Origin of the sequence: Flintibacter porci (assembly GCF_041925195.1) — a bacterium.
Taxonomy (GTDB): Bacteria; Bacillota; Clostridia; order Oscillospirales; family Oscillospiraceae; genus Lawsonibacter; species Lawsonibacter porci.
The window spans coordinates 114726-171424 of the sequence record NZ_JBHEVB010000001.1 but is presented as its reverse complement, the minus strand read 5'-3'; the positions used below and the strand labels follow the sequence as shown (position 1 = coordinate 171424).

The following is a 56699-nucleotide window of genomic DNA, read 5'->3' as shown; positions in this document are numbered from 1 at the left end:
CAGCAGCCTGGAGCAGCGGGTGAATCTGGAGATCAGCGCAGTGCTCAGCCGGGAGGTGGTTGAGAGCAAGGAGCGGGCCCGGCAGTACTACCAGGCCTACCTGGACACAGGAGGAGACCCGGACACCTTCCAGCCCATCCAGATCCAGGTGGACTATCAGGTAAAGTCGGTCACGGATCAGTGGGCCTCCTTTGTGGTTACCAAGACAGAGAGTCTGGCCAGCGCCTACTTCCGGCAGTACTTCTACAATCTGGACCTGGAGACCGGCCAGAGTCTGACCCTGCGGGATGTTCTGGGCCCCAACTGGGCCGCCCAGGGTGCGGCAGCCGTGGAGGAGCAGCTGTCCCAGTGGGACCAGGAGCAGAAGGCCCTGCTCTTTGACGACGTAGACCTGGAGGCGCTGCTGGAGGAGAAGGAGGACTTCTATCTCCAGGAGGACGGCACCGTGGTAGTGGTCTTTGATAAGTATGAGATCGCCGCCGGGGCCGCCGGTGTGCTGGAATTTCCCATTGGGAAGCTGCCTCAGGCATGAAAAAATCGCCCGTCCAAAGACGGGCGATTTTTTTGTGGGGAAATCAGATGTGCTCCTGAACCTTGGCCATCTCCTGGGCAATGTTCAGAATGTGGTCGCCGATGCGCTCAAAGTCGGTGAGCAGCTCGGAGTAGAGGATACAGGCCTCGTCAGAGCACTCGCCGTCACGCATACGCTCTAGGTGGTTGCGGCGGTAGTCGCTGGTCATGTCGTCGATGCGCTGCTCCAGAGCGGACACATCGGCCAGCCACTCCACATTGCCGGCGTTGAGAGAGAGCAGGTCGTTGATGCCCTCCAGGCAGATATCCCGCATGGCAGAAATCTCATCGTGAGCCACGCCGGTGAAGGAGATGTTGCGCTTGTTGAGCATCCGGGTGTAACCGGCCAGGTTGTCGGCGTGGTCGCCGATGCGCTCAATGTTGCCGGAGATGGTAAAGAAGCTGCTGACCACGGCGGAGGCCTTCTCGTTGGTTTCGTAGGTGATCAGGCGGGAGACGTGCAGGGAGATCTCCTTGTTCAGGAAGTCCAGGTACTCCTCGGTCTTCTCTACCTGCTCCAACTCCTCCTCGTCACGGTTCAGGACGGAGCGGAAGCTGGCCTCCACGTTATCCTTGGCCATCTCCATCATGCGGCGCAGCTCATGCTGCATCTGGTCCACATAGATGGCGGACACACCCAGGCCGCCGTCCTTGCTGCTGATCTGGATGGGGGTGAGGTACTCCAGGTGGAGCTGGTCGGCCTTGTCCTCGGGACGCTCGGGCAGGATCTTCACCGCAGCCTTGGCCAGGTAGTTGCCCAGAGGCAGCAGGATGATGGTGGTGATGATGTTGAAGCTGGTGTGCACCAGAGCAATCTGTCCGGCGTGGGAGGCGGGCATAAGTCCGGCAATGGTCTGTCCCAGTGCGCCGGGCAGTGTCAGGGAGCCGTCAACGACATAGGCGATGGGGAAGATCAGGAAGAGCAGTGTGAAAATCACCGTACCAATGACGTTAAAGAGCAGATGAATGATGGTGGCACGCTTGGCGCTGCGGCTGGTGCCGATGGAGGCCAGCACGGCGGTGATACAGGTACCGATGTTCTGACCGAACAGCACGAACACCGCGCTGGGCAGGCCGATCACGCCGCTGTTGGCCAGGGCCTGAAGGATACCCACCGAGGCGGAGGAGGACTGGATGACGGCGGTGAAGCCGGCGCCGGCCAGGATGCCCAGCAGGGGGTTGGAGAAGGTGGACATGAGGTTGATGAAGGCCTCAGACTCCCGCAGGGGAGACATGGCGGAGCTCATCATGTCCATACCGATGAACAGCACGCCCAGACCGGCCAGAATCTGACCGATGTGCTGAAGCTGGGGCTTTTTCACAAAGACCACCAGGGCCACGCCTACAAAGGCGAACAGGGGAGCCAGCTCACCCACGTCCAGGGCGATGAGCAGGCCGGTGACGGTGGTACCGATGTTGGCGCCCATGATGATCCAGACCGCTTGATTGAGGGTCATCATGCCCGCGTTAACAAAGCCAACCACCATGACTGTGGTAGCGGAGGACGACTGAATAACGGCGGTGATGGCCGCGCCTACCAGCACGCCCAAAAAGCGGTTGGCAGTCAGTCGCTCCAAAATCATTTTCATACGGCTGCCGGCTGCGGCCTCTAGGCCGGAGCTCATCATCTGCATGCCGTACAGGAATAGCGCCAGGCCGCCCAGAAGTCCCAGAAAGTCTGACATTTGCATCTCAGGATTCCTCCTCTTTCTCTCTTACAAACATTTTTTGCGTTTTGGGGTAAATCATGCTGGGAAACGGCGGAGCAGAGGCGTGCCGTATTCCAACCGCGCAGGGATAAAAAAGAAAAAAGACATAGCCCACGTGCCGGCAGGGCGCGCAGGTCATGTCATTGTTTTTTCATATTCCATTGTCCGATCAGGCCGATCCCCGCCGACCTGGGCACAGATGCTCCCATGGCATTTCTACCTCTCTGTACTCTTTACTCGCAACTTCCTACATCTAGCATTATAGGAAAGAAACCGGTCCGCGTCAACCGATTTTACAAAAATCTCATCTGCCCTTAATATTTTCTCCAATCTGACAAAAAACCCCCTCCGGACCATGCCGGAGGGGGTTGGCTTCGCCGAAGAAATGGGCAATTTTTGGAGATTATTGGGGCTTTTGGCTCTCCAGATACTCATCATAGGTCATCATACGGTCGATGAGCTTGCCGTCGGAGGTGAAGTCAAAGATGCGGTTACACACGGTCTGGATGAGCTGATGGTCGTGGGAGGCCACCAGAACATTGCACTTGACCATCTCCAGGCCCTTGTTCAGGGCGGCGATGGACTCCAGGTCCAGGTGGTTGGTGGGCTGGTCCAGCATGAGAACGTTGGCGCCGGAGAGCATCATCCGGGAGAGCATGCAGCGCACCTTCTCACCGCCGGAGAGCACCTTCACGGCCTTGTAGACCTCATCGCCGGAGAAGAGCATCCGGCCCAGGAAGCCGCGCAGGTACTGCTCCTGGGGATCGGGGGAGAACTGGCGCAGCCACTGCACCAGATTGTCGTCGTTGTCCTGGAAGTAGGGAGTGTTGTCCTTGGGGAAGTAGGAGAAGGTGGCGGTCTGGCCCCACTTCACGGTGCCCTCGTCGGGTTCCATCTCGCCGGCCAGGATCTTGAAGAGAGCGGTGTGGGCATTCTCGTTGTCGCCCACAAAGGCGATCTTGTCCCCGTGGCCCACGATAAAGGACACCTTGTCCAGCACCTTCACGCCGTCGATGGTCTTGGACACGTCGGTGACAAAGAGGATGTCCTTGCCCACCTCACGGTCGGGAGAGAAGGCCACCCAGGGATAGCGGCGGGAGGAAGCGGGCATCTCCTCCACGGTGAGCTTATCCAGGAGCTTGCGGCGGGCGGTAGCCTGCTTGGACTTGGACTTGTTGGCGGAGAAGCGGGAGATAAAGTCCTGCAGTTCCTTGATCTTCTCCTCGTTGCGCTTGTTCTGGTTCTTGATGAGCTGCTGCACCAGCTGGGAGGACTCATACCAGAAGTCGTAGTTGCCCACGTACATCTTGATCTTGCCGTAGTCGATATCCACAATGTGGGTACACACGGTGTTCAGAAAGTGACGGTCGTGGCTGACCACGATGACGGTGCCGGGGAAGTCCAGCAGGAAGTCCTCCAGCCAGTTGACCGCGTCGATGTCCAGGTTGTTGGTGGGCTCGTCCATCATCAGCAGGTCGGGGTTGCCGAACAGAGCCTGGGCCAGCAGCACCTTCACCTTCAGACGGGCGTCCAGGGTGGCCATGTCGTTGTAGTGCAGGTCAGTGCCGATGCCAAGGCCCTGGAGGATGCGGGACGCGTCGCTCTCGGCCTCCCAGCCGCCCAGCTCGGCATACTCCTCCTCCAGTTGGCAGGCCAGCATGCCGTCCTCGTCGGTCATCTCCTCTTTGGCATACAGAGCTTCCTTCTGCTTGCCGATATCGTAGAGACGCTGGTTGCCCATGATGACGGTGTCCATCACGTTGTAGGCGTCATAGGCGTTCTGGTCCTGCTTCAGAACGGACATACGGATGTTGGGCAGGATGGAGACCTCGCCGGAGGTGGACTCCAGGTCTCCGGACAGGATCTTCAGAAAGGTGGACTTACCGGCGCCGTTTGCGCCGATGATGCCGTAGCAGTTGCCCCGGGTGAACTGGAGATCCACGTGGGAAAACAGGGGGGACCCGCCGTACTGCAGGCCCAGATCGGTAACAGTGATCATGGTACGCTCCTTCTCTTCTCTGCGCCGGCGCGGTCCGATCCCGCGCCCAAAGCGAAAAATACTCGGGTATCATATTATCATACTCCCTGACAAAAGAACAGAGATTTATTTGAGAAAAAACGGCCAAATTTCCGGCGTAAAACTGATTTTTCTGCCAATTTTAACCCAGCGACCCGGAGAAACCCGGAAGAGGGCGGGCTGCTCGGGGAAAGAGGGAAAGGTTTTGTTCCAAATATGAATAAATCTTGACATAAACCCAGCTTGCCTTTACAATATGTACAGGACAAAAATGAAAAACTTGGGGGACGTTTTTCAGTTGTCGCAAGGATGAAAGACGCGGTGAGCGGCTTTGCCTTGCGGCTCATTTTATGCTGTCAAGTCTTTTGCCGGGATGCCCGGCAAAAACACAGTGTGCGGCCGTCCGCCGCGAAGATATGATGCTGAATTTTTTGGAGGTGTAAGAGACCAATATGATATATTATGTAATCGAGGGTATTCTGGTGGCTGTGGTGATGTTTATCGTCGGCAGCCTGTTTGGATACCAGCGGAGAAAGGCCACGGCGGAGCGTGAGATCGGCTCCGCCGAGGAAGAGGCCACCCGCATTGTCAACGAGGCCTATAAGAGCGCCGAGAGCAAGAAGCGGGAAGCTCTGGTGGAGGCTAAGGAAGAGATCCTGAAGGCCCGCAACGAGTACGAACAGGAAGAGAAAGAGCGCCGCGCCGACCTGCAGAAGCAGGAGCGCCGCCTGCAGCAGAAGGAAGAGAACCTGGACCGCAAGACGGAGAACATGGAGAAAAAGGAAGAGCACCTTGCCAACCGTCTTGCCAAGCTGGAGGCCACCCAAGCCGAGGCCGAGCGCATCAAGCAGGAGCAGGTGGACACTCTGGAGCGCATCTCCGGCTTTACCGCCGAGGAGGCCAAGACCTACCTGCTGGATCAGCTGGAAGCTGACGTGACCCACGAGTCGGCCATGAAGATCAAGGAGATCGAGGCCCGCTTCAAGGACGAGGCCGACACCAAGGCTCGGGAGATCATCTCTCTGGCCATCCAGCGCTGTGCCGCCGACCACGTGGCGGAGGCTACCGTCAGCGTGGTGCCCCTGCCCAACGACGAGATGAAGGGCCGCATCATCGGCCGCGAAGGCCGCAACATCCGCACGCTGGAGACCCTGACCGGCGTGGACCTGATTATCGACGATACCCCCGAGGCCATTACGGTCTCCTGCTTTGATCCCGTGCGCCGAGAGATCGCCCGGCTGGCTCTGGAGAAGCTCATTCTGGACGGCCGCATCCATCCCGCCCGCATTGAGGAGATGGTGGAGAAGGCCAAGCGCGAGGTGGACGCCACCATCAAGGCGGAAGGCGAGCGGGCCATCTTTGAGACCAACGTCCACGGCCTGCACCCAGAGCTGGTCAAGCTGCTGGGCCGTATGCGCTACCGCACCAGCTACGGCCAGAACGTGCTGAACCACTCCATCGAGGTCTCCCACATTGCCGGCCTGCTGGCCGCCGAGATCGGCGCCAATGTGGCCGAGGCCAAGCGTGCCGGTCTGCTGCACGACCTGGGCAAGTCCATCGACCACGAGGTGGAGGGCTCCCACGTGTCCATCGGCGTGGAGCTGGCCCGGAAGTACCGGGAGAGCGAGAACGTCATTCACGCTATCCACGCCCACCACAACGATGTGGAGCCCCAGACGGTGGTGGCCTGCCTGGTCCAGGCGGCCGACGCCATCTCCGCCGCCCGCCCCGGCGCCCGGCGCGAGAACCTGGAGAACTATATCAAGCGTCTGGAGATGCTGGAGGAGATCACCTCTTCCTTCCCCGGCGTGGAGAAGTCCTTTGCCATCCAGGCCGGCCGCGAGGTCCGCATCATGGTCAAGCCCGACCAGGTCAGCGAGGACCAGATGGTGCTGCTGGCCCGGGACATCGCCAAGAAGATCGAGGACGAGCTGGAGTATCCCGGCCAGATCAAGGTCAACCTGCTGCGTGAGACCAAGGCAATTGAATACGCAAAGTAAATGTTCCCTATTTCATTACAAAAAGGAGACTGCTTCGGCAGTCTCCTTTTTTGTGGTCAACAAAGTGGCAAGCACTTTGTTGAGAAAGTTGCACCCAAGACAGGCCTCGATTTCTTGTGGAAAAGTCGGCCTGTCTTGGGTGATAAGTATCATTTCCGAGGTACACGCCCCCGGAAATGATGGGATTTTATTTTATTCCGCCGCTGCGGCGGCGGAACTCCTTGCAGGAGGGCTATATAAGTTTGCTCCTGCTCTATGGGGCGAAACGAAGTTTCGCATAAAATTCTTTTGATACTTTTCTTTTCAAGAAAAGTATCGGACGGCGGTGCCGTAGGCGATGACCTCGGCTGCGCCCTGCATGACGGAAGAAGAGCCGTAGCGGATGTTGATGATAGCGTCAGCGCCCAGAGCCTCGGCCTCATCCACCATGCGCTTGACCGCGATCTGACGGGCCTCGTTGAGCATCTCAGTGTAGCCGGTGATCTCGCCGCCCACCAAGGTTTTCATGCCAGCCATGAAGTCCTTGCCAAAATTCTTGGACTGGACCACGGTGCCCTTTACAATACCAAGCACCTCGAATTCCTTTCCGGGAATGTAATCAATATTTACCAGCAGCATCTAATTCTCCTCCTTCGATTTCTTTGAATCTGCTTTTTAACACAAACAGGGCGGGGATAATCAGGGCCAGACACAGGATAGCCAGGACCAGACACAATATAATGGCCCACCGGGGCATACCGGGAATAAAGCACAGAGAGGCGCAGGCTACCGAGGTAATGATCTGCAGCATGGCAAAAAACAAGATCCCCCGCACCGCGTCCCGCTTGCGCCGGGCCTGACGGGCCTCAGTACTTTCGTGCTTCATCTTCCTCGCCTCCTTGAATCTCCCGCAGACGCTGCACCATGGCGTACAGCACACCCACTACAATGGCCACGGCCAGCAGGCCGTACACGACCATGATCCCGATGACAGCGGGGATGGGTTCCTCCTCCAGCATGCACCAGAGAAGGGAGCCGAAAAACAGCAGCGCCACCACAACGGTTCCCAACGCCGCGACAATGACCGGGCCGCGGCCCTTAGTACTTTTTCGCATCGTCCACCTCTCCTTTCTCGATCTCCTGCACCCGCTGGATGAGAGCCAGCAGGACGCCCAGAATGATCACGCCGGGAATAGCCACCAGAACTACCACCAGGGGCAGGGGCGGAGCTTCCTCCGCGTCAATGGTAAAGCCCCAGATCATCAGAGCCATAAGCCCTGCCATCAGAGCCACCGTGAGTACCGTGACTACCGCCGGGGCGACATACCGCAGGCGCTTGGTGTCCTCCACCTGCTTGTTGAGGAAGGTGGTGCCCTCCCGCTCCAGACGGTCCATCTGTTCCAGCAGGGCAGCGGCATCCAGGTCGTCCAGCCGCTCATCCCGGTCGCTGAGGGTGCGGCAGAGCTGGATGGACTGCTCCAAATTTTTCTTATCCCGCTCCAAGGTGACCAGATGGCGGCGCATGCCATCGCCCACGGTGTGGGTACCCGACTGCATCTTGCGGATTTCCTCCAGAGGGACGCCCAGCTTGCGCAGCAGCTTTACCTGCCGCAGCTGGTCCACCTCCCGGGGACCGTACTCCCGGTAGCCATTCTCGCTGTTGCGCCGGGGGGCGATGAGTCCCTGCTCCTCGTAGAAGCGAATGTTCTTTTTGGTGATGCCCACCTGGGCCTCCACCTCATTGATTTTCACAGGTTGTTCCCCCTTTGCTCCTTCAGTGTATACCTTCCACAAGAGGGAAGGTCAAGATTTTTTTGCGTTTTTTCAGAAAAAGGAAGCCCTCCACCTGGTGGAGGGCTTCCTGCCTTTATTCTTCTTCATCCCCATTATCCATGAGATGGCTGACCAGGGCACACAGCACTCCGGCGATAGGGTAGACGATCCAGCCCCAGCGCCAGCCGAGGTAGTTTTTATAATCGTTGACCAGGGCCATCCAACCAAAACCGACGGCCAGAAAGAGAATGGTGGCTACCAGCATAATGGCCCCGCAGATCCGGTCAATTTTCTTACGCCGGGCCTTGGCCTGGGGCCTGGGGTCATGCTCCCGGTTCCAGTTTTCAATCTCATACTTCTCCATGCGCATGCCTGCCCATACCAGCACCGAGACAGACAGGGCAAGGTCCAGCAGGAAGACAGAGACCAAGGCGGCCTCCCGGCGGTCGCCGCCCGCCTCGGCCCAGGAGGAGAGAAGCATCAGCCACACCACGCCGATGATAATAGCAGCAATGGGCAGGGCTATGAGGTAGGGAAAGCGGCGGGCGTAGACCTCCCGCTGGGCGGGGGTATAGATCTGGGGCAGGGTGGGATGCTGCTGGGCAAAGTGGTCGTGATTTATAAAGGCCACCACCAGGATAGCCACTGACACGGCAATGGCGGACAGGATCACTGCCCCGCACCAGGTATCGGGTATGCCCGCCAAACCATATAGACTCAGAGCCGCGGCCACCCCCAGGAGAATCAACCCTACTCCTGCGGCCACTGCATTGGAAAAGGCATTCATATGTTGGTCGTAGCCGACGGCGTCCTCCTGGCATGCCGCCTGAGCGTCTCCCCGCACCAGGGTGTCCAGATCGGTCTGGAATAGGCTGCACAGGGTCATCAGCTTCTCCATTTCGGGAAAGCTGGTATTGGATTCCCACTTGCTCACCGACTGGCGGGATACCTCCAGCCGCTCGGCCAGCTCCTCCTGGGTCAGGCCCTCCCGGGCGCGGTAGAATTGCAGGTTTTCACCAAAGCTCATGGCGAGATCCTCCTTTCAAGGTGGCTCCAGCTTACCAGAACAGCGGCGCAACCGGAACCAAATTGAGGTTGCATTTGCCGATCTCGTCGTAAACTTTCGGTTGCATGGAGGTTTTGGGCCTTAAAACTGGTTTTTCTTCAGCAGACGGATGTCGTCGCCGAAGAAGTGGAGCACGTGGTACTCTCCCATGAGGCGGGATGCAATCTGGGGGGAGTAGCGACGGGCGGCCTCCTCCATGGTGAGGTTGGAGGAGATGACGGTGTGCTTCTCACCCACCAGGCGGGTGTTGAGCAGCTCGTAGAGAGCAGACTGGACAAACTGGGTGGTCAGCTCGCTGCCCAGGTCGTCCAAAATCAGCAGGTCGCAGGTGAGGTAGCGCCGGGTCTCGTCCCGGGCCTCCTGCACCCCCTGGGTGTCCCGCTGGAACTTGCGGGTCTCAAACTGGGAGAAGATGTTGCCGGCTGTGTCGTAGACCACCGAGAACCCCTGCTCCGAGACACTCCGGGCGATGCAGGCAGACAGGAAGGTCTTGCCCAGGCCGGGCGCTCCGGTGAGAAACAGATTTTTGATGGCAAAGCGGCCAAACTTCTGGGCGTAGTTGAGACAGACCTCATACACCAAGTCCATGTTGGAGCGGGGAGAGGTGCCCCGACCAGGCCAGGGAGTCTGGCTGTAATAGTCCAGACGGAAGGTGTCAAAGGACTGCTCCCCCAGGTCCAGCAGCTTGGACAGCTCCTGGATCTGCTCCTGGGTGCACAGCTCCTTTAAGCACTGGCACATCTGTGCTCCACGCCAGCCGGTGTCGTTACAGAGGGGACAGGCGGGCTTGGGATCCAGGGCGTCCTCGGGCAGGCCCATAGCGCCCAGCAGGACCGCCCGCTCCTGCTGGATGTCCAGGTTTTTATCCCGGATGGCCCGCACCGCGGCTCCCGCGTCCTCTCCCTTGCGCAAAGAGGCGGCCACCAGCTGGGCCATGGTGCCTTGGAGCTGGCGGTCCAGCTTGGCCAGACGGGGCTCCCGGGCGTAGAGCTGCTGGCGCAGCTGCTCCCGCTGGTCCTCCCGGCGGCGCTTGTTCTCCTCCAGCCGGGCGGTGGCCCGGCGCAGCACATTGGCGTCGTATGCCATTTACTAGCCCTCCTTTTTCATCTGCTCCATCAGGCGGCGCATGCGCTCCATATCCTCCCGGGCCTGCTGGGCCTCCCGATCGGCCTGAGCCGGGGAGGGAGCGGGAGCGGCCTGCACGGGCCGGGGATCCCGGTCCCCCGCCTGGATGGCGGCCAGGGTGTGCAGCCCCTTCTCGTGCCAGCGGCGAAGAATACCGTTCATGTAGCTCCAGTCCATGGACTGCTTTTTCATGATGGTGCGCTCGTAGGCTGCCCGCAGGGCGCCGTCGTCGAAGCCCATGGCGTCCCAGGCGGCGATGTAGTTCTTCTCCCGCTCCACCAGAGGCCGGGGCGGGATGTCCAGCAGCCGCAGCACCTCAGCGCCACGGCCGCGGAGCCGGGCCAGGGTCTGGAGGTGGCGCTCGGCGGCCTCCACCGTGTCGATGCCCTGCCGGGCCCAGGCAAACCCCTCCTTGCGAATCTGGGAGAGGAAGGGGCGGCGGCCGGGGCCGTACTTGCGCTCCATCTCCTCAATGCACCAGCCCACCAGCAGGAAGATGACCTCGGTGGGCAGGGCCAGATAGTCGTAGAGGGTGTAGAGGATCTTCAGGTCGTTGGCGGTGAGCTTCTTACCCAGCCGCCGCTCCACCTCGTCGCACAGGGCGGGGAAGGTGGAGGCCTTGTCGCTGAGAGCGGTGGTGATGTCCTCCAGGGCGTACTCCGGTGGCGCGGGCTCGGGGATGGGAGCGGCAGGGACGGAGGAGAGCTCACGGGGGGCCATGCCCTGGCTCTGGAGCGCCTCCAGGGCGGCCTGTTTGCGCTCCACCGGCCAGGGGAGCCCCTCCAGGCCGTTGCGGCGCAGCAGATGTAAGTACAGCAGGGCGGCGTCGCCGTTATCCAATTTGATCAGTCGCTGGACCGCCTGGTCGGGCAGGGCCAGCACGCTGCCGGGCAGCAGGCGCTGAGTCATGGGTGCTCCTCCTCTCCCGGCCCCGCAGGGCCGTTTTACGTAGCTTACATTGTACCGCAAAACGCCCCGGGAGTAAAGAAGACAGTTGTGGAACGAAAGGATTTCCTGTGGAAAGTAGGAAAATTGGGGATAAGCGGGTGTATTTGGGTAAAATATTGGTGGACAAGGGGGAAAAGGGCGACTATAATAAAATGTAATGCCGCTTCTTAAGGGAAGCGGTAAGAGTGAAAAAGGAAGAGGTGGGGAGCGTGCTCCCTGCCGGATTCGGGGCCGCGCCGGAACACGGGCGTTTCCGCACAGACTGTGTGGGTTGGGAGGGCCTTGGATCACCACACAGAAAGAAAGGAAACAGACCATGGAAATTAACGGCGAGATCGTAAACGACCAGGTTCGCTATGCCGACCTGGGGCTCAGCCCGGAGCTTATGCGGGCCATTGACAAGAAGGGCTATGTGCAGGCCACCCCGGTACAGGGTGGCTCCATTCCTTATTTTATGGAGTATAAGGATGTGATCGCCAAGGCGCCCACCGGAACCGGCAAGACCTTTGCCTTCGGCATCCCCATGGTGGAGCACATCGACCCGGAGAGCCGGGACGTGCAGGGCCTGGTGCTGGCCCCCACCCGGGAGCTGGCCATCCAGATCCGGGACGAGCTGCGGGACCTGTGCGCCTTCAAGGAGGGCGTGCGCACCGTGTGCCTGTACGGCGGCCAGCCCATCGACAAGCAGATCACCCAGCTGAAGAAGGACCCCCAGATCGTGGTGGCCACCCCGGGACGGCTGATGGACCACGTGAAGCGGCGCACCGTCCGCCTGGACAAGGTGCAGACCGTGGTGCTGGACGAGGCCGACCGGATGCTGGATATGGGCTTTATCAAGGACGTGACCCGAATCCTGGACCTGATGCCCAAGCGGCGCAACCTGGGCCTGTTTTCCGCCACCATCTCCCGGGAGGTCATGGATATCTCCTGGGTTTACCAGCGTGACCCGGTGGAGATCACCGTCCGGGCCGACGAGGAGAACAAGCCCGACATCACCCAGTACCGCCTGGATGTGGAGCGCAATGAGAAGGTGGACACCATGGTGCAGCTGATGGAGATGGGCGGCTATGACCGGGTCATCGCTTTCTGCAACACCAAAAATATGACCGACCGCCTGGCAGGTCTGCTGCGCATGCGCCACATCACCTGCGAGGCCATCCACGGCGACATCCAGCAGCGGGTGCGGGAGAAGACCCTCCAGAAATTCCGGGAGGGACAGCTGCGGGTGCTGGCGGCCACCGATGTGGCGGCTCGTGGTCTGGACATCGACGATGTGGATGCGGTGTTCAACTACGATGTGCCCGACGAGAATGAGTACTATATCCACCGCATCGGCCGTACCGGTCGTGCCAAGCGCCACGGCGTGGCCTTCTCCCTGGTGTCCAACATCACCGAGGGCATCCGCCTGGACGATATCCAGAAGAACACCGGAAACAACATCCAGTATGTCCACCTCAACGCCCAGGGGGAGCTGGAGCCGGGCAAGAAATAAAACTTAATGCTTTTTTCATCTTGTCCCCATCACTTTTTTATCCTTCCCGTCGTATGATATAGGAGAACAGAGTACAAATCGTACGGAAGGAGAATTGGTTATGGATAAACGGCTTTATAAGACCGAGAATGGTGATAAGATGATCTGCGGTGTATGCGGCGGAATGGCGGAGTATTTCGGCATCGACCCCACCCTGGTGCGGGTGGGCTGGGTGATCGCCGGGTGCATGGCCTCCTTTGGGCTGTGGGCGTATATCCTGTGCGCCATCGTGATGCCCAGAAAGAGCGACGTATACCCCCAGCTGTAACAACACATCCTGATTTGGGCGGCAGAGATCTGCCGCCCGTTTTTATACCATTATATAATAAGGAGGAAAAGGCGATGGAGAGACTGCGCTGTTCTGTGGTCCAGGATATCCCCCGGCTGCGTGAGCTGTGGTATTTGTCCTTTGGAGATGACGGGGCCTACGTGGACAACTTTTTTGATACCTATTATAAACCGGAGCGGATGCTGGTGCTGGAGGAGGACGGTGTGGTCCAGGCCATGACCGCCTGGTTTGATACCGCCTTTGTGGTGCCGGAGGAAGGCAGCTTCCGGGCGGCCTACCTCTACGCTGTGGCTACCCACCCCGACTGCCGGGGGAAGGGGATGGCCGGGCGGCTGCTTGCCTGGGCGGACGACCATTTCCGCGATTTGGGGATCCCGGCGGTGACCACGGTGCCTGCTGAGCCCTCCCTGCACAACTTTTTTGGTTCCAACGGCTTTCGGGAGTGCTTTACCCATACGGAGCACCGTACCCAGCCTGGTCCGGGACCGGGGGGAGAGCCGCCTTTTGCTCTGGACAAGCTGACACCTTTCCACTATCAGGGGCTGCGGGAGTCCATTCTGGCCGGAAAACCCCATATTGACCTGGGGGAGGAGGCGGTGGCCTATCAGGCCGGAGCCTGTGCCTTGACGCCGGGGGGCGGTCTGTACGCCGCGGATACGGGAGCGGGAGTGGCTCTGCTGTGCGCCGAGGGGATGGAGGACGGCTTGCTGCTGGCCAAGGAGGTGCTGGGCGAGGCGGAGGCAGTGGAGCGGCTGCTGGCCTGGCTGCCCCGTCTGCTGCCTGCCTGGTCCGGAATTTGGCGCTGCCCCGGGGACAACTTGCAGTTTGGTATGCTCAAATGGCTGGATCCGGCCCGGGCAGAACGCTGGGACTGGGAGCGCCGCGCCTACCTGGGACTGGCCTTTGATTGACAGAGAAACGTCATTCAAAACGGGACGAGTTCTATGACATTTACAAATGGTTGAATTTCACTTTTGGAATTCAACCATTTTTTGTTTAAAATTACGGTCAAATTGTTTGATTACCGTAAAATTGAGCGAAAATCAAAACTAGCCACAGCTATTTTGTTGTGGTAACATCCACAAAAAATTTGCTTTACTTCCCAGCGTTTTATGTTATGCTATACATAAGGATAAGTGATAGGTTTCCTTTTCCGGACGTTTGTTCCAAACGTGATCGAAGAAATGAAGGGAATCTGTCAGTTTTCAAGGTATAAGCCACAAATTTTTATCGTAGGAGGAATGTAGCGATGAACAAGTACATTGAGAGAGTTCTGGCCGACACCAAGGCGAAGAACGCCAACGAGCCTGAGTTCCTGCAGACTGTGGAAGAGGTCCTGAGCTCTCTGGAGCCCGTTATCAACGCTCACCCCGAGTATGAGAAGGTCGCTCTGCTGGAGCGCATGGTGGAGCCCGAGCGCGCCATCGAGTTCCGCGTGACCTGGGAGGATGACAACCACGAGTGGCATGTCAACCGCGGCTACCGCGTGCAGTACAACGCGGCTCTTGGCCCCTTCAAGGGCGGCATCCGCTTCGACCCCTCCGTTAACCTGTCCATCATCAAGTTCCTGGGCTTTGAGCAGGTCTTTAAGGATGCTATGACCGGTCTGCCCATCGGCGGCGCCAAGGGCGGCTCCGACTTCGATCCTCGCGGCAAGAGCGATGCCGAGGTCATGCGTTTCTGCCAGGCCTTCATCACCGAGCTGTATCGCCACATCGGCCAGGACATCGACTGCCCCGCCGGCGACCTGGGCTGCGGCGGCCGTGAGATCGGCTACATGTATGGCCAGTATCGCCGCATCGTGGGCGCTTCCGAGTTTGGCGCTCTGTCCGGCAAGGCTGTTTCCACCGGCGGTTCCATCCTGCGTCCCGAGGCTACCGGCTACGGCGCCGTGTACTATCTGGTCGAGGCTCTGGCTCACGACGGCGAGTCCATCGAGGGCAAGCGCATCGCCATGTCCGGCTACGGCAACGTGGGCTGGGGCATCATGAAGAAGGCCGCTGAGCTGGGCGCCAAGGTCACCTACTTCGCCGGCCCCGACGGCTACATCCACGATCCCGATGGCGTGTGCACCGAGGAGAAGCTGAACTACATCCTGGAGATGCGTGCTAAGGATCCCATGCACTGCAAGCCCTACGCTGAGAAGTTCGACTGCGAGTTCGTTCCCGGTGAGAAGTGCTGGGGCGTCAAGGACGTGGACATCTATATGCCCGCTGCCACCCAGAACGACGTCAACCTGGATTGGGCCAAGAAGATTGCTGAGTCCGGCGTGAAGTACTACATCGAGGTCGCTAACATGCCCACCACCAACGAGGCTCTGGAGTTCCTGAAGGAGCAGAAGCACATGGTCGTTGCTCCCTCCAAGGCTGTTAACGCCGGTGGCGTGTCCGTGTCCGAGCTGGAGATGGCTCAGAACGCCGAGCGTCTGTACTGGACCGCTGAGGAAGTCGACGCCAAGCTGAAGGGCATCATGAAGAACATTTATCACTCCTCTGTTGAGGTCGCTGAGCGCTATGGCCTGGGCTATGACCTGGTCGCCGGCGCCAACATCGTGGGCTTCCAGAAGGTTGCTGACGCCATGATGGCTCAGGGTATCTTCTAATCCAGATCCCCACTGATTAAATCCGCTCGAACCCGGCTCCTCCCATCTGGGAGGGGCCGGGTTTTTATACTTTCAAAAAAATGTAATAAAATTCACTTTAAATGTACAAATAGCAGTAAGAACTTCCTGGAATATGGAAAAGAATCGTCGTTTTTGCTCTTTCGTTCCTTCCAAATCCTGATAAAATAGTAATTGTAATCTGAGACGGCTCTGGTCGTCTGAGTAAGGAGTGTAAGAAACATGGCGATTCTCAATAAGGGCACCAAGGCCGCCAAGGCTGAGACCGCCCCCAAGACCGAGGCTGTGAAGGCTGAGGCTCCCAAGGCCGAGAAGGCTCCCGCCAAGAAGCCCGCTGCCCGCAAGGCTCCCGCTAAGAAGGCTGCCGCCCCCGCTGCTCCCGTTGTTACCCTGACCGTGCAGTACATGGGCAAGGAGATGACTCAGCAGGCTATGGTGGAGGCCGTTAAGGCTCAGGTCGAGGCGGAGATCAAGACCCTGGACCTGTACGCCAAGCCCGAGGAGGCCGCTGTCTACTATGTGGTCAACGGCGACATCACCGGCAAGGTGGAGTTCTGAGCAAATATCCATAAAAAAACACCGTGGAGTTGATCCACGGTGTTTTTTTATGCACCGGGCAGGATTTGCCCGGTGCAATGTTGTTATACGTCCAGCTTGGCAGCCACTTCGGCCAGGTAGTTGGTCTCCAGAGACTCGATCTTGCCTGCGTCGAAGGCAGCGGCCACTTTGGGATCGATGGGCAGCTTGGCCAGCAGGGGCAGCCCCAGCTTCATGGCCTCCTGCTCCAGGTGGCTCTCACCGAAGATGGTGTGCTTGGCGCCGCAGTCGGGGCACTGGAAGTAGCTGTAGTTCTCAATGAGACCCAGCAGAGGCACCGACATCATCTGAGCCATGTGCACCGCCTTGGTGACGATCATAGACACCAGATCCTGGGGAGAGGTGACCACGATCACGCCGTCCACGGGCAGAGACTGGAACACGGTCAGGGGCACGTCGCCGGTTCCCGGAGGCATGTCCACAAACATATAGTCCACGTCGCCCCACACCACGTCGCTCCAGAACTGGGTGACCACGCCGGCGATGACGGGACCACGCCAGATGACGGGGTCAGTCTCGTTGGCGGTGAGCAGGTTCAGGGACATGACCTTGATGCCGCTGGGGGTAACGGCGGGGAAGAGAGCGGTATCATCTCCGGTAGCCCGCTCGTGGATACCGAAGGCGGTGGGGATGGAGGGACCGGTGATGTCGGCGTCCAGAACGGCGACCTTGTGGCCGCGCTGGGCCATGGCCACCGCCAGGGAAGCGGTGACGGTGCTCTTACCGACGCCGCCCTTGCCGCTGACTACGGCAATGACCCGCTTGATGCTGGAACGGGAATTGGCGGGAGCCCGCAGGTCCCGAGAGCCGCAGTCGGCGCTGCAGGAAGAACAGTCGTGCGTACATTCAGACATTTTCTTGTGTCTCCTTTCTGCCCCGCATACAGGGAGGGGCAAACACATCATATTTCAAAACCGCCGGGCGGTTGTGAACGGGAAAAACTCAGGGTACCAGGGTATTTTCCTGAGTAATGGTGCCCTGCTCCCCCTGGACGGAGAAGTAGGCAGTGACGATCTGGGCGGCGATCTTGCCCAGCTCCGAGCCGCTGCCGCCGTGCTCTACCGCGATGGCCACGGCGATCTGGGGATCGTCGTAGGGGGCAAAGCACACAAAAACGGCGTTGGAATTAGTCTGGGCGCTGACCTGAGCGGAACCGGTCTTGGCGCCTACCGGGACGGGGACGTCCTTAAAGGCGGAGGACAGAGAACCTGTGGTAGTTAGTCTCAGCATGCCAAGCTTTACTGCGTTTAGATTCTCATCTTCCATCTCTACCTGACTGAGTACCTTAGGCTCATAGTTGTAGGTGACCTGGGAGAAGTCGTTGGACTTCACCGTTTTCAGCAGGTGAGTGGAGTAGCGGGTACCGCCGTTGACCAGGGTGGCGATATAGTTGGCCAGCTGGATGGGGGTGACCTGGGTACTCTCCTGACCGATGGCCACGGAGAGAATGTTGCCCTCGTGCCAGGTGCCGCCCAGAGACTCGGTAAACTCCGGACTGGCCACCACGCCGGCCTGCTCAGTGAGCTCGATGCCGGTTTTCTGGCCCAGACCGAACATGGCGGCATACTGATCCAGAAGCTCAATGCCCAGACGGCGGCCTACGTCGTAGAAATAGTAGTTGCAGGACACCTCGATGGCGTCTGTGACATTTACTAAGCCATGGGTGCCGCCATGCTGCCGGTAAATCCAGCACTGGGGCTGGGGAGTAGGCCAGTACTTATAGCGGCCCTCGTCATTAATTTTGTCGCTGGGCTCCACGATATTTTCCTGCAAAGCACCGATAGCGGTAATCATCTTGAAGGTAGAGCCAGGGGGATACAGGCCCTGGAGGGCCCGGTTTAACAGGGGGTTGAGAGGATCTTCCTTCAGGGTGTTGTAATCCTGCCGGAAGGTTTCCAGAGAGTAGGTGGGGTAAGAGGCGGAGGCCAGCACATCACCGGAGTTTACATCCAGCACCACGCAGGCCGCGCCCTCCGTCTCTTTACTTTGCAGGCCGGCTACGCCGCTGGCCAGAATCTCCTCCACCTGCTGCTGCAGGTCAATGTCAATGGTGAGGAAGACGTTCTGGCCGGGCTGTGGGGCAAGACTTTCTCCGGTTTCCGTGTCGGTGAGCCACTGGGAGGAGATGATCTTGCCGCTCTCGTTGCGCTTGATGGCACGGGTACCTGAGGTGCCCTTGAGATAGGACTCGAAGGCGGACTCCGCACCGGTGATACCCACGTAGTCGTTCATGGTGTACCCGCCCTTTTCCTTATAGGTGGGCCAGGTATCGCGGTTGATCGCGCCGGTATAGCCCAGCAGATGGGCGGCGTACTCGGTGTTGTACTTGCGCACACTGGTGGTCTCGATCTCTACGCCGGGCAGATTCAACTCCTTCACCCGGGTGATGAAGTCGATGCTCACATCGGTGGCGAAGGTGTAGGGAGGCCAGCTGTTGATGCGGGCGCGGTAGTACAGTTCATAGAGAATACCGGCGATGGTGCGGGCGTCGGTGGGGTCCATGTCCCCGATATTCAGGGTGGGCACGGTCTCCCCGTTGGCCTTGGCCTGCTTTTCGTCAACCTTGCCGCTGCCGGCAATGTCAAAGCTCTTGCACATTTTACCCAGCAGTTCCTCCGCTGTGGGCAGGCGGTAGGGCTCTTCCTCCTCGGTTTCCTCCTGACTGCCGCCCATGCCGAAGAAGGCTTTGATCTTGTCCATCAGACCGGTTTTCTCCTCGGTACTGCTGTCCGAGGCGTTCTGCTTTGAGGGATCCTCGATCCACTTCTGGTTGACGGCCAGCTTGCCCAGGGAGGTGAGATTGTACTCTGTCTCGCCCTCCTCGTTGACGGAAGTGGTATAGAAGGGATCTTCCGTGGTGTATTCAAAGGGGGGCTGGGTGGTAATGGGGAGGGTGTCTGTCCAGGTCACACCCTGCTCTGTGGCGGTCTGAGTGAGGGCCAGAATGGTGTCGCACCGATTCTTTTCCTCGTTACCCAACAGGTTCAGATCCAAGGTGACGTTGTAGCTGACCTGGTTGGAAACCAGCACTTTGCCGTTGCGGTCGAGAATGTTGCCCCGGCTGGCGGCTACGGTCTCCGTTTCCGAAACCTGGGATACCGACTGCTCGGCATATTCCGCCCCGTTGGTATATTGGATGGTGTACAGGTTGGAGCACAGGAAGGTGAGCAATAGGGCCAGCATGACCACCACGCCCACCACCCGGCGGGAAAATTGCTTGTGATCCATGGAAACCTCCTCTCACAAGAGGGTCTAAGCCAGTTTGGTGCCGCCCACCCGGCGAAACACCATGCGGAACAAAAGATAGATGAAGGGAGTAAAGCACAAAGAGACAGCGATCTCTGAGGCAGCCACCTGGAGCAGCACGTCCAGGGTCTCCGCCTGGACGAAGAGGTAGCGGACGATGCGGGCGCCGTCAATCATGGCCAGCACCCCCGCGGAGCACAGCAGGCAGCTGACAAAGGACTGGCTCAGGGCATACTGGGCAATGGAGCCGGTGAGCATTCCGGCCAAAGTCATGCCAAAGACCAGAATGCCGGAGCCGCCGGGATAGGCCAGCTCCCACAGCAGGCCAACTGTCATGCCGAAGCCTGCTCCGGCCACCGAACCCTCCAGCACGGCCACCGCCACCACCGTCAAAGGCAGCAGCATGGGGACCACGCCGAAGAGAGGAACGCGGTTGAGGACAAATTCGTCCAGCAGCCACACCGGCACCAGAGCCAGCGCATAGACGAACCATTTGTGTATCTGGTCCCGACGGGTCATAGGGACCTCCTTTCCAACAGCGCGGGGTCTCTATCACTCCACGATGTCAAATTCCTTGATGATAAAGACCTCCACCAGCTGGTCCAGCTTTACCTCAGGGGTGACGATGGCGTAGCGGGTAAGGCCGGAAGCGTCGGTGAAGACGCTCTCCACCTGGCCCACCACCAAGCCGGCGGGGTACACGTCCCCGTTGCCCGAGGTGAGCACCTCGTCACCGGCCACCAGCTGGGCCTCGTCGGGCAGGTAGCTCAGGCGGAGTTTGCCCTCCTGCATGAGGGACAAATCGCCCTCCAGCACGCCGGCGGAGTTGGTGCGGGTGATGATGCCGCCCATTTCGGTGCCGGTATCGATCAGCGTGTTGACAATGGAGTAGTTGGTGCCCACACTGCTGACCACGCCCACCAGAAGGCCGGTCTCAGTGATGACGCAGTCCCCTTTCTCCACGCCAGCGTTGCTGCCTTTGCTGAGGGTGAGGGTGGAGCGCCAGTTGTCGGTGGAGCGGGCTGTCACCTTGGCCGACTCAAAGACAAAGTCCTCCCGCTTGGCCTGGAGATTCAAGAGCTCCCGAAGCTGCTCGTTTTCCTGAGAGGCGGCTTCGCCCTGGCGGATCTTTTTGCGCAGTTCGGCGTTCTCCTGCTCCAGTTCCTCCATCTGCTGCTGGATCTCGCCGTAGTGGAACACGTAGGAATAGACGCCCTCCGCCCAGTCCGCGGCAGCGGCAATGCCGCTGCGGACGGGAGCGGTGACGGTATTGACCAGGTTGGACAGGGGATCGGCGTTGCCCCCCATAAAGGCGGAGGTCAGGCCGATGAGGATGCTCAGCAGCAGGGCGATGACCAGAAGCCAAACGCCGTTGTGGCGAAAAAAGTCCTTCACGACGCTCCTCCTTTCCTTACATTCCCGTGAGGGGATCCACCCCAAACTGGGTCAGCATGCGGCCCAGCCGGCACACCGGCAGGCCGACTACATTAAAATAGTCTCCGGAGATGCCCTCTACCAGCAGAGCACCCCGGCCCTGGATGCCGTAGGAGCCCGCCTTGTCCATAGGCTCGCCGGTGGCGATGTAGGCGTCGATCTCCTGGGCGGTCAGGGGACGAAAGCGCACCGCAGTGGCCTCGTGCTGGGTGAGGATCTGCCCGCCACGGCACACGGTCACGCCGGTGTACACGGTGTGCTCACGGCCGGAGAGGGCGGAGAGCATCTCGTGGGCCTGTTGGATGCTGTGGGGTTTGCCCAGCACCTGGCCGTCCACCGCCACCACCGTGTCGGCGGCAATGATCAGGTCCTCCGGATCAGCCGAGGCAGAGATCTCCAGCGCCTTTTGACGGGAGAGGGCCTCCACCAGCCCGCCGGGGTCCAGATTGGGGTCGGCAAGCTCTTCGCCCTGGGCGGGCCGGATCAGAAAATCAGTAAAACCCATCTGCTCCAGCAGCTGCCGCCGCCGGGGAGACTGGGAGGCGAGAATGATGGCCATATCTGCGCCTCTTTCTTACCGCCCGGTGGAGCCGAAGCCGCCGGCGCCTCGGTCGGTGTCGTCCAGCTCGTCCACCAGCTCCACCTGGGCCTGAACCACGGGGGTGATCATCAGCTGGGCGATGCGGTCAGCGGGCTGGATGGTATAATCCGATTCCCCAGAGTTTTGAAGACCCACCATGATTTCACCTCTGTAATCGCTGTCGATGACGCCCACGCAGTTGGCGGGAGCCACGCCGTGCTTGATGCCCAGGCCGCTGCGGGCAAAGACCAGGGCCACATACTGGGCGGAGGGCAGGGCGATGGCGATGCCGGTGGGGATGACGGCCCGGCCGCCGGCGGGGATGGTGACAGGCTCGTCCACGCAGGCGTGCAGGTCCATGGCGGCAGCGCCGGCGCTGGCGTAGAAGGGGGCGGGGATCTCCTTGCCGATTTTGGGGGAGAGGGCTTTGACTTTCAGGTTCATAGGGTACTCCTCATAGTTATATATCAAATTAAAATTACAAAAATAGCGATAAAAGATAGGTTTAGAAGGGAAGCCTTGCAGCACAAGTAGCCATTCCCAAAGAGCGTAGAAGGAAAACGAAGTTTTCCGCCAAAGTTCTTTTGCCCACTTTTCTTTCAAGAAAAGTGGGTCACTCTACATCGCGGTAGTAGAGACCGCGGGTAAAGTCGAAGGGCTTATAGCGGCCCTGGCCGCGGTAGCGCTCCAGCACCTGGACGCACTGCTCCGGCTTCTCGGTGGTAAACATCAGCCGCACCGCCCACAGGCCCAGCCGCTGGTAGTCGGCGGCCTTGTCGGCCAAAAACAGGGTTTTGCCGTTCAAAATTTCGTTCCGGCAGCCCCAGGCCTTGACCACAGGGAACTTCTCGCCCCGGCGGTCGGTGAGCTGATTGACCCCGGTACAGCTATGCTGTCCGGTGTGGTTGTGGATGATGCAGTTTTCCATGATCATCAGGGGCAGCCGTCCGTAGACAATGGCCTCCAGAGGGATGGCCTTGGACAGGTCCCGGATCTGGGGCAGTTTCAGCTCAAAGGAGGCGGTGGCCGCCGAAACACCCAGGCGCTTGAGCTCCTTGAGGGTCTGGCTGTTGTAGACGCCGATGCCAAAGTCGCTGGTCACGGTGAAGCCCAGATCCAGCGCCCGCTGCACCCCGTCCAAAGTACCAGCCAGAGCCTGGGTAACCCCCAGGTCCTGGAATACCTTCAGCTCCTGCTCCAGCTTGTTCTTTTCCCGGTCCCAGCAGATGCGGGGCAGCAGAACAGCTACCTCTACGCCGGCTTCCTGGCAGGCGCGGATGGCGTCAGGGCAAGCGGCTCCTTCGTCGCTGGGCAGGTAGATGCGGGCGGGCTGCAGAGCCAGCAGGGCAGGGGTGATCTGCTGGGCGCTGCGCACCGACAGGGTGATCTGAGGCGCGCCCTTGGGATTTTCATAGCGCACGCCGGGGTGGAATTCCCCCTTCTCCCGCTGAGGAGGCAGACCACGCTGGCGGCTGAGCTCCTCCAGGGCCTGACGGCGCAGAGCATTGAGGGCGGACAGGGGCAGGCTGAGCCCCTCATCCACATAGGCGGTGACCTTCTCGCACTCGTAGGGAGTGCCGCCGGTGCGCTTGAGCTGTCCCTCCACCTTCTCGGCGGTGAGGGGGACGTTGACGGCCGCCTCAGGGACGGCTCCCTCCACCCGGGCCACGTTGCCCAGCAGGTCCTGGGCGGCTACCTGGGCAGGTTCGCCGGTGCGGATCATGGCGTACATGCGGATGAGCTCCTTGCGGTTCTCTCCGCTTTCATAGGTAGTGCGGGCCTGGGCGTACAGCTCCCGGGGAGGCTCGCTCTCCTGGCGCACGCCGAACATATCGGGGCCCTTCTTGTCCAAATAGTACCCCTGGGTAAAGCCCTGGCGGGAGAAGGCGGCCTCCAGCTGCTCCAGCTCCTCGGGAGTGGGAGAGCGGCCCTCCCGGATGGCCCGGGCATAGATGCCGGTGACGATGGCCACGTACTCCGGACGCTTCATGCGCCCCTCGATTTTCAGGCAGCATACCCCCATCTCCTCCAGCTCCTGGAGATAGTCAGCCAGAGACATGTCCTTGAGGGACAGGGGGTACTCGTTGGCACGGTTGCCCCAGCCGTATTTGAGACGGCAAGGCTGGGCGCACAGACCGCGGTTGCCGCTGCGGCCGCCGATGACGGAGGACAGGTAGCACTGTCCCGAATAGCACATGCACAGGGCGCCGTGGGCAAAGGTCTCGATCTCAATGGGAGAGTTCTGGCAGATGTGGCGGATCTGATCCCGGCTCAGTTCCCGGGAGAGGACCGCCCGGGTAAAGCCCAGTTTGGCGCACTCCTTCACGCCGTCCAGGCTGTGCACGGTCATCTGAGTGGAGGCGTGCAGGGCGAGCTGAGGAGCCACCTGGTGGAGCATCCGGGCCACGCCCAGATCCTGGACGATGACGGCGTCCACTCCCATCTCGTTGATCTCCCCGGCCACCTGGGCGGCGGCGGGCAGTTCCCGGTCGGTGAGCAGGGTGTTTAAGGTGAGATGCACTTTGGTTCCCCGGGTATGACAATAAGAAACCGCCGCCGCAACTTCCTCCCGGGTAAAGTTCTTCGCGTTGCGGCGGGCGTTAAAGTCGCCGTAGCCCAGATAGACGGCGTTTGCGCCGTTCTGGACCGCGGCAGTCACCGACTCCATAGAGCCGGCGGGCGACAGCAATTCCAGCATGGATAACCCTCTTCCGATTTCATGGTAAGCGCCTCCCGCCCTTGGACAGGAGGCGCGGGGCAATTAGGATTTGTGAGCGTTCTGCAGTTTGAAGATCTCCCGCTTAGCCTCGGAGAGCTCCATCTTCAGCCGGGCGTTCTCATCCAGACCGTCTTTGATCTGGCGGCGGAGATTTTCGCTGGCCTCCTGCTCCCGGAAGAACTGGTCGGCGATGTTCATAGCGGCCAGCACTGCCGCATCGGAGCGGCCCAGACGGGCACCATCCATCACATCCCGCACCTGGCTGTCCACCAGGGTGGCACAGCGGTGTACGTAGTTTTCGTCTTCCTCGGCTACCATCGTGTACTCCTGGCCCGCGATGGCGACGGTAATCTTGTTTTTCATCCGGAAGCCCTCCCAATCAGTTCTCTATTTTCACCGCATTTCGGCCCAGAATCCGGAAATGACGGCAGAATGGTAGTATTATGGACATTATAGCATAGTTGCCCCCGTTTGAAAAATAAATTTACCATGAATTTTTTATGTCTATCCGTCTTTTTTGCACGGAACACACAACCGCAGAAAGGGTTGGAAAATAAGAAAGACCCGCCCCTTCCGCCGCTCTTTCTCAGAGGGCGCGGGGCGGGTCATTTTTTCCAGCTCAGCGAGGGTCATTCGGGATCGGCCACGGCGATCTCCAGGGCCTGTCCCTCCTGGAGCAGAGGGGTGATGAGTCCACCGATGGCGGTCTCGGCCTGGTCCTTGGCCTGGGTGAGCAGACCGCTCTGGATGGCCTTTTCCTCCATGACGCCCTGCTGGTCGGCCTGGAAGCCGGTGTAGTCCCCGATGGTGATGGGATTGAAGATGCTGGTGGTCTCGTCAAAGACCTCCAGACTGTTGGGGTCCACCTCGTGGGAGAGGATCTGGGGCGCAGGCAGAGAGATGGTCACCTTCTGGTCGGTGATGGCCACCTTGGCCTGAGTCAGGTCCACGCCGGCAATGATCGTGCCGTCATAGGCCACGATGAAGCTCTTAGTGGTAAAGGGAAGCTTGATGCCGTAAAATTCGTTGCTGTTTTCAAACTGCCCCATGTTGGTGTAGGAGTAGCGCACGGTGGCCAGCTGGCTGATCTGCTGGAGCTGGTTCTCCACGGTAATGGAGGAAAGGACCGGTGCTTTCTCCTGCCGCCCGCCGCTGAAAAAGCCCACGGCAAAGCAGATAATGGCCAGCAGCACGCCAAAAATGATAAGTTTTCCCTGCTTGAACAGGGACAGTGGGGAAATACCCCGCTTGACCTGAGACATAGCAGCTTCCTTTCTGTAATTAGGTATTCAGACCCAACAGATGAGTGGCAATGAAGAAGTAGATGAGCAGGGACAGAGCGTCCACGATGGTGGTGATGAAGGGGGAGGCCATGACGGCCGGGTCGATGCCGATTTTCTCTGCGCACATGGGGAGGGTGCAGCCCACCACCTTGGCGCAGATGACGGTGAATACCAGGGTAAGGCACACTACCAGAGCCACCAGAGGGGTGACCTCCGGGTTGTGCATGAGCCAGCGGTCCACGATCATCATTTTCACAAAGTTGGCGCAGGCCAGACACACACCGCACAGCACCGCCACCCGGATCTCCTTCCATACCACCAGAACCATGTCGGAAAAGTCGATTTCGTCCAGTGATAAGGCACGTATCACGGCCACCGACGACTGGGAGCCGGAGTTGCCGCCGGTACCCGAGAGCATGGGAATGAAGGAGGTAAGCACCACACAGGCGGCCAGGGCGCTTTCAAAGCTGGTGATGATGATGCCGGTGAAGGTGGCCGAGAGCATCAGCAGCAGCAGCCACGGAATGCGGGCCTTCCAGGTCTCCAGTACGCCGGTCTTTAAATAGGGCTTGTCGGAGGGGAGGATAGCGGCCATCTTTTCGAAGTCCTCGGTGGTCTCCTCCTCGATAACGTCCATGGCGTCGTCGAAGGTGATGATACCAACCAGCCGGTCCTCGCCATCCACTACGGGCAGGGCGTACAGGTCGTATTTATTTAAAAGCTGGGCCACGTCCTCCTTGTCCTCGTGGGTGTTTACCGAGAGAACGTTGGTCTCCATGATGTCGCCGATGCGGGTGTCGTAGGAGGACAGGAGCATCCGGCGCACCGTGACCACGCCCAGCAATACCCGGCGCTGGGTGACGTAACAGGTGTACACCGTCTCCTTGTCCATGCCGACCTTGCGGATGCGGGCAAAGGACTCCTCCACGGTGGCGTTGGGGTGGAGGTAGACGTACTCGGTGGTCATGATGGAGCCGGCGGAGTCTTTGGGATAGTTGAGCAGCTGGTTAATCTGGGTGCGGGTGGTGGCGTCGGTGTTGCGCAGGATACGGCTGACCACGTTGGCGGGCATGTCCTCGATGAGGTCCACGGTATCGTCCAGGTACAGCTCGTCCAGCACCTCCCGCAGCTCCTTATCGCTCAGGGCGTTGATGAGCCGCTCCTGATCGTCGGAGTCTTCTAGCTCGGTGAACACCTCGGCGGCTACCTCCTTGGGCAGCAGACGGAAGACCAGAATGGTCTCCTCCGGACCCAGTTCGTCCAGAAATTCGGCGATGTCCACCTCGTTCATATCGTCCAGCAGCTCCCGCAGGCGGCGGAACTGCTTGGTGCGGACCAGCTCCAGCAGCTGGTCCAGATCATAATTCTCGTGCATATGGTTTCCCCCTCTGAAGTCACGGAGTATCCGGGACGGAAAACAGCCACAGGATCACTCCTGCGGCTGCTACGAATTGGTCAGGGGACGGTGCGGCTATTCCGCATGCCGGCCCCGGAGCGGCGGATCAAGAGGATGCGGCCCCGCGTCCTCCGCCGTTCGTGACAGCGCATGTACGGTGTCCCGGTGGCGACTTCGACTTTTCATGGGGCTTCACAACCTTTCCGCGCCCAATTGGGGCCTGACTGCCAGACCGCGGCGCACAAAATTCTACATTTTAGAGTATAACACACCCCATCCCGGCGATTCAAGACAAATCTATGTTAGATTCTTCCCACAGGGCGTCCCGGCGCAGAGGCCGGGCAAACATCTCCTCCACTGCCGCTTCGTAGGGGGCGGAGCGGTCGGCCTTGCGGATTTTTTTCAGGGGGCGGGCACTGTCCTCAAACAGGCGGGAGAGGTAGCTCCACAGCTCCTTCATGTGAAACACGGTGCTCCGCTCCCCCGAGAAGAGGGCGAGATAGGTGTGGTAGAGCAGGTCATGGAAGGCACGCAGCTCATCCACCGTGGCGGCGCTTCCGCCCTTGGCCTTCCGGGTCAAGGCAGGGTCGGCCAGCAGACCCTGGCCGATCATCACGTGCTCCACCTGGGGAAAGCGGGCGTGAAATGCCTTGCAATCTTCGGGCGTGACCAGGCCGCCGTTGAAGCACACCGGCCCGGGGTAGACCTCCAGCGCCTGGGCAAAGGCGTCCAGGCGGACCTTTTCGCGGTAGAAATCCTGGCGCACCCGGGGGTGGATGATGAGCAGGGAGGCAGGGTAGCGAGAGAAGAGCTCCAGCAGGGGGCCGAACTCCTCCGGGTCCTCCCAGCCCAGCCGGGTTTTTATGGATAGCTTGACCGGAGTTTTGGAGAAGATACCCTCCAGCAGCTCCTCCAGGGTGTCCCGGCGCTGAAGAAGTCCCGCGCCCTTGCCCTTGGCGGTGACGGTGCCCGAGGGGCAGCCCAGGTTCAGGTTCACCTCGTCGTAGCCCAGGGCCGCCAGCTCTCCCGCTGCCCAGAGGAAGTCTTCCACATTCCGGGTGAGCAGTTGGGGCACAGCACGAAAACCGGGGTTATTCTCCGGCAAAATCCCCCGCAGCTCCCGGGGTGTGAACACGTGGTCCTGGGTGGGGGAGAGGAAGGGCATGTAGTAGGCGTCCACGCCGCCGAACACCTGGTGGTGGGCGCGGCGGAACTCCGCCCCGGTGACTCCCTCCATGGGGGCAAAATAGTATTTCACGCTCTGCCCTCCAGCCACTGGGCCAGCTCGGTGAGGTCGGGAGCGATATGGACACAGGGGTAGGGGGCAAAGGCCGGAGCCTGGGTGGTGCCGTTGAGAACGGCGGCAAAGTCCACCCCCGCACCCTGGGCAGCCTGGGCGTCCAGAATGGTGTCTCCGCAGTAGAGCAACTCCTCCGGAGCCACACCCATCTGGTCCAGAGCCTTCAAAATGCCCTCCGGGTGGGGCTTGTGGTGGGTGACGTCGTAGCTGCCCAGAATGAGCTCCAGGGTGTCCCGCAGGCCAAAGCGCTCCATAATGCGGGAGATGGTCTCGCCCGTCTTGGTGCTTACAATGCCAAGGCGTACGCCCCGGCTGTGAAGGCCTTGCAGCAGCTCCGCCGTGCCGGGAAACAGGGTGGTCTCCTCCACCTGGCGGGGACGGGCCACCTCCAGAAAGTAGGCGCGGAACTGGGCGCGGTGCTCCTTGTCGCTGTCTCCGGTGAGCATCTCATAGGCGTCCTCCAGCAGGTAGCCTACCGTGCCCCGCACCGTGTCACGGTCGGGAATGGGCAGGCCCATGCGTTCAAAGGCGTACTGGAAGCCGCCCACGATGGAGTCGGTGGAGTCGCCCAGGGTATAGTCAAAGTCAAAACAGATGGCGCGATAGTGTTTCATATAAACTCCTTAGTGGATCTCTTTTCTCCCCGAGGCGTTGGGGATGCCCAGCTCGTCCCGGTACTTGGCCACGGTGCGCCGGGAGATGGCGCAGCCCTCTCCCTCCAGCTGCTCACACAGCTTCTGGTCGGAGAGAGGATGCTTTTTGTCTTCCCGGTCTACCAGCTGCCGCAGCCGCTCCTTGATCTGGTGTACCGAGGTGCCCTCGGTGCCTCCCTCCCGGGAGAAGAAAAAGCTCAGCGGGTATACGCCCCGGCTGCACTGCAGGTATTTCTCCCGGATGGCCCGGCTGACGGTGGACTCGTGGATGGACAGCTCCTGGGCCACATCGGCCAGGCGCAGAGGGGACAGGTGTCCCCCGGGGCGGAAGAAGCCCTCCTGCCGGCGTACAATGACCTGGGCGCAGGATAACAGGGTGGAGCGGCGCTGCTCCACCGCCTGAATGGCCCACTGGGCCTGCTTAATTTTGTCGGTGAGGTACTGCTTGACCTCCGGGTCGGCGCTCTGCTTTTGCAGCTTACAGTAGTAGCCGCTGAGATGAAGGCCGGGGAGGTAGGAGTCCTGATAGGCCACGGTGAGACCGTGCTCGTCCTGGATGACCACCAGGTCGGGGACCAGGTAGGAGGTCTCGTCCCGGCTGGCAAAGGCGGCGCCGGGGCGTGGGTCCAGCTCCTGGATGAGACTCTGAGCCCGCAGGACCTCCTTCTGAGAAATGCCCATCTCCTGGGCAATGGCGTGGTACTGCTTGCGGCCCAGCCGCTCCAGGTGGTGGAGGACAATCTCCAGAGCGGGGCCGGTCTCGCCCCGGCGCTGCAGCTGCAGCGCCAGGCACTGGGACAGATCCCGGGCGCCCACTCCAGCCGGGTCCAGACTCTGGATCAGATGAAGGCCCTGCTCCAGGGCGCTCAAGGGCAGGCGGGAGGCCTGGGACAGGTCCTCCAGCTCATCCCGGAGATAGCCGTTTTCATCCAGGCAGGCACATAGAAACTGGGCGGCCCGCAGCACCAGGGTGGAGGCGTGGCTGCGCTCCAGCTGGCGGGTGAGGTGGAGTACCAGGGTCTCGCCCAGACCGCCGTCGGTGCCTACCCGGGCCAGGGGGTCCAGCTCTTCCCGGTCGGGGGAGAGATATTGGCGGTTTTGGTGGTCGGCATCGGCCAGGGACTGCAGGCGCCGCCACATCTCCTCGCTCTCGTCGCTCTGGGCGGCAGGCTCGGTGAGCTCGGCGGCGGGGTTCATCTGGACCAGGTCCTGAATGTAGTCCGCCAGTTCCTGGGTGCTCATCTGCAGCACCTCCATGGACTGGAGCATCTGCGGGGTCAATTTCAAGGTTTGTTTCAGTGACAGCTCCAGATTCACGCGCGTCCCTCCTTAAGCTCCCGGACGTCCCTGCCAGGCAAACAGGGACAGTCACCTCCCCGGGCGATCTGCCCCCGTGTACATCTTCATGCAATCTTCCCAGAGCCGGCTTGCAGGGCGGGCTCCGAGCGCATGAAATTGTCAAAAGAAGTATATCATAAATTCCACCCCGGGGCAATCGGCAGATAGAGTGGGAAGACAGGCCTTTTCCGTTGATTTTTCCTATCCAATGGTGTAAAATAGTGAAAACTAATGAAACAAACCAAAAAATACCAGGGGTTGTGACACGGAAAGGAGCACGTGGATATGGACGACAAGGTGAAGGAACTGCTGGACCGAATCCGGAGCACGGCGGCCGATGCAGCCGACGCCGCAGCAGGCACCGCCCGGGTGGCGGGCAAGCGAGCCGGCCAGATGGTGGACGTGGCCAAGCTGAATGTGCAGCTGTTTGACCTGAGCGGAGAGTATAACGACGTGCTGCGCCAGCTGGGCGAAGTGATGTACCAGACCCACAAGGGGGAGAGCCAGGACGAGGAGAAGATCGCGGGCCTGCTCACCCAGGCTGACGAGCTCTCCGGAAAGATCGCCGAACTCAGAGAGCGCATTGCTGCCCTGCGCCAGTCCCGCACCTGCCCCAACTGCGGCGCGGTGTGCGGCAAGGGCGACCAGTTCTGCCGCCGGTGCGGCGGAAGCCTGTAAGGAGGCTGCCATGTCCTATACCATAGAGCATTACCGGGCGAGCGCGGACTTTTTACGCGCCCGCCTGGGCAGTTTTGTCCCTAAGGTGGCTATGATTTTGGGTTCCGGCCTGGGTTATCTGGGTGACCAGGTGGAAAATCCCATCGCCGTGGATTACAAAGACATTCCCAATTTCAAGGCCTCCACCGCACCGGGCCACAAGGGCCGTCTGGTGTTCGGCACCCTGGAGGGCCAGAAGGTGGCGGTGATGCAGGGCCGGATGCACCACTACGAGGGCTACTCCTATGAGGAGGTCACCTATGCGGTGCGGGTACTGCGTCTGCTGGGGTGCGACACCCTGGTGGTCACCAACGCCGCCGGCTGTGTGAACACCGACTGGAAGGCCGGAGAGCTGATGCTCATCACCGACCACATTAAAATGTTCTCCGAGTCTCCCCTGCGGGGCGAGAACCTGCCCGAGTTCGGGGTGCGCTTCCCCGATGCCTCCAAGCTGTATACCCCCCGCCTGCGCCAGGTGGCCCGGGACTGCGCCCAGAAGCTGGGTCTTACCCTGCGGGAGGGCGTCTACTTCTACTGCTACGGTCCCCAGTACGAGACCCCGGCGGAGATCCGGGCCGCCCGGATCCTGGGCGGCGACGCGGTGGGCATGTCCACCGCCCCCGAGGTCATTGTGGCAGGCCACTGCGGCATGGAGGTGCTGGGCTTTACCCTGCTTAGCAACATGGCCGCCGGTATTCTGGACCAGCCCCTCAGCGAGGAGGAGGTCCTCATCGCCGGGGAGCACGCCCGGGAGGATTTCTCCGCCCTGGTGCGGGCCTGCCTGCGGGAGATGTGACGGAGTTCTTGATTTGTAAGGAGTAAACCACAGATGTCTGTTTTATTTGCCAACGTCACCGCTGTGACCATGGACCCCGCCCAGCCGGTGCTGGAGAACGCCTTTGTGGCGGTGGAGGGAACGAAAATCGTCTCCGTGGGGACGGTGCGCCCGGAGGGAACCTTTGACCGGGTGGTGGAGGGCAAGGGTAAGGTGCTCATGCCCGGCCTTGTAAACTGCCACACCCACGTGCCTATGACCCTGATGCGGGGCTACGGCGGGGGTCACGATTTGCAGCACTGGCTCAACGACTTCATTTTCCCCGCTGAGGCCAGACTGGACGACCGGGCCGTGGCCGCCGGAGCGGCTCTGGGCCTGGCCGAGATGATCGCCGGCGGCACCACCTGCATTGCGGATATGTATATGCACACCGGCACCATCGCCCAGGAGATCATGAAGGCGGGCATCTCCGCCAACCTGTCCTGCGGCGGGGTGTACTTCGGCGCGCCGGAGGATTTTTCCCCCGAAAAGTGTAATGACTGCCGCAACCAGCAGGAGCTCACGGAGCAGTGGCACGGCGCGGGAGACGGACAGATCCTGGTGGATGCCTCCATCCACGCGGAGTATACCTCCAATCCGCCCCTGTGGCAGTGGATGGCCGACTACGCCGCCCAGCACAAGTTGGGCATGCAGGTGCACATCTCCGAGACCCGGCTGGAGCATGAGAACTGCCTGGAGAAATACGGCAAGACCCCCGTGGCCCTGCTGGACCAGTACGGCGTGTGGGAGCGGGGCGGCACCGCCGCCCACTGCGTATGGGTCACCGATGAGGACATGGCCCTTATGGCCCAAAAGCATATTACCGCTGTCCACAACCCGGTGTCCAACCTGAAGCTGGGCTCCGGTGTGGCCCGGGTGCCCCAGCTGCTGAAGGCGGGAGTCAACGTGACTCTGGGCACCGACGGCGTGTCCTCCAACAACAATACCGACCTGTTTGAGGAGATCAAGCTGGCCGCCATCCTCCACAAGGGGGTCCAGCATGACCCCATGGCGGTCACCGCCCACGAGGCGCTTGCCATGGCCACCGTCAACGGGGCCCGGGCTCTGGGCCGGGACACCGGCGTTATTGAGCCGGGGAAGCTGGCCGACCTCATTTTGGTGGACTTCAGCGCCCCCAACCTGATGCCCTGCCACGACGTGGAGGAAAATCTGGTCTACGCTGCCCGTGGCTCCAATGTGGAGATGAATATGGCCCGGGGACAGGTCATATATGAGAGGGGGGAGTTCTTCACCCTGGACCTGGAGCGCATCCGCTATGAGGTGGAGCACTACGCCCTGCCGAAAATTTTCCCGCAAGCCTGAGATCATCCGGGCGGCAGCGCCGCCTGACTCTCCAAAATACAAGGAGGACCTAACGAATGGCCCAACACAGTCATGCACCCCGCCGGGTGGCCCGGCCGGAAAAACAAAACACCTTCTTCGGCGGAGCCGCCATCCTGGCCGTGGGTATCATGGTGGTCAAACTCATCGGCATGTTCTACAAGATCCCGCTGATCAACATCATCGGGGAGCAGGGCAGCGCCGACTTCGGAAACGCCTACAACATCTACGCCGTGCTGCTCACCATCTCCACCGCGGGCCTGCCCGTGGCCGTGTCCAAGCTGGTCAGCGAGGCCAACGCCACCGGACGGCAAAACCAGGTGCGCCGGGTGTTCCGGCTGTCCCTGGCCCTGTTTCTTACCCTGGGCGTGCTGTCCTTCCTCATCATGTCCTTTGGCTCGGCACAGCTGGCCGCCCTGATGAACGACGACCAGGCTGCCCCCGGCATCCGCGCCCTGGCTCCGGCGGTCATCTGCGTGGGCTGTCTGTCCGCCTTCCGGGGCTATGCTCAGGGCCACGGGAACATGACGCCCACCGCCGTCTCCCAGATCATCGAGGCCCTGTGTAAGCTGGTGGTAGGCCTGGGACTGGCCTACTGGCTGGTAAAGGCAGGAGCCGACCAGAGCCACGCCGCCGCCGGCGCCATCACCGGCGTGACGGTGGGTACTATTGTGGCCCTGGCCTACATGCTGCTCAACTATCTCATGGGCCGCAGCCGGGAGGGTCTGGCCAAGGACACCCCAGACTCCAACGCCACCATCATCCGCAACCTGCTGATGATCGCCGTGCCCATTACCATCAGCTCCTCCATGGTGGGTATCGTCACTGTCATCGACTCCTCTCTGGTCCAGGGCCAGCTTCAGCGGGCACTGCTGGAAAATACCGACTGCTGGGCCCTGTACAAGGACTTTATGAGCTTTGACAAGCTGGAGAGCGCCCTGAAGGCCTGGCAGGCCACCCTGCCGGAGGGAACGGCCGTCTCCATGTCCCTGCTGTCTGACCAGCTGGCGGATGGAAGTAAGACCGCCGGGGCTCTCCACGACGCCCTGGAGGCGGCCAGCCGCACCCTCTACGGCAACTACAACGGAGCCCTGAACATCTATAACCTGCCCACCTCCCTCATGGCGGCCATTACCGCTGCGGTCATCCCCGCGGTCTCCGGTACCCTGGCCCGCCGGGACCGGAAGGGCGCCAGCCGGGTGGCAGGTTCCGCCCTGCGCATCTCCGCACTGCTGGCCTTCCCCATGGGTGTGGGCCTGTACGTACTGGGCAAGCCCATCATGGCTTTGATTTTCCCCAGCCTCACCGCGGAGCTGGCCGGTCCTCTGCTGTCCACCCTGGGCCTGGCCACGGTATTTGTGTGTATGATGCTGGTGTGCAACTCCATTTTGCAGGCCTACGGCTTTGTGAATCTGCCGGTCATTATCATGCTGGCCGGCGGCGTCATCAAGATCGTGCTCAACTACAATGTAGTGGTGCTGCCCCAGGTGGGCATCTACGGTGCGCCCCTGGGCAACATCTTCTGCTTTGCCCTGTGTCTCATTCTGGACCTCATAGTCATGGCCCGGGTCATTCCCGGCTGTCCCAAGTATATCCCCCTGTTTGCCAAGCCCGCTGCCGCTGCCGCGGTGATGGGCCTGGGAGCCTGGGCGGTCCACGGCCTGCTGGCCAAGCTGTTTGCCGCAGGCAGAATGGGCAACGCCGTGTCCACGCTGGCCGCTATTTTGGTGGCGGTGGTCATCTACGGCGTGCTGGTGATCGTGCTGCGGGCCATCACCAAGGAGGACCTGGCGCTCATGCCAAAGGGAGAGAAAATTGCCCGGATTCTGCATCTTTCTTAACAGATGCGTAAAAAATACCTTGCGAAGGAAGCGAAGTTGTGGTAGATTTTGAGTGCATGGACTCCTATGGTATGGAGGATCTGGAGCGGATCGTGGCTCTGCTGCGCGCCCCCGGGGGATGCCCCTGGGACCGGGAGCAGACCCACGAGAGCATCCGGCGCAACATGCTGGAGGAGGCCTACGAGGCCGCAGAGGCCATTGACGAAAAGAACCCGGAGCACCTGAAAGAGGAGCTCGGGGACGTACTGCTCCAGGTGGTGTTCCACGCCCAGATGGCCAAGGAGGAAGGTCTGTTTACCTTTCAGGATGTGGTGGACGGCGTGGCCAAGAAGATGGTCTTCCGCCATCCCCACGTGTTTGGCACCGTGCAGGCGGAGGACAGCGACCAGGCTCTGGAGACCTGGGACGCTCAGAAACGCCAGGAGAAGCACCAGCGCACCGCCGGCGACACGCTGGATGCGGTGGCGCGTTCTCTGCCCGCCCTGATCCGGGCAGAAAAATTGCAGGACAAGGCCCGCAAAGCGGGTTTTGACTGGCCGGACCTGGCTCCCGCCCTGGACAAGCTGGACGAGGAGGTGGGGGAGCTGCGCCGCGCCGCTCAGGGCGACGGAGACCCTCAGGAGGAGCTGGGCGACCTGCTGTTTGCCGCGGTGAAGGCGGGACGCTTTCTCCACGTGGACAGCGAGCAGGCGCTGACTCAGGCCTGCGAAAAGTTTATCCGCCGCTTTCGCGCTGTGGAGCGGCTGGCCCAGGGAGAGAGCCTGGACCAGATGGAGCTGGCCCAGCTGGAGGAGCTTTGGGCCCGCGCCAAGCAACAGGAGGGCTGAAACGCCCCACGCAAAGGACAGGCCTTTCCCAAGGCCGCGCAAATTCTTAGGAGGAGACACGCTATGAACAAGACCGAACTCATCAACGCCGTGGCCGATAAGACCCAGCTGTCCAAGAAGGACGCTGAGGCTGCCATTACTGCCACCGTGGAGGCCATTGCCGAAGCGCTGACCCGGGAGGAGAAGGTGCAGCTGGTGGGCTTTGGCTCCTTTGAGGTGAAGACCCGCGCCGCTCGGGTGGGCCGCAATCCCAAGACCGGCACCGAGATCGAGATCCCCCAGACCAAGACCCCTGTCTTCAAGGCCGGCAAGGCTCTGAAGGACGCGGTGGCGGGCTGAAGCACTGCAACGCTGACCCTTGGGGGCGCCGCGGAAGGCGGCGCCCCTTTTTCTTGGAAATTATCTTTTGCTTTGGAAAGGACAATGCAATGCGACTGGATAAATGGCTGAAGGTATCCCGGCTCATCAAGCGGCGCACGGTGGCCAACGAGGCCTGCGACAACCAGCGGGTCACCGCCAACGGCCGGCCGGTAAAGGCCAGCTACGATGTGAAGGCGGGAGACGTGCTGGAGCTGCGCTTTGGCGAGCGGGTGGTAAAGGTAGAGGTGCTGCTGGTGGCCGACAACGTGGGCAAGGCCGACGCGGCGGCCATGTACCGGGAGCTGCTGTGAAGGGGCGGCTGAGCTTGCTGCTGGCTGGCGTGCTGGCGGCGGGAGCGGTGCTGACGGGCTGCGGAGGAGAGCAGAAGGTTTCCTCCCAGAGCAGCCAGGTATTTGCTATGGATACGGTGATGCTGCTCACCGTCTACGGCGATCAGGCCCAGCAGGGGCTGGATCAGGCGGAGCAGACCATTCAGAAGCTGGAAAAGCTGTGGTCGGCCACCGATGAGAACAGCGAAATCTGGGCGCTGAACCACAGCGGCGGAAACTGGGTGGAGCTGTCTGAGGATACCCGGGAGATTCTGAGCCGCGGTCTGGAGCTGTGTGCCCTCACTGACGGCGCGCTGGATATTACTGCATACTCCGCCGTGCAGGCCTGGGGCTTCCCTACCGGAGTGTACCGTGTGCCTGATGAGGCAGAGCTGGAGCGGCTGGTGGGAACTATCGACTACACCCAGCTAGAGCTGGATGAGCAGACCGGCCAGGCCCGTCTGCCGGGCGGCATGTCCCTGGACCTGGGCGCCGTGGCCAAGGGCCGCCTGGGAGAGGTGCTCTCCCAGGACCTGAAGGAGCTGGGGGTGACCTCCGCTCTGCTGGAGCTGGGCGGCAACATTCAGACGGTGGGGACCAAGCCGGACGGCTCCCGCTGGCGGGTAGGCATCCAGGACCCCAACTCCCAGGAGGGGGGCTATCTGGCCATTGTGGAAGTGGCTGACCAGGCGGTGGTCACCTCCGGAGACTACCAGCGCTACTTTGAGCAGGACGGCCAGACCTACTGCCACATCATGGACCCTGCCACCGCCGCTCCCGCCGACAGCGGGGTGGACTCGGTGAGCATTGTAGGCTCCGACGGGACGGTGTGTGACGCGTTGTCCACCGCCTTGTTCGTTATGGGGGAGGAGAAGGGCGCCCAGTTCTGGAAGGACCACCCGGAGCTGGACTTTGAGGCTATCTTTGTCTCCCAGGACGGCACCATCGCGGTGACCGAAGGCCTGGAGGAGCACTTTACCCTGGCTGACGGCTACCAGGACCGGGAAGTGACGGTGATCCACCGATGAACAAACAGACCAAGATCCTTGCCGGCGTGCTGGCGGCCGTGGTGCTTTTGTCGGCGGGCGTGCTGGTATGGCGCAAGCTGAACCCCCAGGAGGCCCAGATCGCCAAGATCACCCAGAAGGGGCAGGTGCTCCGGGAGATCGACCTGACCCAGGTGAAGGAGTCCTACTCCTTTGTCATTGAGGGGGAGAACGGGGCGCTCAATACCGTGCAGGTGGAGCCGGGGCGCATCTGCATCAGTGAGGCCTCCTGCCCGGACCAGATCTGTGTCCACCAGGGATGGATCGGCGACGGCAGCGAGCCCATCGTCTGTCTGCCCAATCAGGTCATCATCCAGATCACGGGAGGAGGGAGCCAGGTTGACGCAGCGGTCGGTTAAAGGGGCGCGGCGAGTGACCCGGCTGGCCCTGCTCACCGCCATTGCCCTGACCATCTTTATGGTGGAGGCCCAGATCCCGGTGGCGGTGCCTATCCCGGGGGTCAAGCTGGGCCTTGCCAATATTGTGACGGTGTACACCGTCTTTGCCCTGGGGGCGGGAGACGCCCTGCTGGTGCTGGTGAGCCGGGTGTTTCTGGGCGCGGTGTTCTCCGGACAGATGATGACCCTGCTGTACAGCCTGGGGGGCGGCCTTCTGTGCTGGCTGGCCATGGTGGGGCTCAAGCGGCTGCTCACCGTGAAGCAGCTGTGGCTGTGCAGCCCCCTGGCCGCCATCTGCCACAACCTGGGCCAGCTGCTGGTGGCCGCCGGGGTGATGAAGACCTGGGCGGTGCTGGCCTACCTGCCCTACCTGGTGATCGCCGGAGCGGGGGCAGGACTGTTTACTGGGCTGTGCGCCCAATTTTTGATGCAGCGCCTGGACCGGCTGGCGTCCGGGCGGAAGGAGGAAAACCATGGAGCAAAAGGACATTGACCGCATCAATGAGCTGGCCCGGCTGGCCAAGGAGCGGGAACTGACCGAGGAGGAGAAAGAGGAGCGGGGCAAGCTGCGCCGGGCCTATATCGACTCGGTGAAGGCCAATCTGGAGGGACAGCTGAACAACACCTGGATCCAGAAGCCGGACGGCTCCCGGGTCAAATTAGAAAAACGCAAAGATTGACTCCCTTTTCTTGACAAGCCTTGCCCTTTCTGCAATAATGGCCCCAGACAGCCCCTGTGGGCGGCTGTCGGGAGGACACATAAGATTTTGATTTAGGAGGCCGCTATGGCTTACGTAAAAATGGTTACCGATTCTGCCGCCGACATCCCCCGCGCCCTGCGGGAGGAGCTGGATATTCAGGTGCTCCCCTTCCCCATCGCCATGGGGGACAAGGAGTATGAAGACGGCTATGATTTTACTCCGGAGGAGTTTTACGGGATGCTGCTCAGCGCCCCGCAGATCCCCACCCATGCTCAGCTCAACCCCTATGTCTTTGAGCAGTGCTTTGAGCAGGCCTACGATAACGGCTATACCCACCTCATCTATACCTCCATTAACTCTAAGGGCTCGGCCACCCATCAGAACGCCGTCCAGGCCCGGGAGGAGTTTTATGAGGAGCATCCCGAGGCCCGGGAGAACTTTCAGATCACCATCATCGACTCCCACAACTACACCATGACCTACGGCTGGGCTGTGGTTCAGGGAGCCAAGATGGCCGCGGTGGGCACCGATCCGGACAAGGTGGTGGCCTATATTCAGGACTGGCTGGACCACGTGCGGGTGCTCTTTGCCCCGCTGGACCTGCGCTTTGCCAAGAAGTCGGGCCGTGTGTCGGCGGCGGCCGCCTTTGTGGGCGACGCCCTGGGACTCAAGCCCATCATGACCTTTGAAAACGGCGAGTCCAAGATCCTCTCCAAGGTGCGGGGAGAGAAAAACATCATCCCCGCCATTATGGAGCGCTGCCGCAAGACCCGTCAGGCGGCCAGCCCCTACATGGTCATCAAGGCGGACAACGCCCCCATGGCCGATGCTCTGATTCGGGCCTGTGAGGAGGAGTTCGGCGCTCCTGCCGATATGGTCTATCCCATCGGCGGCGTCATCGCCATCAATGCCGGTCCCAACCTCATTGGTGTGGTATACCGGGAACAGTGATCTTCTTTGCGGCCCCGCTCCGGAAATTCCGGTGCGGGGCCGCTGTGTCCATTTTGGCGTGGAAACAAGGAGTGACATGAGATGAAAGAACAAAAGCTGACCTGGCGGGCCAGAGGAAGACTGTGGTTCCGGATCGGCATTCGGCTGGTGCTGCTGATTGTGGGGCTGTGGCTGCTGTGGAAGGTGGGGCTGCCTCTGCTGTCGCTGATGGCTCCCTTTGTAGCGGCTCTGATCACCGCCGCCATCCTCCACCCGGCGGTGCGGTGGCTGAGGAGCACTCTGGGAGGGTCCCGAAAGCTGTGGTCGCTGCTGGTGCTGGTGCTGCTGTTCGGGCTGATGGGCGCGGCGCTGGGCGGCCTCATTTATGCTGCTGGAGCTCAGCTGATCTCCCTGGTGCAGAGCTGGGACGACCTGCTGGCCAATCTGGAGGGAATCTTCCAGCAGTTGGAGCAGATTTTTGCCCGCTTCTGGGACCTGGTGCCTCCGGCTCTCAACGAGACGGTAGATTCGGTGTGGGACAGCGTGCTGGAGTGGCTGAAAAACACCCTGCCCGGGATGCTGGAGGGGCTGGTGAACTATGCCAAGGATAAGGCTCTGAGCTTGCCCTCCTTTGGCCTGGCGCTGATCATCTATATCATGGCCTCCTATCTGCTCACCGCCGACTACCCCGACCTGCGCACCGCGGCGGCCCGGCGCACCGACCGGCGGCTGCTGGCCTTTCTGGTCCAGGTGCGGGATACTGCCCTGGCGGCCCTCGGCGGCTATCTGAAGGCAGAGTTTCTCCTGTCGGTGGGTGTGTTCTTTATCCTGCTGGGCGGCTTCTTTATCATCCATCAGCCCTACGGCCTGCTGCTGGCCCTTGTGCTGGCGGTGATGGACTTTATCCCCATCATCGGCGCGGGGACCGTCATGGTGCCCTGGGCGGTCATTGACCTGTTTACCGGAAATCTGGGGGGCGCCATCCGTCTGATGGTGATCTGGGGACTGATCGCCCTGTTTCGCCGGGTGGGCGAGCCCAAATTCGTGGGCGACCAGACCGGTCTGTCTCCCATTTTGTCCCTGGTGAGCATCTATGTAGGTATGCGTCTGGGGGGCGTGCTGGGGATGATTTTGGGCCCAACTGTCCTGCTGATCGCCCTGAATCTGGTGAAATTGGGCCTGTTTGACGGGGTTCGAGCGGACGCGGAGGCTGCTGTGGAGGATGTGATCGCCATTTTGCGGGAGCGCCCCGAGAGCGAATAGCTGGATAAGTTGTCAAAATTTGTTTTGGGAAAATTCAAAAAACGCATGCTTTTTCTTCATGGTTTCTTCATATTTTTCCTTTATACTTGCCCCAGTCGAACGGAGGAGGACCTCCAAGAGACCATAGAGGAGTGAAGCAGTTATGGAAAACAACGAGTTCAACTTTTATAATAGCGAGAATGACGGCTACCGGGGAAGCTTTGGAGAATATGTTGATCCCACCCCCGCGGTTCCCAATCCGGAAGGACCCGAGAACCGGAAGAAGCCGGGCAGAGGTTTTTCCAAGAAGGTCGTAGCCCTGGTGCTGGCCTGTGCCATCGTGGGCGGCGGCGCCGGCGTGGGCGGTGCAGCCCTGTATCAGAATTTGAGCCGGGGCGGAACCGTGATCTATGAGGGAAATCGCCCCACCGTACAGACGATGGTCAACAACAATAACGGGGAGCCTATGACTCCTGAGCAGCTCTACGCGGCCAACCTGGCCTCCTGCGTGGGCATTACTGTGAACACCACGGTGAATATCTTCGGCCAGACCACCACCTCCGCCGCTACCGGTTCCGGCTTTGTGCTGACCCAGGATGGCTACATCGTCACCAACTACCATGTCATTGAGGACGCAGCCAACGATTCCTCCGTCAGTATTGAGGTCTCCTTTGCCGACGGCACCAAGTACACCGCTCAACTGGTGGGCGGCGAGCAGGATAACGACATTGCTGTGCTGAAAATCGATGCCACCGGCCTGCAGCACGTCACCCTGGGCGACAGCAGCCAGCTGGTGGTGGGCGAAAGCGTCTACGCCATCGGCAACCCCCTGGGTGAGCTGACCTATACCCTTACTGACGGCATCGTCTCCGCTCTGGACCGGCTCATCACCACCTCCAGCCAGGATGCCAACGGCAACACCGTTTCCACCACCCTGAACGTGCTGCAGACCAACTGTGCCATCAACCCCGGCAACTCCGGCGGCCCCCTGTTTGACAGCTACGGCAATGTGGTGGGGGTGGTCTCCGCCAAGATGACCGAGTCCTCCTCCGGTGTGTCTGCCGAGGGCCTGGGCTTCGCCATCCCCATCAACGATGTCAAGGACATCATCGAAGATCTCATCGAGCACGGCTACGTTACTGGTAAGCCCTATATGGGTGTTCAGGTCTCCTCCGTGCCTGAGTACGCGCAGCGCTACGGCATCAGCGCCGGCGCCTATGTGGAGAGCGTGGCGGACGGCTCCTGCGCCCAGAAGGCTGGCCTGCAGCAGGGCGATATCATCACCGCCATTGACGACACCGCCATCGACTCCAGCTCCGCCCTCACTGCCGCCCTGTCCAGCAACTACAAGGCCGGCGACACCGCCACTCTGACGGTTCTGCGGGGCAGCGATAAGATCACCCTCTCCATTACCTTCGACGAGAAGAATGAGCAGACTGAGGCTGCCAATCAGGTCCAGCAGGAGTCCAATCAGAAGCAACAGCAACAGCAGCAGTCCGGCGGCTCCTATGGCTGGCCCTTCAGCGGATACAGTTGGTAATATTACGTTCTACCGATTTCTCATCGGTTTTCCTCTCCCCTCTCTTTTACCCCGGGTCTGGCAAGACCCGGGGGTTTTTTATGTTTGGAAATGGCGGCAAAATAACAAAATCCGGAGGCTTGACAAGGATATAATTTTGTGAAAATATCCTATTGTTTTATGATTGACAGGGAGAAAAGCCGGTGCTACCATAAAAACAACCCAACGCGAGAACGAGGAAAGGAGCCAAATTTCATGATGAAGCAGTTTGCGGCTTACTTTTTTGGCTACTTTTACTTTTTTGGCTTTTGGTTCAAAAAGGTAAGAGTGTTTTTTGCTGCAAACAAAGGGCTCCCCAGTTTCGCGTAAGCGGGGAATAGGGAAGTTTTAGGCCTGCGGTGAATGACACTTCACCGCAGGCTTTTTCATTTGCCCGGTGAAGCAAGGAGGAGAACAGCTATGATTATCATTGTAAAACAGGACGCAAAGGAAGAGCGGGTACGGGATCTGATCCAGTGGATCGAGGCCCAGAACTTGCGTACCCACGTTTCCAAGGGAGACTACGCCACCATCATCGGCGTCATCGGCGACATCAGCAAGCTGGATGACGACCTGATCACCGGACTGGACATTGTAGAGGGGGTCAAGCATATTTCTGAGCCGTTTAAAAGTGCCAACCGGAAGTTCCATCCCAAGGACTCCATCATCGAAGTTGGCGAGCAGAAGCTGAAAGTGGGCCACGGGAACTTCGCCCTGATCGCCGGGCCCTGTTCCGTGGAGAGCGAGGAGCAGATCATTTCGGTGGCCAAAAGCGTCAAGGCCGCCGGAGCCACTATGCTCCGCGGCGGTGCGTTCAAGCCCCGCACCTCCCCCTATGACTTCCAGGGCCTGAAGGCCGACGGCATCGAGCTGCTGCTGGAGGCCAAGCGGGAGACCGGACTGCCCATCGTCACCGAAATCATGAACGCCAACCACCTGCCTCTCTTCGAGGACGTGGACGTCATCCAGGTGGGCGCCCGGAACATGCAGAACTTTGAGCTTTTGAAGGAGCTGGGCAAGACCCGGAAACCCATCCTCATCAAGCGGGGCCTTGCCAACACCCTCAAGGAGCTGCTGATGAGCGCGGAGTACATCATGGCCGGCGGCAACGAGAACGTCATCCTCTGTGAGCGTGGCATCCGTACCTTTGAGACTGCCACCCGCAACACCCTGGACCTGTCCGCCGTTACCGTCCTCCATGAGCTCACCCACCTGCCTGTGGTGGTGGACCCCAGCCACGCCACCGGCGTGGCCCGGTACGTGAAGCCCATGGCCATGGCGGCCGCCGCCTGCGGCGCCGACGGCCTCATCATCGAGGTCCACAACGATCCGCCCCACGCCCTGTGTGACGGCGCCCAGTCCCTGCGGCCCGAGCAGTTTGAGGACGTGGCCAAGGCGGTGCGCCGGGTGCGTGCCGCCGCCCTGAGCGAGGAGTAAGGAGGCAGGCATGGTAGTTGGAATTGCAGGCTTAGGGCTGATCGGCGGCTCCCTGGCCAAGGCCTACGAGCGCAGCGGTGCCACCGTCTACGGCTACGACGGAAACCGGGTGGTCCAGGACTTTGCCAAGCTCCAGGGGGTGCTGGCGGGCGACCTGGACGAGAACACCATCGGGGAGTGCGAGCTGCTGCTGGTGGCCCTGTACCCCGAGGTGACCATGGAGTATCTGGAGCGCATGGCTCCTTACATCCCCGGCACCACTTTGGTGATGGACTGCTGCGGCGTCAAGCAGGAGGTTTGCAAGGTGGGCTTCCGCCTGGCGGAGCAGTATGGCTTCACCTTTGTGGGCGGCCACCCCATGGCGGGCACCCAGTTCTCCGGCTTTGCCAACAGCAAGGCAGATATGTTTGACGGGGCGCCTATGGTAGTGGTCCCGCCCCAGGCCGACGATATTTTGCTGCTGGACCGGGTGAAAAAGCTCCTGACCCCCGCCGGCTTTGCCCACCTGACGGTGACCACCGCGGAGCACCACGACGAGATGATCGCCTATACCTCCCAGATGTGCCACGTCATCTCCAACGCCTATGTAAAGAGTCCCCGAGCCCAGATGCACAAGGGCTACTCGGCGGGCAGCTACATGGATTTGACCCGGGTGGCCTGGCTCAACGAGCACATGTGGACCGACCTGTTTCTGGAGAACCGGACCTTCCTGCTTCAGGAGCTGGACCAGATGATCGGCAGCCTCCAGGAGTACCGGGAAGCCCTGGAGCAGGGCAACGGCGACCGGCTTTGTACCCTCCTGGCGGAGGGCCGGATCTGCAAAGAGAAGGTGGATGGACAATGAGTAAAATCCTGACGGTAGACCTGCCCGGCCGGGCCTACGACATTGAAATTGAGCGTGGGCTCCTGGACCGAGTGGGGGAGCGGTGCAAGGCGGTGCTGCCCCGGGCCAAGGCCCTCTTTGTGGTTACCGACAGCACGGTAGGTCCCCTCTATGGCCAGCGGGTGCTGGACAGTCTGGAAAAAGCGGGGTTCTGTGCCATTCTCCACACCGTTCCCGCCGGGGAAGAGAGCAAGTGTGTGGAGCGGCTCCAGGAGCTGTGGGAGGCCATGATGGCCGCCCGCCTCACCCGCACCGACGCCGTGATTGCTCTGGGCGGCGGCGTGGTGGGCGACCTGGCGGGCTTTGCCGCCGCCACCGTGCTGCGGGGTGTGGATTACATCCAGATCCCCACCACCCTCCTGGCTCAGGTGGACTCCTCCGTGGGCGGCAAGGTGGCCATCGACCTGCACGCGGGCAAGAACCTGGCCGGGGCCTTCTGGCAGCCCAAGGGCGTGCTCATTGACCCGGAGGTGCTCACCACCCTCACCGACCGCACCTTCTCCGACGGCATGGCCGAGGTCATCAAGTACGGCTGCATCCGGGACCGGGCTTTCTTTGACAAGCTGGCCGCCTGGGGCGGACGGGACGGCGTGATGGAGCACATCGAGGAGGTCATCCACACCTGCTGTGACATCAAGCGCAAAGTTGTCCTCAACGATGAGCGGGACACCGGCGAGCGGATGGTACTGAACTTCGGCCACACCATCGGCCATGCCTTTGAGCTGGCCGGCCATTACGAGACCTGGACCCACGGCCAGGGGGTGGCCGCTGGCATGTGCGTAGCCGCCCGGCTGGGGGAACAGATGGGCATCACTCCCGCCGGAACGACCGAGACCATCCAGAATATATTAAAGGAGTACCAGCTGCCCCTCACCATTCCCTGTCCCTGGGATACCCTGGTGGAGGCGGTGGGCCTGGACAAGAAGAACGCCGGCAGCGACATCCGCCTCATCGTGCTGGAGGAGCTGGGAAAGGCCGTTCCCCACGCCATGTCCCGGGAAGCGCTGCTGGAGGCTCTGGCCCCCATGTGGAAAGGAAACTGAGATGAATGTGACCATTCTGCCGGGAACGCTGAAGGGAGCGGTCACCCCGCCCTCCAGCAAGTCCCAGACCCACCGGGCGGTGCTTGCCCTCATGCTGGCCCAGGGGGAGGGAAAGCTCTCCAACCTGGCGGTTTCCGAGGATATTCAGGCCACTCAGGACTGTGTAGCCGCTCTGAAAAGCGGACAGCCCGCACAGGCGGATGGACTGCCTTTGCTGGACTGCGGCGAGTCGGGTTCCACCCTGCGCTTTCTCATCCCGGTGGCCCTGGCTGTGCGGGGCGGCAGCCACTTTACCGGCCGGGGACGGCTGATGGAGCGGCCCCAGGGTCCCTACATCCGCTTATTTGAGGAGAAGGGGATTTTGTGGAACCAGGAGGGGGCCTGCCTGACCGTGGAAGGTCAGCTGGAGCCGGGCGTCTATGCCCTTCCCGGCAACGTGTCCAGCCAGTTTATCACCGGGCTGCTCTATGCCCTGCCTCTGCTGCCTGGAGACAGCCGGATCGTCCTCACCACACCCCTGGAATCCCGGGGCTATGTGGATATGACGCTGGATATGCTCCGCCGGTTTGATATAAAGGTGGAGGAGCAGGAGGACGGCTTCCTGGTGCCGGGAAACCAGACCTATCAGGCACGGGACCTGACCTTGGAGGCCGACTGGTCGGGCGCCGCCTTCTGGTACGCCGCCAACTTCCTGGGCGCTCAGGTAGACATACAGGGGCTCAATTCCGATTCCGTCCAGGGAGACCGGCAGATCGGTACCCTCTATTGGAAGCTGGCCCGGCCCGGAGATGTGGACATCGACCTGTCCCAGTGCCCCGACCTGGCGCCCCCGCTGGCCGCCATGGCGGCGGTGCGGAAGGGACCCACCCGGTTTGTCCATGCCGGGCGGCTGCGCATAAAGGAGAGCGACCGCCTGGAGACCATCGCCCGCACCTTGAACGCCCTGGGAGCCAAGGCTCAGGTGGGGAGGGACACCCTCATCCTGGAGGGGGTGGACCACCTGGAGGGCGGCACGGTGGACGGCTGCAACGACCACCGCATCGCCATGATGGCCGCCGTGGCCGCTGTAGCCTGCAAAGAGCCGGTGACTATTTTGGGTGCGGAGTGCGTGAAAAAATCTTACCCCCGGTTCTGGGAGGACTACACTGCGTTGGGAGGAGAAATACATGGCCTCATATCTGGGTGAACATATCCACGTGTCCGTCTTTGGACAGTCTCACTCCCCGGCCATCGGGGTCGTGGTGGACGGCCTGCCCGCCGGGGAGCGGGTGGACATGGAGGAGTTGGGGCGGTTTTTAAAGCGCCGGGCTCCGGGACAAAACGCCACCTCCACCCCCCGCAAGGAGGCCGACCTGCCCCAGTTTCTCAGCGGCTTGGTGGACGATGTGACCTGCGGTGCTCCGCTGGCCGCCCTCATTGAAAACACCAACACCCGCTCCCAGGACTATGCCCAGCTCCGGGACAAGCCCCGTCCCGGCCACGCCGACTTTACCGCCCAGGTGAAGTACGGCGGCTTCCAGGACGTGGCGGGGGGAGGCCACTTTTCCGGCCGCCTCACCGCGCCTTTGTGCATTGCGGGCGGCATCTGCCTGCAGATCTTAAAACGCCGGGGCATTGAGGTGGCTGCCCACATCGCCTCCATCGCCGCAGAGGCCGACCGGCCCTTCGACCCTATGGGGGAGAGCGTGGAGACGCTGGACGCTCTGAAGCGGGCTCCCTTCCCGGTTCTGGATGAGAAGGCGGGGGAGCGGATGCGCAAGGCCATCCTCCAGGCCAAGGAGGAGGGCGACTCGGTGGGCGGCATTGTGGAGTGCCTAGTCACCGGAGCACCCGCCGGGCTGGGAGAGCCCATGTTCGGCGGCATGGAGAACCGTCTGGCCGCCGCCCTGTTCGGTATCCCTGCGGTGAAGGGCGTGGAGTTTGGCGCGGGCTTCGGCGTGGCTACCATGCGGGGCTCGGAGAACAACGACCCCTTTACCGTGAAGGACGGGAAGCTGGTCACCGAGACTAACCACGCCGGAGGCATTTTGGGGGGTATTACCAACGGCATGCCCCTGGTGTTCCGTCTGGCGGTGAAGCCCACCCCGTCCATTGCCAAACAGCAGCAGACGGTGAGCCTGTCGAAAAAGCAGGTGGAGGAGCTGGTGGTCACCGGCCGCCACGACCCCTGCATCGTTCCCCGGGCGGTTCCCGTAGTAGAGGCGGTCACCGCGCTCGTCCTCACCGACCTACTTTTCTCGTGAGAAAAGTAGGCAAAAGAGCTTTGTGCGAAACTTCGTTTCGCTTCTGAGAAGCAAGAGGTTTCGGAGGGAGGGATAGTGTGAAAGGGAACCGTCAGGGTGCCCTTTCACGTGCAATCACTACAAATTTGAATTGGAAAAGCCAATTCAAATTTGCCGCGTGAGGCGAAACTGCGGTTTTGACTCACGCGCGCAAAAGAGCTTGGTGCGAAACTTTGTTTCGCCACCTTATTCAGTCATAGAATATTGCACCCATAGGTAAGGAGTGATTGAAGATGGAAGAACTGAAGGATCTGAGAGAGAGAATTGACGCCATCGACCAGCAGATGGTGGACCTGTTCAAGCAGCGTATGGAGGTCTCCAAAGAGGTGGCCGCCTATAAGCAGGCAAACGGCCTGCCTACCCTGGACGCGGGCCGGGAGCGCGCCCTGCTGAGCAAGGTGGGCGAGCAGGCGGGGGAGGAGCTGGCCGACTACACCCAGTCGGTGTACCGCACCATCCTGGCCGCCGGACGCTCCTACCAGAACGCTTGCTCCGGTGTGACCTCCAAGGTGTATGAGACCATTCGCAAGGCCCTGGACACCACCCCCGACCTGTTCCCCCAGCGGGCTACCGTGGCCTGCCAGGGCGTGGAGGGCGCCTACTCCCAGATTGCCTGCGACAGCATCTTCAAGGCTCCTGCCATCCTCTACTTCAATACCTTTGAGCACGTCTTTAAGGCGGTGGAGAGCGGCATGTGCCAGTACGGCGTGCTGCCCATCGAGAACAGCACCGCCGGTTCCGTCAACGCCATCTACGACCTGATGACCAAGCACAACTTCTCCATCGTTCGCTCCGCCCGCCTGAAGGTGAGCCACAACCTGCTCTGTAAGCACGGGGTGAAAAAGGAGGACATCAAGGAGATCTTCTCCCACCAGCAGGCCATCAGCCAGTGCGCCGGCTACCTGTCCACCCTGAAGGGCGTGAAGGTCACCGTGGTGGAGAATACCGCTCTGGCCGCCCAGATGGTAGCCCAGTCGGAGCGCCGGGACGTGGCCGCCCTGTCCTCCCGCTTCTGCGGCGAGCTCTATGGGCTCAATCTCCTGGAGCAGAACGTCCAGGACCAGGACAACAACTACACTCGCTTCATCTGCATCTCCAAGAATTCCGAGATCTATCCCGGGGCCGACCGCACCTCTCTGATGATGACCCTGCCCCACAAGCCTGGCGCCCTTTACAATGTACTGTCCAAGTTCTACGCCCTGGGCATCAACCTGCGTAAGCTGGAGAGCCGTCCTCTCCCTGACCGGGAGTTCGAGTTCATGTTCTACTTCGACCTGGAGTGCTCCGTGTATGCCCCCGAGATGGAGCGGATCTTCCGGGACCTGGAGGAGGAGAGCGAGCACTTCCGCTATCTGGGCACCTACAACGAGGTGATCTGCTGATGGACTGCGGGCTCATCGGCCGCAAGCTGGGCCACAGCTTTTCCCCAAAAATCCACAGCCTGCTGGGGAACTACCCCTACCGGCTCATCCCTCTGGAGCCGGAGGAGGTGGGGGACTTCCTGCAAAAGGGGGAGTTCCACGGCTTGAACGTTACCATCCCCTATAAAAAGACGGTGATGGAGTACTGTGCCGAGCTCACCCCGGCCGCCCGTCGCATCGGCAGCGTGAACACCATTCTTCGCCGCTCCGACGGTACCTTGCTGGGGGACAACACCGACTACGACGGCTTTCTGTACCTGTTAAAGTCCGCCGGTGCCCAGGTGGAGGGCCGGAAAGCCCTGGTGCTGGGCAGCGGCGGAGCCTCCCTTACGGTGCGCTCGGTACTCTCCGAGCTGGGGGCAAGGGAGGTCGTTACCATCTCCCGTTCCGGGGAGAATAACTATCAGAATCTGGACCGCCACGCCGATGCCCAGATCATCGTCAACGCCACGCCGGTGGGGATGTACCCAAACAACGGAGTTTCCCCTGTGGATTTGGACCAGTTCCCCCAGTGTGAGGGTGTCTTTGATCTCATTTACAACCCGTCTAAAACCCAGCTGCTCCTCCAGGCACAGCACCGGGGGCTCATCTGGGGCAACGGCCTGGGGATGCTGGTGGCTCAGGCCAAAGCGGCCTCCGAGCGGTTCCAGGGCAAAAAGCTGCCCGACGAACTGGTGGCCAACATTACTGCCAAGCTGGAGCGGGAGACGAAAAACATCCTCCTCATCGGCATGCCCGGCTGCGGCAAGACCACGGTGGGCAAAGCATTGGCCCAGCGGCTGGGCCGCCCTCTGGCCGATGTGGACGAGAAGATAATAGAAGAGGCGGGCTGCTCCATCCCCCACATCTTTGCCAGCGAAGGGGAGGAGGGGTTCCGGGTCCGGGAACACCGGGCTCTGGCTCAGATCGCCAAGGAGTCCGGCCAGGTCATCTCCGCCGGAGGAGGCATCGTGACCCGGCCGGAGAACCGGGACAGAATGGAGGAGAACTCCGTGGTGGTCTGGCTGCGCCGGGACCTGGATAAGCTGCCCACTGACGGCCGGCCTGTCTCCCAAAGCGTGCCCCGGGAGGAGCTCTACCGCCGCCGGGCGCCCCTCTATGAGGCTATGGCCCAGGTGACGGTGGACAACAACGGCACGGTGGAGGACACCGTGGACGAGATCATCAGGAGGGTGATGGGATGAAAATTCTGGTCATCAACGGCCCCAACCTCAACATGCTGGGCATTCGGGAGCCGGACATCTATGGCAAGCAGGACTTTGCCGCCCTGGAGGCCTTTATCCGCCAGGCGGCAGACGAGTGCGGTGCTCAGGTGGAGCTCTTCCAGTCCAACCATGAGGGGGCCATTGTGGATAAAATCCAGTGGGCCTACGGGAAGATGGACGGCATCGTTATTAACCCCGCCGCCTATACCCACACCAGCGTGGCCATTTTGGACGCCCTGAAGGCGGTGGGCCTGCCCGCCGTGGAGGTCCACCTGTCCGATGTGAATGCCCGGGAGGAATTCCGGCACATCTCCTATGCAGGGATGGCCTGTGAGAAGTCCTTTATCGGCATGGGCTTTGAAGGGTACCGGGCCGCCATTCAATATCTGACTGGGAAACAACGGTAAGTCAAATTAGCAGTATCCCGGCATTTCTGCAAAGAAATGCCGGGCTTTTTTTGTTTAAAATAAATTCATAAAGTACCTATTGACAATCTTGCAGGTGGGTGGTACATTATCTTTAGCACTCAGGGAGAATGAGTGCTAAAACATAGAATGAGAAATGGAGGCGAGAGTATGGAGCTGACCAATCGAAAAAAGCGAATCCTGCGGGCCATTGTTGAGATCTATATCTCCACCGCGGAACCGGTAGGTTCCAAGGCCGTGGCAGAGCAGGCCGGACTGGACATCTCCACCGCCACCATACGAAATGAGATGGCCGACCTCACCGAACTGGGCTATCTGGAGCAGCCCCACACCTCGGCCGGACGGATTCCGTCCCCCATGGGCTACCGGCTCTACGTCAACGAGCTCATGGGTGAGCACCAGCTGACCATGCAGGAGACCCAGCGCATCAACGACGCGCTGAACCTGAAAATGGAGGAGCTGGACCGGGTCATCGACCGGGCGGGCAAGGTGCTCTCCCAGATCAGCGACTACCCCGTCTTTACCATGGCCCAGCCCAAGCAGCGGGTGACGGTGAAGCGGTACGACCTGCTGATGGTAGAGGAAAACGCCTTTATCGCTGTGGTGATGACCGACAACTCGGTGGTGCGCAACAAGCTCATCCACCTGTCCGATGAGCTCTCCGACACCCAGCTGCAGTTGCTGTCCACCGTTTTGAACAGCTCCTTTGTAGGTCTGACCGTGGAGGAAATGGAACAGGCTCTGGACAAGATGGAGACCCGTTCCGCACCCGGGGCATTCAACCTGATCTCCATGGTAGTGCAGTACGCCATCGAGGTGCTTCAGGAGCAGCGCAGCCAGACCATTCACACTTCGGGGATCACCCATCTGCTGGAACACCCTGAGTACCGCAGTCTGGACAAGGCCAAGCCTCTGATGACCTACCTGGCGGAAAACCAGGAGGGGTCCAAGCTGCCGGTATCCATGGAGAACGGCCAGAATATGAATATTCTCATCGGGCCGGAAAACGTCAGCGAGGCGCTGAAGGATACCAGCGTGGTCATGGCCAGCTATGACATTGGAGATAATATGCGGGGCGTCATCGGGGTGGTAGGACCCACCCGGATGGACTACGCCAAGGTGACCGCCCGCTTGTCCTATTTCGCCGACAGCCTGACCCGGATGTTCGGCAAGGGGGAACTTCCCCCCGGCGACGGGAACGACCAGGAATAGGAGGAACATTAGTTCATGAGCAAGAAAGAAAATAAGGCGGAGCAGACCGCTCCGGAGCAGCAGGAGCCGGTGGAGCAGCAGGCTGAGGTTCAGACCGAACCCCAGGCCGAGCAGACCCAGCCCCAGGGCGAGGCTCAGAGCGAGAGCGCCGATCCCCTCCTCACTGAGCTGGAGTCCCTGAAGGATCAGGTGGCCCAGCAGGAGGACAAATACCTGCGCCTGGCCGCCGAATACGACAACTACCGCCGCCGTACCGCCAAGGAGAAGGACTCCATCTGGAACGACGCCAAAGCGGATGCGGCTGTGGCCTTCCTGCCGGTGTACGACAATCTGGAACGGGCACTCAAGCAGGAGACCGCCGACGAGGCCTTTAAGAAGGGCGTGGAGATGACCATGACCCAGCTCAAGACCGTGCTGGAAAAGCTGGGCATCACCGAGATCCCCGCTCTGGGAGAGACCTTCGATCCCAACCTGCACAATGCCGTGATGCATGTGGAGGATGAGAACTTCGGCGAGAACACCGTCTGCGACGTGTTCCAGGCCGGCTTCCAGCTGGGCGACAAGGTCATCCGGTTTGCCATGGTAAAGGTGGCTAACTGATACGAAGCGCGGAGGATAGACGCGCAGGGGAGCTTGGAGCGCAGCGAGGGCGAGCGCAGGGCCGCAGGGCGGCCCGGAGACCAGCCCGAGACGGAGCGAAAGCGACCCGGCCGCGCGTCCAATCCGCAGCGTGACAATATAAACCTTATAAAATTTGTAAACAACAATCTTTTCATATATTAGGAGGAAACACATTATGTCCAAGATCATTGGTATTGACTTAGGTACGACTAACAGCTGCGTGGCGGTTATGGAGGGCGGCGACGCCGTCGTTATCCCCAACGCCGAAGGCAACCGCACCACTCCCTCTGTGGTGGCTTTTTCCAAGGACGGCGAGCGTATGGTGGGCCAGGTGGCCAAGCGCCAGGCTATCACCAACCCCGACCGCACCGTTATCTCCATCAAGCGTGAGATGGGCACCGACTACAAGGTGGACATCGACGGCAAGAAGTACACTCCCCAGGAGATCAGCGCCATGATCCTTCAGAAGCTGAAGGCTGACGCCGAGGCCTATCTGGGCCAGACCGTCTCCGAGGCCGTCATCACCGTCCCCGCTTACTTCACCGATGCTCAGCGTCAGGCCACCAAGGACGCCGGCAAGATCGCCGGCCTGGAGGTCAAGCGTATCATCAACGAGCCCACCGCTGCCGCTCTGGCCTACGGTGTGGATAAGGAGACCGCTCAGAAGGTCATGGTGTACGACCTGGGCGGCGGCACCTTCGACGTGTCCATCCTGGACATCGACGACGGCGTCATCGAGGTTCTGGCCACCGCCGGTAACAACCGTCTGGGCGGCGATGACTTCGATAAGTGCGTGATGGACTGGATGGCTGCTGAGTTCAAGAAGGCCGAGGGCATCGACCTGACCGGCGACAAGGTTGCCATGCAGCGCCTGAAGGAGGCCGCTGAGAAGGCTAAGATCGAGCTGTCCGGCGTCACCTCCACCAACATCAACCTGCCCTATATCACCGCCGACGCCACCGGCCCCAAGCACCTGGATCTGACTCTGAGCCGTGCCAAGTTTGACCAGCTCACCGCTCACCTGGTAGAGGCCACTGCCGGTCCTGTGCGCCAGGCCATGGGCGATGCCGGTCTGAGCGGCAACGACATCTCCAAGGTCCTGATGGTGGGCGGCTCCAGCCGTATCCCCGCGGTTCAGGAGATGGTCAAGAAGCTCACCGGTAAGGAAGGCTTCAAGGGCATCAACCCCGACGAGTGCGTGGCTCTGGGCGCGGCCCTGCAGGGCGGCGTGTTCACCGGCGACGTGAAGGACCTGCTGCTGCTGGACGTCACCCCCCTGTCCCTGGGCATTGAGACCATGGGCGGCGTGATGACCAAGCTCATTGAGCGCAACACCACCATCCCCGTGAAGAAGAGCCAGACCTTCACCACCGCCGCGGACAACCAGACCTCCGTTGAGGTCCACGTGCTCCAGGGCGAGCGTGAGATGGCTCAGTACAACAAGACTTTGGGCCGCTTCAATCTGGACGGAATCGCTCCCGCCCGCCGCGGCGTGCCTCAGATCGAGGTTACCTTCGACATCGACGCCAACGGCATTGTGAACGTGTCCGCCAAGGACCTGGGCACCGGCAAGGAGCAGCACATCACCATCACCTCCTCCACCAACATGTCCAAGGACGACATCGATAAGGCTGTGCGTGAGGCTGAGCAGTTTGCCGCCGAGGACAAGAAGCAGCGCGAGGCTGCCGATACCCGCAACCAGGCCGACCAGATGGTCTTCCAGACCGAGAAGGCCCTGGAGGAGATGGGCGGCAAGATGGACGCCGGCGACCGCTCCAACATCGAGAGCGATCTGGGCAAGCTGAAGGAGACCCTGAAGGGCTCCGACACCGAGGCCATCAAGAACGCCACCGAGGAGCTGCAGAAGGCTTTCTACGCCGTCAGCGAGAAGCTCTACCAGCAGCAGGGCGGCCAGGCTGGTCCCGGCCCTGACATGGGCGGCGCCAACTTCGGCGGCGGCCAGGCCGGCGGCAGCAACGGCGGCGATGACGTAGTGGACGCGGATTACACCGTGGTGGATGACGACAAAAAATAATTCCCATATGTAACGGCCGCGTAGGCGGGGCTATGCCCCGCCTGCGCGCCCTTGTGTCTGCATCCAATTAGAGAGGAAACGAAGGATCACACCGTTTTTCTCAGAAACAGAGGTGAACCATATGCCAGAACAGAAACGAGATTATTACGAGGTGCTGGGCGTAAGCAAAGGCGCCTCCGACGATGAGATTAAAAAGGCCTACCGGAAGCTGGCTAAAAAATATCACCCCGACATGAACCCCGGCGACAAGGAGGCAGAGGCCAAGTTCAAGGAAGTGAACGAGGCTTACAGCGTCCTGTCCGACGAGCAGAAGCGTGCCCGGTATGACCAGTTTGGCCATGCGGGAGTAGACCCCAACTATGGCGCAGGCGGTCCCGGCGGCGGCTTCGGCGGCTTTGACATGGGGGATATTGACCTGGGCGATATCTTCGGCTCCTTCTTTGGCGGCGGTGGGTTCGGCGGCTTTGGCGGCGGCGGAGCCCGGCGTAACGGTCCCCAGAAGGGGGAGAGCCTGCGGGCCAACCTGACCATTACCTTTGAAGAGGCCGCCTTCGGCTGCGAGAAGGAGATCAACCTCAACCGCACCGAGGAGTGCGACGAATGCCACGGCTCCGGCTGCCAGCCGGGCACCACTGCCGAGACCTGTCCCGACTGCCGGGGCACCGGCGTGGTCCGGGTGCAGCAGCGTACCGGCGGCTTCGCCTTCTCCAGCACCGCGGCCTGTACCCGCTGCCGGGGCACCGGAAAAATTATCCACAGTCCCTGTAAGAGCTGTGGGGGCAGCGGCAGCGTGAAGAAGAGCAAGCGCATCACCGTTACCATCCCCGCTGGCATTGACGACGGCCAGGCCGTCTCCCTGCGGGGCCAGGGCAACGCGGGCAAAAACGGCGGCCCCGCCGGCGACCTCATTGTGGGCGTGCGGGTCAAGCCCCATCCTCAGTTCCGCCGCGACGGCACCACCGTGCTCTATGAGCAGCCGGTGACCTTCTTCCAGGCGGCCATGGGCGCCGAGCTGGAGATCCCCACCATTGACGGCAAGGTGAAGTACACCCTGCCCGCCGGAACCCAGACCGGCACCACCTTCCGCTTGCGGGGCAAGGGTATCCCCGAGCTGCGGGGCCGGGGCCGGGGTGACCAGTATGTCACCATCCGGGTCCAGGTGCCCACCTCCATGAACGCCGAGCAGAAGGAGGCCCTGCGGGCCTTTGCTCAGGCCATGGGGGAGAATGTGCCGGAAGAGAGCGGCCTGAAGGGATTTTTTGATAAGCACAAGAAGAAAAAATAAGGTCTGGCCATCGACCGGACATTTGAAAGCGCCTTTCTCCAGACGGGTGTGGACCGCGGGGAGGGCGCTTTTTTGTAATTATGAACATTTTTTTAACACAATGCAAACAATGAGGGGAAATTCTTGACGGGACAGGCGTTCGTTTCGTACAATACTCTCTAGCCAAGATGACGTATTCCATGCTCAGACCAAAACCAGAGAAGCCGGAGATCTGGCTTTTCTTTGTGTACTGCTGTTGTGGGTGCAGATCCATTTACATAAAAAGGAGCCAACGTATGAAGAATCTGCCCATGATCTTATGTGCCGGGGCGCTGCTGCTGACCTTGGGAGGCTGTCACGCGCAGTCCGGTGTGCAGAGCGTCCAGAGCGCCGACGGGAACCAATCCAGCAGCCTGGACAGCTCGGTAAATCAGCACCAGGGCCAGGATGCCCAGGTGGATACCGCGCAGTCCCAGCCGGAAGAGAAGTCCAGCCAGGGAGAAGAGGCACAGATGGTGACGCTCTATATTGGTATGGACGACCAATTTCAGCAGTACCAGGAGCCCTACGAGGGTACGCTGAATGAACAGGGCA

Annotated in this window: 56 protein-coding genes (2 of these 56 cut by a window edge); 34 read left to right on the top strand and 22 right to left on the bottom strand. The window is 60.8% G+C overall.

The features are described from left to right. On the top strand, positions 1-532 hold the 3' portion of the coding sequence (locus tag ACEVJL_RS00785) for a DUF3298 and DUF4163 domain-containing protein (protein WP_374736584.1). The gene continues 341 nt to the left of window position 1, outside the view; the window shows 532 of its 873 coding nt (coding positions 342-873); its start codon lies off the left edge, out of view; it ends in the stop codon at positions 530-532. Positions 533-575: 43 nt separating this feature from the next. Here ACEVJL_RS00785 and ACEVJL_RS00780 read toward each other — a convergent pair whose 3' ends face one another. Then, on the bottom strand, positions 576-2261 hold the full coding sequence (locus tag ACEVJL_RS00780; protein ID WP_302668398.1) for a Na/Pi cotransporter family protein: 1686 nt from the start codon (positions 2259-2261) through the stop codon (positions 576-578). Between the two features lie 421 nt (positions 2262-2682). Further along, a complete protein-coding gene (locus ACEVJL_RS00775) occupies positions 2683-4278 on the bottom strand; it encodes an ABC-F family ATP-binding cassette domain-containing protein (RefSeq protein ID WP_374736583.1) in 1596 nt (531 codons plus the stop codon). A 470-nt stretch (positions 4279-4748) separates the two neighbouring features. Between ACEVJL_RS00775 and rny the strand changes: the two genes are divergently transcribed. Then, entirely contained in the window at positions 4749-6296 is a 1548-nt protein-coding gene (gene rny, locus ACEVJL_RS00770; RefSeq protein ID WP_110441904.1) for a ribonuclease Y, read from the top strand. Between the two features lie 303 nt (positions 6297-6599). Here the strand turns inward: rny and ACEVJL_RS00765 are convergent, their stop codons facing one another. The 7 genes from ACEVJL_RS00765 to ACEVJL_RS00735 all read right to left on the bottom strand — a co-directional run bounded on the left by ACEVJL_RS00765 (position 6600) and on the right by ACEVJL_RS00735 (position 11148). Next, positions 6600-6914 carry a YbjQ family protein gene (locus ACEVJL_RS00765; RefSeq protein WP_008981252.1) on the bottom strand — a complete coding sequence of 105 codons (315 nt, stop codon included), beginning with the start codon at positions 6912-6914 and terminating at the stop codon, positions 6600-6602. After that, positions 6895-7161, bottom strand: a complete 267-nt coding sequence (locus ACEVJL_RS00760; protein WP_110441906.1) for a hypothetical protein — start codon at positions 7159-7161, stop codon at positions 6895-6897. Before ACEVJL_RS00760 ends, ACEVJL_RS00765 begins: the two co-directional genes overlap by 20 nt. Next, entirely contained in the window at positions 7142-7390 is a 249-nt protein-coding gene (locus ACEVJL_RS00755) for a hypothetical protein (RefSeq protein ID WP_374736582.1), read from the bottom strand. The genes ACEVJL_RS00760 and ACEVJL_RS00755 overlap by 20 nt, the downstream gene beginning before the upstream one ends. Beyond that, a complete protein-coding gene (locus ACEVJL_RS00750) occupies positions 7374-8027 on the bottom strand; it encodes a MerR family transcriptional regulator (protein ID WP_151076416.1) in 654 nt (217 codons plus the stop codon). Before ACEVJL_RS00750 ends, ACEVJL_RS00755 begins: the two co-directional genes overlap by 17 nt. 115 nt (positions 8028-8142) lie before the next feature. Then, a complete protein-coding gene (locus tag ACEVJL_RS00745; RefSeq protein WP_302668395.1) occupies positions 8143-9075 on the bottom strand; it encodes a helix-turn-helix transcriptional regulator in 933 nt (310 codons plus the stop codon). 120 nt (positions 9076-9195) lie between these two features. Then, the gene (locus tag ACEVJL_RS00740; RefSeq protein WP_008981257.1) at positions 9196-10200 is read right to left on the bottom strand and encodes an ATP-binding protein; all 1005 of its coding nucleotides are present in this window, start codon (positions 10198-10200) and stop codon (positions 9196-9198) included. Between the two features lie 3 nt (positions 10201-10203). Beyond that, positions 10204-11148 carry a DnaD domain protein gene (locus tag ACEVJL_RS00735; RefSeq protein ID WP_268830509.1) on the bottom strand — a complete coding sequence of 315 codons (945 nt, stop codon included), beginning with the start codon at positions 11146-11148 and terminating at the stop codon, positions 10204-10206. Between the two features lie 355 nt (positions 11149-11503). Between ACEVJL_RS00735 and ACEVJL_RS00730 the strand changes: the two genes are divergently transcribed. From ACEVJL_RS00730 to ACEVJL_RS00710, 5 genes are all read left to right on the top strand, one after another. Next, a complete protein-coding gene (locus tag ACEVJL_RS00730; RefSeq protein WP_110441911.1) occupies positions 11504-12679 on the top strand; it encodes a DEAD/DEAH box helicase in 1176 nt (391 codons plus the stop codon). A gap of 100 nt (positions 12680-12779) precedes the next feature. After that, complete coding sequence (locus ACEVJL_RS00725; protein WP_008981260.1) at positions 12780-12986, top strand: PspC domain-containing protein; 207 nt, start codon at positions 12780-12782, stop codon at positions 12984-12986. Positions 12987-13060: 74 nt separating this feature from the next. Continuing rightward, entirely contained in the window at positions 13061-13918 is an 858-nt protein-coding gene (locus ACEVJL_RS00720; RefSeq protein WP_374736581.1) for a GNAT family N-acetyltransferase, read from the top strand. Between the two features lie 338 nt (positions 13919-14256). Beyond that, positions 14257-15609, top strand: coding sequence for an NADP-specific glutamate dehydrogenase (gene gdhA / locus ACEVJL_RS00715; RefSeq protein WP_008981262.1), 1353 nt, complete (start codon positions 14257-14259; stop codon positions 15607-15609). A 240-nt stretch (positions 15610-15849) separates the two neighbouring features. Continuing rightward, complete coding sequence (locus ACEVJL_RS00710; protein WP_008981263.1) at positions 15850-16185, top strand: DUF6465 family protein; 336 nt, start codon at positions 15850-15852, stop codon at positions 16183-16185. 83 nt (positions 16186-16268) lie between these two features. Here the strand turns inward: ACEVJL_RS00710 and ACEVJL_RS00705 are convergent, their stop codons facing one another. The 13 genes from ACEVJL_RS00705 to rpoN form a co-directional block, all read right to left on the bottom strand. After that, the gene (locus tag ACEVJL_RS00705; RefSeq protein WP_110441913.1) at positions 16269-17078 is read right to left on the bottom strand and encodes an Mrp/NBP35 family ATP-binding protein; all 810 of its coding nucleotides are present in this window, start codon (positions 17076-17078) and stop codon (positions 16269-16271) included. 88 nt (positions 17079-17166) lie between these two features. Continuing rightward, on the bottom strand, positions 17167-19452 hold the full coding sequence (locus tag ACEVJL_RS00700) for a penicillin-binding transpeptidase domain-containing protein (RefSeq protein WP_374736580.1): 2286 nt from the start codon (positions 19450-19452) through the stop codon (positions 17167-17169). A 24-nt stretch (positions 19453-19476) separates the two neighbouring features. Further along, positions 19477-19989, bottom strand: coding sequence for a rod shape-determining protein MreD (mreD, locus tag ACEVJL_RS00695; RefSeq protein WP_374736579.1), 513 nt, complete (start codon positions 19987-19989; stop codon positions 19477-19479). Between the two features lie 33 nt (positions 19990-20022). Beyond that, on the bottom strand, positions 20023-20865 hold the full coding sequence (gene mreC, locus ACEVJL_RS00690) for a rod shape-determining protein MreC (protein ID WP_235397129.1): 843 nt from the start codon (positions 20863-20865) through the stop codon (positions 20023-20025). A 16-nt stretch (positions 20866-20881) separates the two neighbouring features. After that, positions 20882-21463 (bottom strand): Maf family protein, encoded by a 582-nt coding sequence (locus tag ACEVJL_RS00685; RefSeq protein ID WP_374736578.1) that lies wholly within the window; start codon positions 21461-21463, stop codon positions 20882-20884. A gap of 15 nt (positions 21464-21478) precedes the next feature. Then, the gene (gene dut, locus ACEVJL_RS00680; protein ID WP_008981269.1) at positions 21479-21928 is read right to left on the bottom strand and encodes a dUTP diphosphatase; all 450 of its coding nucleotides are present in this window, start codon (positions 21926-21928) and stop codon (positions 21479-21481) included. Positions 21929-22097: 169 nt separating this feature from the next. Beyond that, positions 22098-24182, bottom strand: coding sequence for a U32 family peptidase (locus tag ACEVJL_RS00675; protein WP_302668387.1), 2085 nt, complete (start codon positions 24180-24182; stop codon positions 22098-22100). Between the two features lie 63 nt (positions 24183-24245). After that, entirely contained in the window at positions 24246-24566 is a 321-nt protein-coding gene (locus tag ACEVJL_RS00670) for a cell division protein ZapA (protein WP_008981272.1), read from the bottom strand. A gap of 266 nt (positions 24567-24832) precedes the next feature. Further along, positions 24833-25465, bottom strand: coding sequence for a DUF4230 domain-containing protein (locus ACEVJL_RS00665; protein WP_302668386.1), 633 nt, complete (start codon positions 25463-25465; stop codon positions 24833-24835). Positions 25466-25484: 19 nt separating this feature from the next. Next, on the bottom strand, positions 25485-26861 hold the full coding sequence (mgtE, locus tag ACEVJL_RS00660; RefSeq protein ID WP_008981275.1) for a magnesium transporter: 1377 nt from the start codon (positions 26859-26861) through the stop codon (positions 25485-25487). A 307-nt stretch (positions 26862-27168) separates the two neighbouring features. Then, on the bottom strand, positions 27169-28140 hold the full coding sequence (locus ACEVJL_RS00655) for a tRNA dihydrouridine synthase (protein WP_374736577.1): 972 nt from the start codon (positions 28138-28140) through the stop codon (positions 27169-27171). Continuing rightward, complete coding sequence (locus ACEVJL_RS00650; RefSeq protein WP_235397120.1) at positions 28137-28796, bottom strand: HAD family hydrolase; 660 nt, start codon at positions 28794-28796, stop codon at positions 28137-28139. Before ACEVJL_RS00650 ends, ACEVJL_RS00655 begins: the two co-directional genes overlap by 4 nt. 9 nt (positions 28797-28805) lie before the next feature. After that, positions 28806-30152, bottom strand: coding sequence for an RNA polymerase factor sigma-54 (rpoN, locus tag ACEVJL_RS00645; protein ID WP_374736576.1), 1347 nt, complete (start codon positions 30150-30152; stop codon positions 28806-28808). Between the two features lie 306 nt (positions 30153-30458). On the opposite strand from rpoN, the gene ACEVJL_RS00640 reads away from it, so the two are divergent. From ACEVJL_RS00640 to ACEVJL_RS00510, 27 genes are all read left to right on the top strand, one after another. Further along, positions 30459-30851: a zinc ribbon domain-containing protein gene (locus tag ACEVJL_RS00640; RefSeq protein WP_325207332.1), complete on the top strand. Its 393-nt coding sequence runs from the start codon at positions 30459-30461 to the stop codon at positions 30849-30851. A gap of 10 nt (positions 30852-30861) precedes the next feature. Next, on the top strand, positions 30862-31686 hold the full coding sequence (locus ACEVJL_RS00635; protein ID WP_110441921.1) for a purine-nucleoside phosphorylase: 825 nt from the start codon (positions 30862-30864) through the stop codon (positions 31684-31686). A gap of 33 nt (positions 31687-31719) precedes the next feature. Next, positions 31720-33027: an amidohydrolase family protein gene (locus ACEVJL_RS00630; protein WP_374736575.1), complete on the top strand. Its 1308-nt coding sequence runs from the start codon at positions 31720-31722 to the stop codon at positions 33025-33027. 56 nt (positions 33028-33083) lie between these two features. Further along, the gene (locus tag ACEVJL_RS00625; RefSeq protein WP_374736574.1) at positions 33084-34886 is read left to right on the top strand and encodes a putative polysaccharide biosynthesis protein; all 1803 of its coding nucleotides are present in this window, start codon (positions 33084-33086) and stop codon (positions 34884-34886) included. Between the two features lie 38 nt (positions 34887-34924). Further along, positions 34925-35713: a nucleoside triphosphate pyrophosphohydrolase gene (gene mazG / locus ACEVJL_RS00620; RefSeq protein WP_008981283.1), complete on the top strand. Its 789-nt coding sequence runs from the start codon at positions 34925-34927 to the stop codon at positions 35711-35713. 42 nt (positions 35714-35755) lie between these two features. Then, entirely contained in the window at positions 35756-36052 is a 297-nt protein-coding gene (locus tag ACEVJL_RS00615; RefSeq protein ID WP_289519162.1) for an HU family DNA-binding protein, read from the top strand. Positions 36053-36141: 89 nt separating this feature from the next. Continuing rightward, a complete protein-coding gene (locus ACEVJL_RS00610; protein ID WP_008981285.1) occupies positions 36142-36384 on the top strand; it encodes an RNA-binding S4 domain-containing protein in 243 nt (80 codons plus the stop codon). Further along, entirely contained in the window at positions 36381-37430 is a 1050-nt protein-coding gene (locus tag ACEVJL_RS00605) for an FAD:protein FMN transferase (RefSeq protein ID WP_374736573.1), read from the top strand. Before ACEVJL_RS00610 ends, ACEVJL_RS00605 begins: the two co-directional genes overlap by 4 nt. After that, positions 37427-37807 (top strand): NusG domain II-containing protein, encoded by a 381-nt coding sequence (locus tag ACEVJL_RS00600; protein ID WP_374736572.1) that lies wholly within the window; start codon positions 37427-37429, stop codon positions 37805-37807. Before ACEVJL_RS00605 ends, ACEVJL_RS00600 begins: the two co-directional genes overlap by 4 nt. Next, on the top strand, positions 37788-38339 hold the full coding sequence (locus ACEVJL_RS00595; RefSeq protein WP_374736571.1) for a Gx transporter family protein: 552 nt from the start codon (positions 37788-37790) through the stop codon (positions 38337-38339). Before ACEVJL_RS00600 ends, ACEVJL_RS00595 begins: the two co-directional genes overlap by 20 nt. Then, on the top strand, positions 38320-38526 hold the full coding sequence (locus ACEVJL_RS00590; protein ID WP_302668379.1) for a DUF896 domain-containing protein: 207 nt from the start codon (positions 38320-38322) through the stop codon (positions 38524-38526). The genes ACEVJL_RS00595 and ACEVJL_RS00590 overlap by 20 nt, the downstream gene beginning before the upstream one ends. A gap of 105 nt (positions 38527-38631) precedes the next feature. After that, entirely contained in the window at positions 38632-39498 is an 867-nt protein-coding gene (locus ACEVJL_RS00585) for a DegV family protein (protein WP_235397107.1), read from the top strand. Between the two features lie 81 nt (positions 39499-39579). Further along, positions 39580-40740, top strand: coding sequence for a sporulation integral membrane protein YtvI (ytvI, locus tag ACEVJL_RS00580; protein ID WP_374736570.1), 1161 nt, complete (start codon positions 39580-39582; stop codon positions 40738-40740). 142 nt (positions 40741-40882) lie between these two features. Beyond that, positions 40883-42259, top strand: a complete 1377-nt coding sequence (locus ACEVJL_RS00575; RefSeq protein WP_374736569.1) for a S1C family serine protease — start codon at positions 40883-40885, stop codon at positions 42257-42259. A 438-nt stretch (positions 42260-42697) separates the two neighbouring features. Then, positions 42698-43714, top strand: coding sequence for a 3-deoxy-7-phosphoheptulonate synthase (gene aroF / locus ACEVJL_RS00570; protein WP_020989816.1), 1017 nt, complete (start codon positions 42698-42700; stop codon positions 43712-43714). 10 nt (positions 43715-43724) lie between these two features. Beyond that, positions 43725-44558 (top strand): prephenate dehydrogenase, encoded by an 834-nt coding sequence (locus tag ACEVJL_RS00565; RefSeq protein WP_110441928.1) that lies wholly within the window; start codon positions 43725-43727, stop codon positions 44556-44558. Further along, on the top strand, positions 44555-45640 hold the full coding sequence (gene aroB, locus ACEVJL_RS00560; protein ID WP_374736568.1) for a 3-dehydroquinate synthase: 1086 nt from the start codon (positions 44555-44557) through the stop codon (positions 45638-45640). Before ACEVJL_RS00565 ends, aroB begins: the two co-directional genes overlap by 4 nt. A 1-nt stretch (position 45641) precedes the next feature. Next, a complete protein-coding gene (locus tag ACEVJL_RS00555; protein WP_374736567.1) occupies positions 45642-46826 on the top strand; it encodes a 3-phosphoshikimate 1-carboxyvinyltransferase in 1185 nt (394 codons plus the stop codon). After that, positions 46807-47883 carry a chorismate synthase gene (gene aroC, locus ACEVJL_RS00550; protein WP_374736566.1) on the top strand — a complete coding sequence of 359 codons (1077 nt, stop codon included), beginning with the start codon at positions 46807-46809 and terminating at the stop codon, positions 47881-47883. Before ACEVJL_RS00555 ends, aroC begins: the two co-directional genes overlap by 20 nt. Before the next feature lie 272 nt (positions 47884-48155). Continuing rightward, entirely contained in the window at positions 48156-49304 is a 1149-nt protein-coding gene (gene pheA / locus ACEVJL_RS00545) for a prephenate dehydratase (protein ID WP_374736565.1), read from the top strand. After that, the gene (locus ACEVJL_RS00540) at positions 49304-50527 is read left to right on the top strand and encodes a shikimate kinase (protein WP_374736564.1); all 1224 of its coding nucleotides are present in this window, start codon (positions 49304-49306) and stop codon (positions 50525-50527) included. The genes pheA and ACEVJL_RS00540 overlap by 1 nt, the downstream gene beginning before the upstream one ends. Then, a complete protein-coding gene (gene aroQ / locus ACEVJL_RS00535; RefSeq protein ID WP_374736563.1) occupies positions 50524-50955 on the top strand; it encodes a type II 3-dehydroquinate dehydratase in 432 nt (143 codons plus the stop codon). The genes ACEVJL_RS00540 and aroQ overlap by 4 nt, the downstream gene beginning before the upstream one ends. Positions 50956-51123: 168 nt before the next feature. After that, positions 51124-52185: a heat-inducible transcriptional repressor HrcA gene (gene hrcA / locus ACEVJL_RS00530; protein ID WP_374736562.1), complete on the top strand. Its 1062-nt coding sequence runs from the start codon at positions 51124-51126 to the stop codon at positions 52183-52185. A 15-nt stretch (positions 52186-52200) separates the two neighbouring features. Beyond that, positions 52201-52785 (top strand): nucleotide exchange factor GrpE, encoded by a 585-nt coding sequence (gene grpE / locus ACEVJL_RS00525; protein WP_374736561.1) that lies wholly within the window; start codon positions 52201-52203, stop codon positions 52783-52785. 196 nt (positions 52786-52981) lie between these two features. Next, on the top strand, positions 52982-54841 hold the full coding sequence (gene dnaK / locus ACEVJL_RS00520) for a molecular chaperone DnaK (RefSeq protein WP_374736560.1): 1860 nt from the start codon (positions 52982-52984) through the stop codon (positions 54839-54841). Positions 54842-54962: 121 nt separating this feature from the next. Then, a complete protein-coding gene (gene dnaJ / locus ACEVJL_RS00515) occupies positions 54963-56126 on the top strand; it encodes a molecular chaperone DnaJ (protein WP_008981304.1) in 1164 nt (387 codons plus the stop codon). Between the two features lie 275 nt (positions 56127-56401). Beyond that, on the top strand, positions 56402-56699 hold the beginning of the coding sequence (locus ACEVJL_RS00510) for a hypothetical protein (RefSeq protein WP_374736559.1). 371 nt of this gene lie beyond the right edge of the window; the window shows 298 of its 669 coding nt (coding positions 1-298); its start codon is at positions 56402-56404; its stop codon lies off the right edge, out of view.

Coding starts and splice junctions, on each gene's coding strand:
- ACEVJL_RS00780 (WP_302668398.1), bottom strand. CDS start 2,261: ATGCAAATGTCAGACTTTCTGGGACTTCTGGGCGGCCTGGCGCTATTC.
- ACEVJL_RS00775 (WP_374736583.1), bottom strand. CDS start 4,278: ATGATCACTGTTACCGATCTGGGCCTGCAGTACGGCGGGTCCCCCCTG.
- rny (WP_110441904.1), top strand. CDS start 4,749: ATGATATATTATGTAATCGAGGGTATTCTGGTGGCTGTGGTGATGTTT.
- ACEVJL_RS00765 (WP_008981252.1), bottom strand. CDS start 6,914: ATGCTGCTGGTAAATATTGATTACATTCCCGGAAAGGAATTCGAGGTG.
- ACEVJL_RS00760 (WP_110441906.1), bottom strand. CDS start 7,161: ATGAAGCACGAAAGTACTGAGGCCCGTCAGGCCCGGCGCAAGCGGGAC.
- ACEVJL_RS00755 (WP_374736582.1), bottom strand. CDS start 7,390: ATGCGAAAAAGTACTAAGGGCCGCGGCCCGGTCATTGTCGCGGCGTTG.
- ACEVJL_RS00745 (WP_302668395.1), bottom strand. CDS start 9,075: ATGAGCTTTGGTGAAAACCTGCAATTCTACCGCGCCCGGGAGGGCCTG.
- ACEVJL_RS00740 (WP_008981257.1), bottom strand. CDS start 10,200: ATGGCATACGACGCCAATGTGCTGCGCCGGGCCACCGCCCGGCTGGAG.
- ACEVJL_RS00735 (WP_268830509.1), bottom strand. CDS start 11,148: ATGACTCAGCGCCTGCTGCCCGGCAGCGTGCTGGCCCTGCCCGACCAG.
- ACEVJL_RS00730 (WP_110441911.1), top strand. CDS start 11,504: ATGGAAATTAACGGCGAGATCGTAAACGACCAGGTTCGCTATGCCGAC.
- ACEVJL_RS00725 (WP_008981260.1), top strand. CDS start 12,780: ATGGATAAACGGCTTTATAAGACCGAGAATGGTGATAAGATGATCTGC.
- ACEVJL_RS00720 (WP_374736581.1), top strand. CDS start 13,061: ATGGAGAGACTGCGCTGTTCTGTGGTCCAGGATATCCCCCGGCTGCGT.
- gdhA (WP_008981262.1), top strand. CDS start 14,257: ATGAACAAGTACATTGAGAGAGTTCTGGCCGACACCAAGGCGAAGAAC.
- ACEVJL_RS00710 (WP_008981263.1), top strand. CDS start 15,850: ATGGCGATTCTCAATAAGGGCACCAAGGCCGCCAAGGCTGAGACCGCC.
- ACEVJL_RS00705 (WP_110441913.1), bottom strand. CDS start 17,078: ATGTCTGAATGTACGCACGACTGTTCTTCCTGCAGCGCCGACTGCGGC.
- ACEVJL_RS00700 (WP_374736580.1), bottom strand. CDS start 19,452: ATGGATCACAAGCAATTTTCCCGCCGGGTGGTGGGCGTGGTGGTCATG.
- mreD (WP_374736579.1), bottom strand. CDS start 19,989: ATGACCCGTCGGGACCAGATACACAAATGGTTCGTCTATGCGCTGGCT.
- ACEVJL_RS00685 (WP_374736578.1), bottom strand. CDS start 21,463: ATGGCCATCATTCTCGCCTCCCAGTCTCCCCGGCGGCGGCAGCTGCTG.
- dut (WP_008981269.1), bottom strand. CDS start 21,928: ATGAACCTGAAAGTCAAAGCCCTCTCCCCCAAAATCGGCAAGGAGATC.
- ACEVJL_RS00675 (WP_302668387.1), bottom strand. CDS start 24,182: ATGCTGGAATTGCTGTCGCCCGCCGGCTCTATGGAGTCGGTGACTGCC.
- ACEVJL_RS00670 (WP_008981272.1), bottom strand. CDS start 24,566: ATGAAAAACAAGATTACCGTCGCCATCGCGGGCCAGGAGTACACGATG.
- ACEVJL_RS00665 (WP_302668386.1), bottom strand. CDS start 25,465: ATGTCTCAGGTCAAGCGGGGTATTTCCCCACTGTCCCTGTTCAAGCAG.
- mgtE (WP_008981275.1), bottom strand. CDS start 26,861: ATGCACGAGAATTATGATCTGGACCAGCTGCTGGAGCTGGTCCGCACC.
- ACEVJL_RS00650 (WP_235397120.1), bottom strand. CDS start 28,796: ATGAAACACTATCGCGCCATCTGTTTTGACTTTGACTATACCCTGGGC.
- ACEVJL_RS00640 (WP_325207332.1), top strand. CDS start 30,459: ATGGACGACAAGGTGAAGGAACTGCTGGACCGAATCCGGAGCACGGCG.
- ACEVJL_RS00635 (WP_110441921.1), top strand. CDS start 30,862: ATGTCCTATACCATAGAGCATTACCGGGCGAGCGCGGACTTTTTACGC.
- ACEVJL_RS00630 (WP_374736575.1), top strand. CDS start 31,720: ATGTCTGTTTTATTTGCCAACGTCACCGCTGTGACCATGGACCCCGCC.
- ACEVJL_RS00625 (WP_374736574.1), top strand. CDS start 33,084: ATGGCCCAACACAGTCATGCACCCCGCCGGGTGGCCCGGCCGGAAAAA.
- ACEVJL_RS00610 (WP_008981285.1), top strand. CDS start 36,142: ATGCGACTGGATAAATGGCTGAAGGTATCCCGGCTCATCAAGCGGCGC.
- ACEVJL_RS00600 (WP_374736572.1), top strand. CDS start 37,427: ATGAACAAACAGACCAAGATCCTTGCCGGCGTGCTGGCGGCCGTGGTG.
- ACEVJL_RS00590 (WP_302668379.1), top strand. CDS start 38,320: ATGGAGCAAAAGGACATTGACCGCATCAATGAGCTGGCCCGGCTGGCC.
- ACEVJL_RS00585 (WP_235397107.1), top strand. CDS start 38,632: ATGGCTTACGTAAAAATGGTTACCGATTCTGCCGCCGACATCCCCCGC.
- ytvI (WP_374736570.1), top strand. CDS start 39,580: ATGAAAGAACAAAAGCTGACCTGGCGGGCCAGAGGAAGACTGTGGTTC.
- ACEVJL_RS00575 (WP_374736569.1), top strand. CDS start 40,883: ATGGAAAACAACGAGTTCAACTTTTATAATAGCGAGAATGACGGCTAC.
- aroF (WP_020989816.1), top strand. CDS start 42,698: ATGATTATCATTGTAAAACAGGACGCAAAGGAAGAGCGGGTACGGGAT.
- ACEVJL_RS00565 (WP_110441928.1), top strand. CDS start 43,725: ATGGTAGTTGGAATTGCAGGCTTAGGGCTGATCGGCGGCTCCCTGGCC.
- aroB (WP_374736568.1), top strand. CDS start 44,555: ATGAGTAAAATCCTGACGGTAGACCTGCCCGGCCGGGCCTACGACATT.
- ACEVJL_RS00555 (WP_374736567.1), top strand. CDS start 45,642: ATGAATGTGACCATTCTGCCGGGAACGCTGAAGGGAGCGGTCACCCCG.
- aroC (WP_374736566.1), top strand. CDS start 46,807: ATGGCCTCATATCTGGGTGAACATATCCACGTGTCCGTCTTTGGACAG.
- pheA (WP_374736565.1), top strand. CDS start 48,156: ATGGAAGAACTGAAGGATCTGAGAGAGAGAATTGACGCCATCGACCAG.
- ACEVJL_RS00540 (WP_374736564.1), top strand. CDS start 49,304: ATGGACTGCGGGCTCATCGGCCGCAAGCTGGGCCACAGCTTTTCCCCA.
- aroQ (WP_374736563.1), top strand. CDS start 50,524: ATGAAAATTCTGGTCATCAACGGCCCCAACCTCAACATGCTGGGCATT.
- hrcA (WP_374736562.1), top strand. CDS start 51,124: ATGGAGCTGACCAATCGAAAAAAGCGAATCCTGCGGGCCATTGTTGAG.
- grpE (WP_374736561.1), top strand. CDS start 52,201: ATGAGCAAGAAAGAAAATAAGGCGGAGCAGACCGCTCCGGAGCAGCAG.
- dnaK (WP_374736560.1), top strand. CDS start 52,982: ATGTCCAAGATCATTGGTATTGACTTAGGTACGACTAACAGCTGCGTG.
- dnaJ (WP_008981304.1), top strand. CDS start 54,963: ATGCCAGAACAGAAACGAGATTATTACGAGGTGCTGGGCGTAAGCAAA.